The sequence below is a fragment of the Mesorhizobium sp. M0243 genome, from assembly GCF_040321775.1.
Taxonomy (GTDB): Bacteria; Pseudomonadota; Alphaproteobacteria; order Rhizobiales; family Rhizobiaceae; genus Mesorhizobium.
The window spans coordinates 55,585-110,814 of sequence record NZ_JAMYSF010000015.1 but is presented as its reverse complement, the minus strand read 5'-3'; the positions used below and the strand labels follow the sequence as shown (position 1 = coordinate 110,814).

The 55,230-nt window shown below is 62.3% G+C and carries 58 protein-coding genes, 1 tRNA gene and 1 pseudogene (2 of these 60 cut by a window edge); 30 read left to right on the top strand and 30 right to left on the bottom strand.

The features are described 5' to 3' along the window. Positions 1-973, bottom strand: the 5' portion of a protein-coding gene (locus tag NKJ11_RS20155) for a SurA N-terminal domain-containing protein (RefSeq protein ID WP_352794130.1). 920 nt of this gene lie to the left of the window's left edge; only the first 973 of its 1,893 coding nucleotides appear in the window; the start codon lies at positions 971-973; the stop codon falls past the left edge of the window. 144 nt (positions 974-1,117) lie between these two features. Between NKJ11_RS20155 and tpiA the strand changes: the two genes are divergently transcribed. From tpiA to NKJ11_RS20130, 5 genes are all read left to right on the top strand, one after another. Next, complete coding sequence (tpiA, locus tag NKJ11_RS20150; protein WP_352794128.1) at positions 1,118-1,885, top strand: triose-phosphate isomerase; 768 nt, start codon at positions 1,118-1,120, stop codon at positions 1,883-1,885. Between the two features lie 170 nt (positions 1,886-2,055). Further along, positions 2,056-2,514 (top strand): preprotein translocase subunit SecG, encoded by a 459-nt coding sequence (secG, locus tag NKJ11_RS20145; RefSeq protein ID WP_352676368.1) that lies wholly within the window; start codon positions 2,056-2,058, stop codon positions 2,512-2,514. 211 nt (positions 2,515-2,725) lie between these two features. Then, on the top strand, positions 2,726-3,853 hold the full coding sequence (locus NKJ11_RS20140) for a L,D-transpeptidase (protein ID WP_128303637.1): 1,128 nt from the start codon (positions 2,726-2,728) through the stop codon (positions 3,851-3,853). 137 nt (positions 3,854-3,990) lie between these two features. Continuing rightward, positions 3,991-5,628 carry a CTP synthase gene (pyrG, locus tag NKJ11_RS20135; RefSeq protein ID WP_352554855.1) on the top strand — a complete coding sequence of 546 codons (1,638 nt, stop codon included), beginning with the start codon at positions 3,991-3,993 and terminating at the stop codon, positions 5,626-5,628. An 18-nt stretch (positions 5,629-5,646) separates the two neighbouring features. After that, positions 5,647-6,192, top strand: a complete 546-nt coding sequence (locus NKJ11_RS20130; protein WP_352554856.1) for a DUF1697 domain-containing protein — start codon at positions 5,647-5,649, stop codon at positions 6,190-6,192. A 47-nt stretch (positions 6,193-6,239) separates the two neighbouring features. Here the strand turns inward: NKJ11_RS20130 and NKJ11_RS20125 are convergent, their stop codons facing one another. Next, complete coding sequence (locus tag NKJ11_RS20125; protein ID WP_352554857.1) at positions 6,240-7,697, bottom strand: NCS1 family nucleobase:cation symporter-1; 1,458 nt, start codon at positions 7,695-7,697, stop codon at positions 6,240-6,242. Positions 7,698-7,940: 243 nt separating this feature from the next. Beyond that, positions 7,941-8,843, bottom strand: coding sequence for a LysR substrate-binding domain-containing protein (locus tag NKJ11_RS20120; protein WP_352794127.1), 903 nt, complete (start codon positions 8,841-8,843; stop codon positions 7,941-7,943). Between the two features lie 246 nt (positions 8,844-9,089). On the opposite strand from NKJ11_RS20120, the gene NKJ11_RS20115 reads away from it, so the two are divergent. The 8 genes from NKJ11_RS20115 to NKJ11_RS20080 all read left to right on the top strand — a co-directional run bounded on the left by NKJ11_RS20115 (position 9,090) and on the right by NKJ11_RS20080 (position 17,663). Next, entirely contained in the window at positions 9,090-10,604 is a 1,515-nt protein-coding gene (locus NKJ11_RS20115) for a leucyl aminopeptidase (RefSeq protein WP_352794125.1), read from the top strand. Between the two features lie 54 nt (positions 10,605-10,658). Next, positions 10,659-11,564: a proline iminopeptidase-family hydrolase gene (locus NKJ11_RS20110; protein WP_352794123.1), complete on the top strand. Its 906-nt coding sequence runs from the start codon at positions 10,659-10,661 to the stop codon at positions 11,562-11,564. 18 nt (positions 11,565-11,582) lie between these two features. Next, positions 11,583-13,244, top strand: a complete 1,662-nt coding sequence (locus NKJ11_RS20105) for an ABC transporter substrate-binding protein (protein ID WP_023813927.1) — start codon at positions 11,583-11,585, stop codon at positions 13,242-13,244. A 39-nt stretch (positions 13,245-13,283) separates the two neighbouring features. Continuing rightward, on the top strand, positions 13,284-14,300 hold the full coding sequence (locus tag NKJ11_RS20100; protein WP_023813928.1) for an ABC transporter permease: 1,017 nt from the start codon (positions 13,284-13,286) through the stop codon (positions 14,298-14,300). Continuing rightward, positions 14,300-15,271, top strand: coding sequence for an ABC transporter permease (locus NKJ11_RS20095; RefSeq protein WP_023813929.1), 972 nt, complete (start codon positions 14,300-14,302; stop codon positions 15,269-15,271). The genes NKJ11_RS20100 and NKJ11_RS20095 overlap by 1 nt, the downstream gene beginning before the upstream one ends. Continuing rightward, on the top strand, positions 15,268-16,227 hold the full coding sequence (locus NKJ11_RS20090) for an ABC transporter ATP-binding protein (protein ID WP_352794121.1): 960 nt from the start codon (positions 15,268-15,270) through the stop codon (positions 16,225-16,227). The genes NKJ11_RS20095 and NKJ11_RS20090 overlap by 4 nt, the downstream gene beginning before the upstream one ends. 8 nt (positions 16,228-16,235) lie before the next feature. Further along, positions 16,236-17,222 (top strand): ABC transporter ATP-binding protein, encoded by a 987-nt coding sequence (locus NKJ11_RS20085; protein WP_502897935.1) that lies wholly within the window; start codon positions 16,236-16,238, stop codon positions 17,220-17,222. Positions 17,223-17,360: 138 nt separating this feature from the next. Continuing rightward, positions 17,361-17,663, top strand: coding sequence for a DUF982 domain-containing protein (locus NKJ11_RS20080; protein WP_352442414.1), 303 nt, complete (start codon positions 17,361-17,363; stop codon positions 17,661-17,663). Positions 17,664-17,766: 103 nt separating this feature from the next. Here the strand turns inward: NKJ11_RS20080 and NKJ11_RS20075 are convergent, their stop codons facing one another. From NKJ11_RS20075 to NKJ11_RS20065, 3 genes are read right to left on the bottom strand one after another with little or no spacing between them, the layout of a single operon-like run. Beyond that, complete coding sequence (locus NKJ11_RS20075; RefSeq protein ID WP_502905807.1) at positions 17,767-18,579, bottom strand: DUF1194 domain-containing protein; 813 nt, start codon at positions 18,577-18,579, stop codon at positions 17,767-17,769. A gap of 30 nt (positions 18,580-18,609) precedes the next feature. Next, positions 18,610-19,440 (bottom strand): hypothetical protein, encoded by an 831-nt coding sequence (locus NKJ11_RS20070; RefSeq protein WP_245273307.1) that lies wholly within the window; start codon positions 19,438-19,440, stop codon positions 18,610-18,612. Then, on the bottom strand, positions 19,424-20,422 hold the full coding sequence (locus tag NKJ11_RS20065) for a DMT family transporter (protein ID WP_023813935.1): 999 nt from the start codon (positions 20,420-20,422) through the stop codon (positions 19,424-19,426). Before NKJ11_RS20065 ends, NKJ11_RS20070 begins: the two co-directional genes overlap by 17 nt. A 151-nt stretch (positions 20,423-20,573) precedes the next feature. Between NKJ11_RS20065 and NKJ11_RS20060 the strand changes: the two genes are divergently transcribed. Next, entirely contained in the window at positions 20,574-22,556 is a 1,983-nt protein-coding gene (locus NKJ11_RS20060; protein WP_352612257.1) for a BTAD domain-containing putative transcriptional regulator, read from the top strand. A gap of 242 nt (positions 22,557-22,798) precedes the next feature. Further along, the gene (gene dusA / locus NKJ11_RS20055; RefSeq protein ID WP_352612255.1) at positions 22,799-23,797 is read left to right on the top strand and encodes a tRNA dihydrouridine(20/20a) synthase DusA; all 999 of its coding nucleotides are present in this window, start codon (positions 22,799-22,801) and stop codon (positions 23,795-23,797) included. Between the two features lie 10 nt (positions 23,798-23,807). On the opposite strand, the gene NKJ11_RS20050 is transcribed toward dusA, so the two are convergent. Both NKJ11_RS20050 and NKJ11_RS20045 read right to left on the bottom strand, forming a co-directional pair. Beyond that, positions 23,808-24,512 (bottom strand): TIGR02281 family clan AA aspartic protease, encoded by a 705-nt coding sequence (locus tag NKJ11_RS20050; protein WP_023813938.1) that lies wholly within the window; start codon positions 24,510-24,512, stop codon positions 23,808-23,810. Positions 24,513-24,519: 7 nt separating this feature from the next. Next, positions 24,520-24,753, bottom strand: a complete 234-nt coding sequence (locus tag NKJ11_RS20045) for a DUF1289 domain-containing protein (protein WP_031213804.1) — start codon at positions 24,751-24,753, stop codon at positions 24,520-24,522. Positions 24,754-24,950: 197 nt separating this feature from the next. Here NKJ11_RS20045 and NKJ11_RS20040 point away from each other — a divergent pair, with 197 nt between their 5' ends. After that, positions 24,951-25,949 (top strand): nicotinate-nucleotide--dimethylbenzimidazole phosphoribosyltransferase, encoded by a 999-nt coding sequence (locus tag NKJ11_RS20040; protein ID WP_352442446.1) that lies wholly within the window; start codon positions 24,951-24,953, stop codon positions 25,947-25,949. A 12-nt stretch (positions 25,950-25,961) separates the two neighbouring features. Here NKJ11_RS20040 and NKJ11_RS20035 read toward each other — a convergent pair whose 3' ends face one another. Continuing rightward, the gene (locus NKJ11_RS20035; protein ID WP_352612253.1) at positions 25,962-26,492 is read right to left on the bottom strand and encodes a GNAT family N-acetyltransferase; all 531 of its coding nucleotides are present in this window, start codon (positions 26,490-26,492) and stop codon (positions 25,962-25,964) included. A gap of 50 nt (positions 26,493-26,542) precedes the next feature. Beyond that, the gene (locus NKJ11_RS20030; protein WP_352442420.1) at positions 26,543-28,063 is read right to left on the bottom strand and encodes a sensor histidine kinase; all 1,521 of its coding nucleotides are present in this window, start codon (positions 28,061-28,063) and stop codon (positions 26,543-26,545) included. Positions 28,064-28,138: 75 nt separating this feature from the next. Between NKJ11_RS20030 and NKJ11_RS20025 the strand changes: the two genes are divergently transcribed. The 4 genes from NKJ11_RS20025 to NKJ11_RS20010 all read left to right on the top strand — a co-directional run bounded on the left by NKJ11_RS20025 (position 28,139) and on the right by NKJ11_RS20010 (position 30,635). Next, complete coding sequence (locus NKJ11_RS20025) at positions 28,139-28,759, top strand: thermonuclease family protein (protein WP_127297290.1); 621 nt, start codon at positions 28,139-28,141, stop codon at positions 28,757-28,759. A gap of 43 nt (positions 28,760-28,802) precedes the next feature. Continuing rightward, positions 28,803-29,414, top strand: coding sequence for a glutathione S-transferase (locus NKJ11_RS20020; RefSeq protein WP_352442421.1), 612 nt, complete (start codon positions 28,803-28,805; stop codon positions 29,412-29,414). Beyond that, positions 29,354-30,034 (top strand): uracil-DNA glycosylase family protein, encoded by a 681-nt coding sequence (locus tag NKJ11_RS20015; protein WP_352612298.1) that lies wholly within the window; start codon positions 29,354-29,356, stop codon positions 30,032-30,034. The genes NKJ11_RS20020 and NKJ11_RS20015 overlap by 61 nt, the downstream gene beginning before the upstream one ends. A gap of 109 nt (positions 30,035-30,143) precedes the next feature. After that, on the top strand, positions 30,144-30,635 hold the full coding sequence (locus tag NKJ11_RS20010; protein ID WP_006205209.1) for an Lrp/AsnC family transcriptional regulator: 492 nt from the start codon (positions 30,144-30,146) through the stop codon (positions 30,633-30,635). 20 nt (positions 30,636-30,655) lie between these two features. Here NKJ11_RS20010 and NKJ11_RS20005 read toward each other — a convergent pair whose 3' ends face one another. The 12 genes and pseudogenes from NKJ11_RS20005 to moaA form a co-directional block, all read right to left on the bottom strand. Next, complete coding sequence (locus NKJ11_RS20005) at positions 30,656-31,225, bottom strand: DUF3299 domain-containing protein (protein WP_127297293.1); 570 nt, start codon at positions 31,223-31,225, stop codon at positions 30,656-30,658. Positions 31,226-31,358: 133 nt separating this feature from the next. Continuing rightward, a complete protein-coding gene (locus tag NKJ11_RS20000; protein ID WP_352442422.1) occupies positions 31,359-32,063 on the bottom strand; it encodes a DNA alkylation repair protein in 705 nt (234 codons plus the stop codon). A gap of 9 nt (positions 32,064-32,072) precedes the next feature. Further along, positions 32,073-32,942 carry an NAD(P)-dependent oxidoreductase gene (locus tag NKJ11_RS19995; RefSeq protein WP_352552222.1) on the bottom strand — a complete coding sequence of 290 codons (870 nt, stop codon included), beginning with the start codon at positions 32,940-32,942 and terminating at the stop codon, positions 32,073-32,075. Positions 32,943-33,048: 106 nt separating this feature from the next. Next, entirely contained in the window at positions 33,049-33,870 is an 822-nt protein-coding gene (locus NKJ11_RS19990) for an ABC transporter permease (protein ID WP_352721507.1), read from the bottom strand. Then, a complete protein-coding gene (locus NKJ11_RS19985; RefSeq protein ID WP_352552218.1) occupies positions 33,867-34,586 on the bottom strand; it encodes an ABC transporter permease in 720 nt (239 codons plus the stop codon). Before NKJ11_RS19985 ends, NKJ11_RS19990 begins: the two co-directional genes overlap by 4 nt. A gap of 80 nt (positions 34,587-34,666) precedes the next feature. Beyond that, on the bottom strand, positions 34,667-35,452 hold the full coding sequence (locus NKJ11_RS19980) for an ABC transporter substrate-binding protein (protein ID WP_352794119.1): 786 nt from the start codon (positions 35,450-35,452) through the stop codon (positions 34,667-34,669). Positions 35,453-35,609: 157 nt separating this feature from the next. After that, entirely contained in the window at positions 35,610-36,119 is a 510-nt protein-coding gene (mobB, locus tag NKJ11_RS19975) for a molybdopterin-guanine dinucleotide biosynthesis protein B (protein WP_023813952.1), read from the bottom strand. Continuing rightward, complete coding sequence (gene mobA / locus NKJ11_RS19970; RefSeq protein WP_023813953.1) at positions 36,116-36,742, bottom strand: molybdenum cofactor guanylyltransferase MobA; 627 nt, start codon at positions 36,740-36,742, stop codon at positions 36,116-36,118. Before mobA ends, mobB begins: the two co-directional genes overlap by 4 nt. A 55-nt stretch (positions 36,743-36,797) precedes the next feature. Further along, entirely contained in the window at positions 36,798-37,718 is a 921-nt protein-coding gene (locus tag NKJ11_RS19965; RefSeq protein WP_023813954.1) for a DMT family transporter, read from the bottom strand. 225 nt (positions 37,719-37,943) lie between these two features. Continuing rightward, positions 37,944-38,301: pseudogene (locus NKJ11_RS19960) on the bottom strand (hypothetical protein). A gap of 120 nt (positions 38,302-38,421) precedes the next feature. Next, positions 38,422-38,895, bottom strand: a complete 474-nt coding sequence (locus NKJ11_RS19955; RefSeq protein ID WP_023813956.1) for a hypothetical protein — start codon at positions 38,893-38,895, stop codon at positions 38,422-38,424. Between the two features lie 56 nt (positions 38,896-38,951). Further along, positions 38,952-39,947 carry a GTP 3',8-cyclase MoaA gene (moaA, locus tag NKJ11_RS19950; RefSeq protein ID WP_031213805.1) on the bottom strand — a complete coding sequence of 332 codons (996 nt, stop codon included), beginning with the start codon at positions 39,945-39,947 and terminating at the stop codon, positions 38,952-38,954. Positions 39,948-40,143: 196 nt separating this feature from the next. Here moaA and NKJ11_RS19945 point away from each other — a divergent pair, with 196 nt between their 5' ends. Continuing rightward, the gene (locus tag NKJ11_RS19945; RefSeq protein WP_292679513.1) at positions 40,144-40,497 is read left to right on the top strand and encodes a gamma-butyrobetaine hydroxylase family protein; all 354 of its coding nucleotides are present in this window, start codon (positions 40,144-40,146) and stop codon (positions 40,495-40,497) included. A 72-nt stretch (positions 40,498-40,569) separates the two neighbouring features. Continuing rightward, a complete protein-coding gene (locus tag NKJ11_RS19940) occupies positions 40,570-41,181 on the top strand; it encodes a pyridoxamine 5'-phosphate oxidase family protein (RefSeq protein WP_352721504.1) in 612 nt (203 codons plus the stop codon). Positions 41,182-41,198: 17 nt separating this feature from the next. Here NKJ11_RS19940 and NKJ11_RS19935 read toward each other — a convergent pair whose 3' ends face one another. Next, positions 41,199-41,651, bottom strand: a complete 453-nt coding sequence (locus tag NKJ11_RS19935) for a MarR family winged helix-turn-helix transcriptional regulator (RefSeq protein ID WP_023813960.1) — start codon at positions 41,649-41,651, stop codon at positions 41,199-41,201. Positions 41,652-41,698: 47 nt separating this feature from the next. Between NKJ11_RS19935 and NKJ11_RS19930 the strand changes: the two genes are divergently transcribed. After that, positions 41,699-42,607: an alpha/beta hydrolase gene (locus NKJ11_RS19930; RefSeq protein WP_023813961.1), complete on the top strand. Its 909-nt coding sequence runs from the start codon at positions 41,699-41,701 to the stop codon at positions 42,605-42,607. Between the two features lie 13 nt (positions 42,608-42,620). On the opposite strand, the gene NKJ11_RS19925 is transcribed toward NKJ11_RS19930, so the two are convergent. Together NKJ11_RS19925 and NKJ11_RS19920 are read right to left on the bottom strand one after the other, a co-directional pair. Continuing rightward, positions 42,621-43,016: a rhodanese-like domain-containing protein gene (locus NKJ11_RS19925; protein ID WP_352794117.1), complete on the bottom strand. Its 396-nt coding sequence runs from the start codon at positions 43,014-43,016 to the stop codon at positions 42,621-42,623. A 108-nt stretch (positions 43,017-43,124) separates the two neighbouring features. Next, positions 43,125-43,739, bottom strand: a complete 615-nt coding sequence (locus NKJ11_RS19920; RefSeq protein ID WP_352794115.1) for a TetR/AcrR family transcriptional regulator — start codon at positions 43,737-43,739, stop codon at positions 43,125-43,127. A gap of 98 nt (positions 43,740-43,837) precedes the next feature. On the opposite strand from NKJ11_RS19920, the gene NKJ11_RS19915 reads away from it, so the two are divergent. The 3 genes from NKJ11_RS19915 to NKJ11_RS19905 all read left to right on the top strand — a co-directional run bounded on the left by NKJ11_RS19915 (position 43,838) and on the right by NKJ11_RS19905 (position 47,921). Next, a complete protein-coding gene (locus NKJ11_RS19915; protein ID WP_352794114.1) occupies positions 43,838-44,584 on the top strand; it encodes a 3-oxoacyl-ACP reductase family protein in 747 nt (248 codons plus the stop codon). 209 nt (positions 44,585-44,793) lie between these two features. Further along, a complete protein-coding gene (locus NKJ11_RS19910; protein WP_352794112.1) occupies positions 44,794-46,686 on the top strand; it encodes a L,D-transpeptidase family protein in 1,893 nt (630 codons plus the stop codon). 344 nt (positions 46,687-47,030) lie between these two features. After that, positions 47,031-47,921: an arginase family protein gene (locus NKJ11_RS19905; RefSeq protein ID WP_352552208.1), complete on the top strand. Its 891-nt coding sequence runs from the start codon at positions 47,031-47,033 to the stop codon at positions 47,919-47,921. 153 nt (positions 47,922-48,074) lie between these two features. Here NKJ11_RS19905 and NKJ11_RS19900 read toward each other — a convergent pair whose 3' ends face one another. Next, on the bottom strand, positions 48,075-48,560 hold the full coding sequence (locus NKJ11_RS19900) for a hypothetical protein (RefSeq protein ID WP_352677244.1): 486 nt from the start codon (positions 48,558-48,560) through the stop codon (positions 48,075-48,077). Between the two features lie 219 nt (positions 48,561-48,779). Next, the gene (locus tag NKJ11_RS19895) at positions 48,780-49,037 is read right to left on the bottom strand and encodes a PepSY domain-containing protein (RefSeq protein ID WP_024503292.1); all 258 of its coding nucleotides are present in this window, start codon (positions 49,035-49,037) and stop codon (positions 48,780-48,782) included. 671 nt (positions 49,038-49,708) lie between these two features. Here NKJ11_RS19895 and NKJ11_RS19885 point away from each other — a divergent pair. Then, a complete protein-coding gene (locus NKJ11_RS19885; protein ID WP_031213807.1) occupies positions 49,709-50,062 on the top strand; it encodes a hypothetical protein in 354 nt (117 codons plus the stop codon). A gap of 49 nt (positions 50,063-50,111) precedes the next feature. Here the strand turns inward: NKJ11_RS19885 and NKJ11_RS19880 are convergent. Both NKJ11_RS19880 and NKJ11_RS19875 read right to left on the bottom strand, forming a co-directional pair. After that, positions 50,112-50,186 (bottom strand) — tRNA-Val (locus tag NKJ11_RS19880). A gap of 362 nt (positions 50,187-50,548) precedes the next feature. Continuing rightward, positions 50,549-51,229 carry a phosphoglycolate phosphatase gene (locus NKJ11_RS19875; RefSeq protein WP_352794109.1) on the bottom strand — a complete coding sequence of 227 codons (681 nt, stop codon included), beginning with the start codon at positions 51,227-51,229 and terminating at the stop codon, positions 50,549-50,551. Between the two features lie 321 nt (positions 51,230-51,550). Between NKJ11_RS19875 and rpiA the strand changes: the two genes are divergently transcribed. The 3 genes from rpiA to gor all read left to right on the top strand — a co-directional run bounded on the left by rpiA (position 51,551) and on the right by gor (position 54,379). Beyond that, the gene (gene rpiA, locus NKJ11_RS19870) at positions 51,551-52,282 is read left to right on the top strand and encodes a ribose-5-phosphate isomerase RpiA (protein ID WP_352794107.1); all 732 of its coding nucleotides are present in this window, start codon (positions 51,551-51,553) and stop codon (positions 52,280-52,282) included. Beyond that, complete coding sequence (locus NKJ11_RS19865) at positions 52,269-52,871, top strand: DUF2059 domain-containing protein (protein WP_352442439.1); 603 nt, start codon at positions 52,269-52,271, stop codon at positions 52,869-52,871. The genes rpiA and NKJ11_RS19865 overlap by 14 nt, the downstream gene beginning before the upstream one ends. Positions 52,872-52,987: 116 nt before the next feature. Continuing rightward, a complete protein-coding gene (gor, locus tag NKJ11_RS19860) occupies positions 52,988-54,379 on the top strand; it encodes a glutathione-disulfide reductase (protein WP_352794105.1) in 1,392 nt (463 codons plus the stop codon). 66 nt (positions 54,380-54,445) lie between these two features. On the opposite strand, the gene mgtE is transcribed toward gor, so the two are convergent. After that, positions 54,446-55,230, bottom strand: partial view of a magnesium transporter gene (mgtE, locus tag NKJ11_RS19855; RefSeq protein ID WP_352794104.1) — the 3' portion only. The gene runs 580 nt beyond the window's last position; only the last 785 of its 1,365 coding nucleotides appear in the window; its start codon lies beyond the right edge, outside the window — the gene reads right to left on this strand; it ends in the stop codon at positions 54,446-54,448.

Sequence of the window (55,230 nt, the reverse complement as noted above, 5' to 3'; positions counted from 1 at the left end):
CCTTGTCCGCGATCTTGTCCTTGGCAAGCGTGCCGAGCAGCGTGTCGGCCGGCGTCTTGCCTTCCGCCGTGACCAGCTTGTCGAAAGTAGCGCCGGCCTTGAGCGAATCGAGTGCGGCCTTGGCCGCATCCGGCGTCTTGAACACGAGCTGCTCGACGGTGCGCAGTTCCGGCGTGGTGTAACGCGCCTTGTTCTTGTTGTAGTCGTCGCTGACCTGGCTGTCGGTGACGGCGGTCGTATCCATGATGTCGACAGGTTCGAGGCGGACATAGGAGAATTTGCGGTATTCGGGTGCCGCATATGTCTTCTTGTTGGCTTCGAAATAGGCCGAGAGCACGCTATCGGACGGTACCGCGATCGGCTCGACCAGTGCCTTGGGCAGCGTCAAATAGTCGATGGTGCGGTCTTCGCCGCGATAGAGCGCAACAGCCTTGAAGAAAGTGTCCGGAGCCTTGAGGCCATCCGAGACAGCCTCGACGATCTGCTGGCGCACCGCCACCTGGGCACGGTTCTTCAGATAGTCCTCGGGCCGCATGCCAATCTGCTGCAGCATATATTCGAACGTTCTGCGGTCGAACTGGCCACCTGGGCCTTTGAAGGCCGGGTCTTCGCGTGTCAGCTCGGCCAGTCGGTCCTTGGAAAGTCCGAGGCCCAGCTTGCGGGCCTGTTCGTCGAGAACGGCACCAGAGACGAGCTGAGCCAACACCTGGTTGTCGACGCCGAGCGCCTTTGCCTGTTCGTGGCTGAGACGCTGGCCGAACTGTTGCGACATGACGGCGAGCTGGCGATCGTAGGCGAGACGGTATTCGTTGATCGACACTTTGGTGCCGCCAGCCGTTATGACCGAATCATGGCCGGCCAAACCGCCCATCAGCCGTCCGGAAACGCCCCAGACCAAAAAGCTGAGCACCAGCAGCACCAACAGTCCCTTCGCGACCCAGGTGCCTGCCGCGCTTCTCAATATACCAAGCATTTTTACTTCCGATTTATGCGCATTTTCGCATGCGCCGAGTCTGAAACAAGCGCAATAGCGCCCTTCCGGTCCACTGTCGATTGCTTTGTGGCCTGATTTTGGTAGTGAGGGCCAGAGCCCGATATCGCCCGGAGAAGCAAACCCATGACGCCAGGAATTCGCCCGCTCGTCGCCGGCAACTGGAAAATGAACGGCACCAGTGCCTCGCTCAACGAACTCAGGATGATCGGCAACGGTTTCATGAGCGGACTTGACGCGGAGACCGAAGCGTTGGTTTGCGTTCCCGCGACCCTGCTTGCCCACGCCGCGGAGATCCTGTCACGCACGCCGGTGCATGCCGGCGGTGAGGATTGCCATACCAAGGAGAGCGGCGCCTACACCGGCTGCATCTCGGCGGAAATGCTCAGGGATGCCGGCGCCAGCCATGTCGTCGTCGGCCATTCGGAATGCCGCGAGCAACGCGGCGAGGATGACGCGACGGTCCAGGCCAAGGCGTCCGCCGCCTGGCGTGCCGGGCTCGTGGCCATCATTTGCATTGGCGAGACACAGCGGCAGCGCGAAGCGGGCGCGACGCTGGACGTGCTGTCGCGGCAGGTCGACGGCTCGGTGCCGCCAAGCGCCACACCGTCCAACACCATCATTGCTTATGAGCCGGTATGGGCGATTGGCACCGGCCTGACGCCGACCGCCGCCGATGTGGCCGAAGCACACGCGCATATTCGCGAAAAGCTGTCGGAAAAGCTCGGCGGCGTTGCGGCCAAGGTGCGCATTCTCTATGGCGGCTCGGTCAAGCCTTCCAACGCGGTCGAATTGCTCGGCGTCAGGAATGTCGACGGGGCGCTGGTCGGCGGCGCCAGCCTGAAAGCGGCGGATTTCCTAGCTATTGCCGAGGCCTATCGCAATATTGCTTGAAGACATTCGCCACGCCGGACAGGGCTTCCGGTGCCTGAAATCGTTGCAAAGGACGGGTTGCTTCCCATATTCCGGCCACGGGCTTGGAAATGCCGTCAAAGCATTGTATTGAGCCGCCTCCAATTCACCGGTCGTGTCCGCGGCCGGGCAAGGCCTTGCCAGGATAAACTATGGAAACCGTACTGATCGTCATCCATCTCATGGTTGTGCTCGCCCTTGTCGGCGTGGTGCTGCTGCAGCGCTCCGAAGGCGGCGGCCTCGGCATCGGTGGCGGCTCCGGCTTCATGACCGCGCGTGGCGCTGCCAATGCGCTGACGCGTGCGACGGCGATCCTGGCGGCCGCCTTCTTCGCCACCTCCTTGACCCTGTCGATCGTCGCCCGCTACGGCGAGAAGCCGATCGACATCCTCGACCGCGTGCCGGCGACATCGGACGGTGCAGGCAAAGGCGTGCTCAACCAGTTACCCGGCACGACCACCCCGGCGCCCGCAGGCACCACCACGCCGACGCCGCCGTCAGGCAACGATGCCGCGGCTCCGGCCACTGCGCCTGCCGCCGGCTCGACGCCGCCGGCGACCAACGGCACGGCTCCCGCCGCGCCGGCGGCCCCGCAGGTTCCAAACCAGTAGTCTTCGGCGGCTGAAGCCGCGATCTGTGCTCGTTTGAACACAGTCGCGGCAAATGCAGCGAGATCACAAAGATTCGACTGGGTGAGGTACGACCTCACGCTTGAGGCCCCCGCGCTTATTCGACTATAGATTGCGCGCGGCACTTCCGGCGCCCTTGGGGGGCGCTGGGCGACGCCGTGGGCAACACGCATAGAACGATCGGATCTTCGCCATGCAGCTTCGCAGCTTCATTTTCCTGGGACTTTGTGCCGCAATCGGCATCAGTTCCCCCGCTTTCGCTGGCGTTCCAGCCAATATGGCCGCACAGCCTTCGGTTGAAACAACCTCCGCCATCAACGTCGCCGTCAAAAGTGACGCGTCGCAATTGAAGCTTCTCAAGAAGAAGAAAAACCCGACGCCCGACGACCTCGCCCAGATCAAGAAGATCGAGGCCAAGATCGTTGCCGACAAGGAGGCCGCCAAAGCCAAGGCGCTCGAAGCCAGGAAACTGGCGATGCGCGAGGCGGCCAAGGCCAAGGCCGACGCTGAACGGCAGGCGTTCCTTGCCAAGAAGGGCAAGAGCGCGCCGGCAACCGAGGTGGCCGATGCCAAGCCGGCCAAGAAGCAGGTTGCCAAGATCATCGAGCCTATCGAACCGATCGCGCCGATCCAGTCGGCAGAGCCGCTTCCGGCAGAGGCGATGAACGTCGCCTTGACCGGCAACAATGGCGAGCTGCGCAGCGAGGTCATCGGCCAGAAGCAGCCGAGCAGCGGTGGTCTGTTCGCCGGTCTCTTCGGCGGCACCTCGTCCGGGTCTTCGATAAGCTATCTCCCTGAGACACGGGCTCTCGACCAGGTGCTCGCCAAGAGGGAAGCCAAGAAGCAGTTCAAGGTGAAGCCGGAATTCGTGCCGCAGGACGTGGAATTCAGCGGTTACGATGCGGGCACCATCGTCATCGACACCAGCGCGCGGCGCCTCTACCTCGTCGAATCGTCCTCCACCGCCCGCCGCTACGCCATTGCGGTCGGCCGCGAGGGTCTGCAGTACAAGGGTACGGTTGCGGTCGGCGACAAGCAGGAATGGCCGCGCTGGATCCCGACGCTGGACATGCAGAAGCGTGAGCCGAAGCATTACGGCCAGTACAAGGACGGCATGCCCGGCGGTGGTCAGAATCCGCTCGGCGCGCGCGCCATCTATCTCTATGACGGCAAGAAGGACACGCATCTGCGCATCCACGGCACCATCGCGCCGCAGTCGATCGGAACCAGCGCCTCGAATGGCTGCTTCCGCATGATCAACGAGCACGTCATGGACCTCTACAGCCGCGTCAGGGTTGGCACCAAGGTCGTTATCATCTGACGTTTTCGTCATCCTGCCGAAAGGGCCGGCTCAGCCGGCCCTTTTGTTTTGCCCTGTTCACGATCCGAGCGCCTTCTTGGGAAAAAACCTTCGCGGTGGTTTTTTCTCTGGCGGAATCAATCCGGCCGCGTTAAGCGATGACTCCCATGGCGCGATATGTATTCATCACAGGCGGCGTGGTTTCCTCACTTGGAAAAGGCATAGCCGCAGCGGCCCTTGGGGCTCTCCTGCAGGCGCGAGGCTATCGCGCACGCATCAAAAAACTCGACCCCTACCTCAATGTCGATCCGGGCACGATGTCGCCGTACCAGCATGGCGAGGTTTTCGTCACTGATGATGGCGCGGAAACCGATCTCGATCTTGGCCATTACGAGCGCTTCACCGGCCGCTCCGCCAATCAGCAGGACAACATCACCACCGGCCGCATCTACAAGAACATCATCGAGCGCGAGCGGCGCGGCGATTATCTCGGCGCAACCGTGCAGGTCATTCCGCACGTCACCGACGAGATCAAGAATTTCGTCCTCAACGGCAATGACGACTATGATTTCGTGCTTTGCGAGATCGGCGGCACGGTCGGCGACATCGAGGCGATGCCGTTCCTGGAAGCGATACGCCAGCTCGGCAACGACCTGCCGCGCAACAACGCCGTCTACGTGCATCTGACGCTGATGCCCTACATCCCGACGGCCGGCGAGCTGAAGACCAAGCCGACCCAGCATTCGGTCAAGGAACTGCGCGGCATCGGCATCGCGCCCGACATCCTGCTGGTCCGCGCCGATCGCGCCATTCCCAAGGAAGAGCGCAGAAAACTGTCGCTGTTTTGCAATGTGCGCGAAAGTGCCGTGATCCAGGCGCTCGACGTGCCGCATATCTACGATGTGCCGATGGCATACCATAGGGAAGGGCTCGATTCGGAAGTGCTGGCCGCCTTCGGCATCGATCCGGCGCCGAAGCCGCGCATGGAGCCCTGGCAGGCGGTGTCCAACCGCATCCACAATCCGGAAGGCGAGGTCACCATCGCCGTGGTCGGCAAATATACCGGCCTCAAGGATGCCTACAAATCGCTGATCGAGGCGCTGTCGCATGGCGGCCTGGCCAACCACGTCAAGGTCAAGCTCGACTGGATCGAATCGGAGATCTTCGAAAAGGAGGATCCGACGCCATGGCTGGAAAAGGTGCATGGCATCCTGGTTCCCGGCGGCTTTGGCGAGCGCGGTGCCGAAGGCAAGATACTGGCGGCGAAGTTCGCGCGCGAGCGCAAGGTGCCGTATTTCGGCATCTGCTTCGGCATGCAGATGGCCTGCATCGAGGCGGCGCGGTCGCTGGCCGGCGTCGAACATGCGTCTTCGACCGAGTTTGGTCCGACCGAGGAACCGGTCGTCGGCCTGATGACCGAATGGCTGAAAGGCAACATGCTGGAGAAGCGCCGGGAAACCGGCGATCTCGGCGGCACGATGCGGCTCGGCGCCTATCAGGCCGAACTCGCCAAGGGCTCCAAGATCGCCGAGATTTACGGCGACACACAGATTTTCGAGCGCCATCGCCACCGCTACGAGGTCAATATCGACTACAAGGAGCGACTCGAGGATTGCGGCCTGGTATTCGCCGGCATGTCGCCCGACGGCGTGCTGCCGGAGACGGTCGAGTATCCAGACCACCCCTGGTTCATCGGCGTGCAATATCATCCGGAACTGAAAAGCCGGCCGCTCGACCCGCATCCGCTGTTCGCCAGTTTCATCGAGGCGGCGGTGGAGCAGAGCCGGTTGGTGTAGCGATCAGGTCGGGCGGCAATGCAGACCTATGTCGCGCTGCTTTACAGCATCATCCTGGGCGAGGGCCGCCGGGTCGTCATGGCCGACCTCAAGGCCATGGCCGAAGAGCTCGGGCTGAACAACCCGCGCACGCTGGTGGCGACGGGCAATCTGGTCTTCGAGGCACCGGCAACTGATATCGCCGACCTGGAACAGCGGCTGGAAGCAGCCTTCGAAAAAACCTTCGGCCGCCATGTCGATATCATCGTGCGCGGTGCCGAGGACTGGCTGAAGCTTGCCGCCGGCAATCCGTTTCCAGATGAATCGAATGCGACCGCGGATCAGGTGGCGGTGCGCGTGATGCGCCGGCCGGTGCCGGACGAAGCCGTCACGGCGCTCGGCTCCTATGTCGGCAAAGACGAAAAGATGCACGCCGTCGCTGGCAATATCTGGATTGTCTTCTCGCGCGCCGCACCCAGTTCACGGCTTCTGACCGCAGCGAGCCACAAGCGTCTGGGCGTCGGTACCTCACGCAACTGGAACACGGTGCGAAAACTGGCCGAGATGGTGGGCAGTAGGCAGTAGGGAAGCGGTTCTCTACTCCCTCACACCTACTGCCTACTGCCTCATTTTCAAGCCTTTGCCGTCTTCGCTCCGGCGCCAAGGGCGGCGGTGCGCAGCACGTAGTAGATGATGCCGGCGATCGCCACGCCGAAGAACCAGCCATAGACGCCCCACCAGGACGGCAGCCAGTTGGTGAAGTTGGGCAGGATCGACGAGAAGATGGCGCCGATGCCGGCGGCGATAAAGGCATTGACGTGCCAGCCGCCCTGGAAACGGAACTCGCCGTCTTCGCGGTAAAGCGCCTCGACGTCGACCTCACCCTTCCGGATCAGGTAGTAGTCGACCATCATCACCCCGAAGATCGGCCCCATCGTCGCGCCGATGATGTTGACGAAGGAAGCGGCACTGCCTTCCCATGGCGCGAAGGGATAGAGCAGCAGGGCAATGACGGCCGCGATATAGCCGCCCTTCTTGAAGTCGATCTGCCTGGGGAAGACGTTGGAGAAGTCGAAGGCCGGCGAGACGAAATTGGCGACCACGTTGATGCCCAGGGTCGCAACTGCAAAGGTCAGGGCCGCGAGCGCCGCCAGGAACCAGCTGTCGAATTTCGCCGAGATCTGGTCGGGATGCAGCAGCACTTCGCCATAGACGTCAAAGGCGGCAATGGTGGTGACGCCGGCGACCAGCGAGAACAGGATGAGGTTGATCGGCAGACCCCAGATGTTGCCCTTGCGCAGCGATGCCTTGTCCGGCGCGTAACGGGCGAAATCGCAGAAGTTGAGATAGAGCGCCGAGAAATAGGTGACCCAGATTGCTGCCACCGCAAACAGCGAAGTCCACGAGCCGGGCGTGCCGGGCACGCCCGCGTCCTTCGTCTTGTCCAGCAACACGTCCATCGGGATGTCGCTGGTGAAGGCAAATCTCCCGGATTTGACGCAGAGATAGATCGCCAGGATCAGCATCATCACCCACACCGCGGGGCCGGCCCAGTCCTGGAAGCGGCGCACGGTTTCCATACCGTTCTGGATGATCAGCAGTTGCAGCGCCCAGATAACCACGAAGCAGATCACCTCCAGGCCGGTATGGCCGAGGAAATGCGTGCTGGCGTTGAAATCGGCGAACCATTGCGTGCGGATCAACAGCGCCACGATAGCGCCGGAGGCGGCAGCCGTCTGCGCGCCGTACCAGAAGCAGGCGACGATGGCGCGCACCAGTGCCGGTATGTTGGCGCCCCAGATGCCGAAAGAGGCGCGGGCAAGCACGGGGTAGGGCACGCCCGTCTTCACGCCGGCATAGCCGACCATGTTCATCAGCGCGTAGATGATCAGCGATCCGATGCCTATGGCGATGATGAAATTGACAAAGCCGCCGCAGAACAGGAACAGACTGGCGGCGAGATAGTAGCCCCAGAGGCTGTGAACGTCCGACGTCCAGACGTTGAAGATCGAGAATGGTCCCCAGTTTCGAACTTTGGCTGGAGCCAGATCCTCGTTATAGAGATCAGGTGAAGCACCCTGTATTGTCATTGCAATGGTCCCCTTTTGCAGCACGCGCCCTCACGCGTTGGCCGCGTGCAGGTTAAGCCTGCCGCAGGGGAACCGACAAGCAACCTATTTGCCGGCTTTGGCCTTAAAGATATTCAATGAGAACTGCGATTATCGATGCACGGCGATGGTGGGTCATCGCTGAGCCCGGCACGGATGATTCGAAGTTCGACGCCGGGATTCCAATCTGAAGCGGTGGCTCCCGACTCTTCGGTAGGGGGCCATCTAGGTGATGGCCATAAGCTGCTTGTGATCCGCGACTTCGGCGAGCAGCCAATCCTGAAACAGGCCGGTGCCTGGTTTGTTGCCGATGCTGCGACGCTGATGCAGGTAAATGCCGGCCGGATAGGTGTGGCGGGCACGGAACGGGGCGACCAGTTTGCCTTGCTGCAGAAAATCTTGCGCCATCATCGTGTCCGCGAGCGCTATTCCCGCGCCATTGATCGCTTCGCGCATGATCAAGGTGCAATCATCCAGTGTTGTGCTGGATTTTGGCGTCGTTTCCAGAACGCCTTCCTGCTCCAGCCAACGCTTCCATCTCATGGTTTCGCATTCATGGATCAGATGATGATTGACCAGATCGTCCGGCGATCGCAGCGGCACAGGCCCCTCCAAAAGCGAAGGCGCACAGACCGGCGTCAAAAGCAGCGGGATCAGCAGCGTCAAAGCCGGGCCGGCCTTGTAGACGAACTCGTCGACAATGGCCAAATCGAAGTTGGCGCGCTTGCCTGAAGTGGAAATCTCCAGATCCACCGACGGATGCAACCGGCGAAAGTTCGGCAACCGATCCGCCAGCCAAAGGTTCAGAACGGTGGGCACGCACAAGACCCGCACACGTTGGATCTTGCCGTGGCGCGACCCCTCGGAGAGGCTGACGTCATCGGTGGCGCGCCAGATGGCTTCGAACGCCTCCGAGAGGCTGCGCGCATAGTAGGAGCCCCTGATGGTTGGGGTTATCTGGCGAAAACCGCGTTCGAACAGGTCCTGGCCAAGATTTCGTTCAAGCGCGCGGATGTGGCGGCTGACAGCCGAGGGTGTCAGATGCAGTTCTTCCGCCGCGTCCTTGACGCTGCCGAGGCGAGCGGCGGCCTCGAAAGCGCGCATGCCATTGAGTGAGGGAAGGGCCATTGGCCGATCATGAATTGTCAGTTGAGTTTTTGTCAATCGACATGGGCAGAATTCGCGTTTGATCGCCTGCCCCGTTAGGGGATACCCAGAAGACAAGAGCAATTAAGTCGTCTCAAGAAAGCGACTGTTTGGGGACCGGCATTATACCACGAACGGCGGAGACCGGCTTGACCAGTCTCCACCGGGGCGAGCGAAGCGTTGCTCGCTACCGGCTGGTGTTGCCGCAATTGGAGAGAGCGCCAGCCTATGCCTCAATCGCCAGCGCCGGTTTTCGAGACCGCGGACGAGATTTCCGCCGAAGCCTCTGTCGTCGTGATTTTGCAAACTGCCCACACGGGCTTTGGCCCGCGGGCAGTCGCCCTGGATGCCGAGATGAGCGGGATTCTCTCTCGCGCCTGCTCCGACCCGGCCGCCTTGGCCGAATCCGGCACCTGCATCGATCTTATTGCTCCTCAGGCCGTATCGATTAAGCGCGTGGTCGTCCTGGCCTTGGGCAAAGCTGAAACCGTAACCGCCCTGTCGTTGGCACGCGCCGGCGGTCTGCTTGCCGCGCATCTGGAGGGCAAGGGAGAATGCGCGGCCACGCTGGTCCTGGACCCCATCGCCGGCGTTGACCTGCCCGGAGCCGAAATCCTGGCGCGTGTCGCGCTCGGCATGCGGCTGCGCCGCTATCGTTTCGACATGCGCAACCGGCGGCAAGGGGCGGGAGCGGATCGAACCTTGCGGGTGAAACTGGTCGGGGCCCGCGGCCCGGATCTGACCGCGGCGCTGGCGCGGATCAATGCCATCGCCGACGGTGTCGAATATGCGCGGACCCTGGTCAACCTGCCGCCGAACCATCTCCATCCCGACAATTTCCATGATCATCTGGAGCCGCTGCGTGAAGCCGGAATCGACATCGAAATGCTCGATGCCGTGCAACTGAAGGAGCTCGGCATGAACGCGCTTCTTGCTGTTGGATCGGGCTCGGCGCGCCCGCCCCGGGTCGCTGTCCTGCGTTACCGGGGCAAGGGTGCGCCCGCTCAACCACTCGCTTTCGTCGGCAAGGGCGTCTGCTTCGATTCGGGAGGCCTCTGCATCAAGGGCGGAGCGCAGATGTTCGACATGAAAGCCGACATGGGCGGAGCGGCCGCTGTGGTCGGCCTGCTGATCGCGCTCGCCCGGCAAGGCAGCCCGGTACACGTTGTCGGTGTTCTCGGCATCGCCGAGAACATGCCATCGGGCACCGCGCTCAAACCGCGCGACATCATCACCACGGCCTCGGGACAGACCGTGGAAGTGTTCGACACGGACGCGGAAGGACGCCTGCTTCTGGCCGACTGCCTCCACTATGCAGCCACGCGCTTCAACCCTTCGGTGATCGTCGATCTGGCAACGCTGACCTATTCGGTGACGCGTGGCCTGGGCTCGATATTCGCCGGCCTGTTCAGCACCGACGATGCCATCGCGTCACAGATGATCGCGGCCGGAGAAACGGTCGGCGAACGGTTCTGGCGGCTGCCGCTCGACCGGGCCTATGATGAGGGCCTGCAATCGCCGTTCGCGGACCTCAGGCATCATGCCAAGGACATGGAGGACGGCGACGCTCCCTATGCCGCGGCCTTCCTGCGCCATTTCACGGAAGATCGCCCCTGGGTGCATCTCGACATCGCCAGCAAGGAACTGACCGACACCGATCGGCCTCTCGGCAGGCAAGGTGCCACGGCATTTGGCGTGCAGATGCTGGAAGAGTGGGTGCAGGTCAGCCGAAACATAAGTTAGGCCCCCGTCGTCACGGACAAATACAAGATGCCTTCAACCGCACTGGGAACTGGGATGTCATCTGAGATCATCGGCATGGAAGGACGGGGCGCTTTCGGTGCCTACGAGACCTGGTATCGGGTCAGTGGCGAACTCGGTGGCGAAAAGGCACCGGTGGTGATCCTGCATGGCGGCCCGGGCGTCGCCCACAATTATGTCGATGCCTACAAGCTTCTTGCGCGAAGGGATCGCGCCGTCATTCATTACGACCAGTTGGGCTGCGGCAATTCCACCTTACTGCCTGAGAAGGGCGCCGATTTCTGGACACCTGGGCTGTTCATCGACGAGCTTGAAAACCTGGTCGACCACCTCGGCATTCGGGCGGGCTTCCACGTGCTCGGCCAGAGCTGGGGCGGCATGCTGGGCGCCGAATATGCCGTGACGCGGCCGAAGGGTCTGAAATCGCTGACCATTGCCAACTCACCGGCGTCCATGAAGCTGTGGGTCGAAGAGGCCCACCGGTTGCGTGCGGATCTGCCCGCCGATGTGCAGGAGACTCTGACCCGGCACGAGCAGGCCGGCACGACGGACGATGCGGCGTACCAGGCGGCGACGATGGTGTTCTACGAGCGGCATGTCTGCCGGGTCGTGCCTTTCCCGCCCGAAGTCACGGAAAGTTTCGCCCAGGTCGTGCGCAATCCGACCGTCTATAATCTGATGAATGGGCCAAACGAGTTCCACGTCATCGGAACGTTGAAGAACTGGAGCATCGTCGACCGTCTGCCGGCCATCGATGTTCCCACGCTGATCATCTCCGGACGTCACGACGAGGCCACGCCCGCGACCGTGCAGCCCTACAAGGACGGCATCAAGGGGTCGCGCTGGGAGATATTCGAGCATTCCAGCCACATGCCGCATGTCGAAGAGCAAGATGCGTGCATGCGGGTGGTGGGAGACTTCCTGGACCACAACGATAACTGAAAAAAGGGGAATCAAGACATGAAGAAACTGCTTCTGGCGGCAACAGCCGCGGCATTGCTGGCCGGTACATGGCTGGCCCCGGCACAGGCCGAATATCTCAAGGAGCACCGGGGCGGCACCATCCGCCTGCTGGCCCGCTCCGCGGCCGGAACGCTCGATCCGCACATCAATTACACGGACCAGGGCTGGCAGATGTACCAGCCGATCTATGACGGCCTGGTGGCCTTCCGCAAGGCCGAGGGCATGGACGGCTTCACCATCGTTCCCGATCTGGCCGAGGCGTTGCCGCAGGTCAGCAATGACGGTAAGACCTTCACCTTCAAGCTGCGCAAGGGCATCAAGTTCTCCAGCGGCCAGGATCTTGGCGTGAAGGACGTCGTCGCTTCCTTCCAGCGCATCTTCAAGGTTTCCGGACCCACCTCCGGCACGTTCTATGCTGGCATCGTCGGCGCGGACAAATGCCTGGCCGACACCAAGAGCTGCACGCTGGAAGGCGGCGTTGTCGGCGACGAAGCGGCCGGCACCATCACCATCAACATCACCAAGCCGGATGCCGAACTGCTCTACAAGCTGGCCTTGCCGCATGCCGTGGTCCTGCCGGCGGACACGCCCGCAGAAGACATGGGTTCCAAGCCCATTCCCAGCACCGGCGCGTACACGATCTCGGCCTTCGACCCCAACAAGGGCATGACGGTTTCCCGCAACCCCAATTTCAAGCAGTGGAGCGAAGAAGCCCAGCCGGACGGCTATCCGGATGTCGTCCAGTATGATTTCGGCTTGTCCGAAGAGGCAGCCGTCACCGCGATCCAGAACGGCGAAGCGGACTGGATGTTCGACGCTCTGCCCAGCGATCGCCTGGGCGAACTGGGCAGCAAATCCATGGACCAGCTGCACATCTCACCGCTTTCGGCTTGGTGGTACGCGCCGCTGAACAACCGTCTCGCACCCTTCGACAATGAAAAAGCCCGCCAGGCCGTTGCCTATGCGATCGATCGCAACACGCTGGTCAAGCTGTTCGGCGGCAAGGTGCTGGCTTCGCCGGTCTGCCAGGTCCTGCCTCCGGACTTCCCCGGCCATGAAGACTATTGCCCCTTCACCAAGAATCCGGGCGCCAAATGGTCGGCTCCTGATCTCGACAAGGCAAAGCAGCTCGTCGAGGACTCCGGCACCAAGGGCCAGAAGGTGACGATCATCGTCGAGGACACCGCCATTTCGCGGTCCATCGGCGTCTATCTGCAGAGCGTGCTGACCAGCATCGGCTATGTCGCCGACGTCAAGCCGATCTCGTCGAACATCCAGTTCACCTACATCCAGAACACCAACAACAAGGTGCAGATGTCCGTCACCCAGTGGTACAAGGACTATCCTGCGGCCTCGGACTTCCTGAACATCCTGTTCAGCTGCGCCTCCTTCCGTGAAGGTTCGGACGCCTCGATCAACATCGCCGGCTTCTGCGACAAGGAAATCGACGCCAAGATGCAAAAGGCATTGGACCTCGGCGTCACCGATCAGAAAGCCGCCGACAAAATGTGGGCTGAAATCGACAGGCAGGTCACCGACAAGGCACCTGCCGTCGGCCTCTTCACGCCGAAGCGGCTCGACTTTGTCAGCAAACGTCTCGGCAATTTCAAGTTCAACCGGCAGTTCAACTGGATGATCACCCAATCCTGGGTACAGTAATGGCCTGGGTGCAGTAACGAACCGCGGAGAGGCACGCGCGTGTCGAACCAAGCTGTCACCATGCCGCGCAAGACGCGAGGGCCCTGGGCCGTCGCGTTTGCGAAGCTGGCAACGGACGGGGCTGCCATGGCGTCCCTGGCCGTGTTCCTCCTCATCGTCCTTGCCTGCCTCAGTGCGCCTCTTTATGCGAAATGGGCAGGCGTGGATCCCTTCGCCTCGACGCTCGACGCCGTCATCCAGATCGACGGTGCCGACGTTCCGGTGATGGAACAATCGACGGAAGGGCTGGGGCTTGGCTACACACCGCTCGGCCCGACCTGGCGGCTGGGCAATTATTTCCTCGGCGCCGACAGCCAGGGCCGCGATGTCATGGCCAGGATGCTCTATGGCGGGCTGAGCTCGTTGTTGATCTCCGGAGCAGCCACTATCTTCACCCTGATCCTGGGCACGGCGGCGGGATTGATCGCCGGCTATTTCGGCGGCGTCACCGACACGGTGCTGTCGCGCTTCCTCGACATACTGTGGGCGTTCCCGATCTATCTGCTGGCGATTTCGCTCTCCATCGTCACCATCGCGCATGGCATCACGATCGGTCCGATCCAGATCGAGTCCGGCAGTCTGTGGCTGCCTGTCATCATCATCGGCATCGTCTACGTGCCCTATGTGGCCCGCCCAATCCGCGGGCAGGTTCTGGCACTGCGTAAAAGCGAGTTCGTGCTGGCCGCGATCAATCTGGGCGTGCCGGGGTGGCGCATCCTGTGGCGCGACATCCTGCCCAACGTCACCACCACGCTCATCGTCTTCGTGCCGCTGATGATGGCGCTAAACATGCTTACGGAATCGGCCCTTTCCTTCCTTTCGATCGGCGTGCAGCCACCCGCAGCGAGCTGGGGCACCATCATCCAGGACGGACAGGCGCTGCTTTACACCAGGCCATTGGTGGCGCTGGTGCCGGGGCTGGCGATCGCGGTTTCCGTCATGGCGCTCAATGTCTTTGGCGACGGCCTGCGCGACGCGCTTGATCCGCGCTCCAAGGTTCGGCTGGGGCGCGACTGATGATCTACGCCATCCTGCGCCGTTTCGGCCAGATGCTGTTCGTGATGTTCGGCATCTCGGTCATCGTCTTCCTGATTTTCTTCGCAACGCCGGGCGCCGACCCGGCGGCGCGGATCGCCGGCCGCAATGCATCGCCCGAAGTGCTGGAGGCGGTACGCCACAGCTTCGGCTTCGACCGGCCGCTCTACGTGCAATATGTGACGATGATGGAGAAGATCTTCGTCACAGGCGACTTGACCTCCTTCGTCAATCGTGGCTGGAAAGTGGTGCCGGCGGTGATGGATTCGATTCCGGTCACGCTCTCGCTGGTGTTCGGAGCAGCGATCCTGTGGGTGGTCGTCTCCATCATCATCGGCATCGCCGCCGCCGCCACGCGCGGCAGCTGGCTGGACAAGCTGCTGATGGCGCTAGGGCTGCTCGGTATTTCGATGCCGGTGTACTGGCTGGGCGAAGTGATGAACCTGATCACCCAGAGCCGCTACCACGACAGCTGGGCGTTCTCCTGGGTGCCACCGCTCGGCTACAAGAATTTCTCCGACGATCCGAAGGGCTGGTTTCTGACCCTGGTCATTCCCTGGATCACACTGTCCATTCTCTATATCGGCATTTACGGGCGCGTGCTGCGCGCGGCAATCATCGAATCGCTGCAGGAAGACTATATCCGCACGGCCCGGGCCAAGGGGCTGTCGGAAACCCGCATCCTGCTGCGCCATGCCTTGCGCACGTCGCTCATCGCCTTCGTCACTCTGTTCGGCCTGGATTTCGGCGCGCTGGTGGGAGGCTCGGCCTTGCTCACAGAGGTGGTGTTCGGGCTGCACGGCATCGGCAAGCTCACTTATGACGCTCTGCAGAATCTCGATCTGCCGATGATCATGGCGACGGTGATGTATGCGTCCATGTTCGTGGTTATCGCCAATGCGGTCGTCGATTTCGTCTACATCCTTCTCGATCCGCGCCTGAGGACATCATGATACTGTCGGTGCGCGACCTCAGAGTTTCCTTCCGCACAAATGATGGCCTGGTGCGGGCCATTGATGGCGTTTCCTTCGACCTCGAGGAGAGCGAGATCCTCGGTGTCGTCGGTGAGTCCGGTTCCGGCAAGACCGTGTCGCTGCTGGCCGTCATGGGTCTCATCACCGATCCCAACGCCACCATCGAAGGGTCGATCCGCTACAAGGGCCGCGAACTCGTGGGACTGCCCGCGCGCGAACTCAGGCGGCTGCGCGGCAACGAGATCGCGATGATCTTCCAGGATCCGATGACCGCATTGACGCCTGTCTACACGATCGGCTGGCAGATCGCCGAACAGATCCGCGCGCATCGCAACATCAGCAAGTCCAAGGCGATGGAGCGCGTCGAGGAACTGCTGGCCGAGGTGAATTTTCCTAACCCGCACGAGGCGATGTCGCGCTATCCGCACCAACTGTCCGGAGGCATGCGTCAACGGGCGGTGATCGCAATGGCTTTGTCCTGCAATCCGGCGCTGCTGGTGGCCGACGAACCGACCACGGCGCTCGACGTCACCGTACAGGCCAGTATTCTCGATCTGGTGCGCAAGCTGCGCGCGACGCACAAGTCGGCGGTCGTCTTCATCACGCATGACATGGGCGTGGTCTCCGAACTCGCCGACCGGGTCATGGTCATGTATGCCGGCCGCGTGGTGGAGCGCGGCAGTCGCGCGGAGCTGTTTTCCGATCCGCGACACCCCTATACGCGCGCGCTGCTGGGTTCGATCCCGCCGCTGACCGGCGAAAAACCACGGCGCCTGCCGGCCATTCCCGGTTCGCCGCCGTCATTGCTGCGATTACCGCAGGGCTGTGCGTTCGGTCCGCGGTGCCCGGTTCACTACGAGCCCTGCGAGGCCGGCAAGCCCGACCTCGGGAGCGGCACCCATGCCGCGGCATGCTTCAGGGTGGCACAGGCATGAGCGGACCGATGATCGACAAGAACCGCCCAATCCTCGAGACGCGTTCGCTGGGCAAGCGCTTTTCGATCGGGAGCCGCTTTTCTGCCGAGGGCAAGCGAACCGTCCATGCGGTCGACAATGTTTCCCTGACCGTGTGGCGCGGCGAGACGGTTGGGCTGGTCGGCGAATCCGGATGCGGCAAGTCCACGCTGGCGCGCTGTCTGGTGAGGCTCTACGACATATCGGACGGCGAGCTTCTGTTCGAAGGCAAAGACATCACCTCGAAGTCGCTGTCTGAACTCAGGCCGCTGCGGCGGCGCCTGCAAATGGTTTTCCAGGATCCGTCGGCATCGCTCAATCCGCGCCGGCGCGTCGGCGACCTGGTGGCCGAGCCGCTGCGCATCCATGGCAGGCTCTCGTCGAGCGAGATCACTAAACGCGTGGCGGAACTGTTTGACCTTGTCGGCTTGCTGCCGGATCACGTCATGCGGTTTCCGCACGAATTTTCCGGCGGACAACGCCAGCGCGTCGGCATCGCGCGGGCTATTGCCCTGAACCCGGACCTCGTGGTCCTGGACGAACCCGTCTCCGCGCTCGACGTGTCGGTGCAGGCGCAAATCGTCAACCTGCTTGCCGATCTACAGGAGAAGCTCAACCTCACTTACATATTCATCGCCCACGACCTGTCGGTGGTACGTCAGGTTTCAACCCGCATCGCGGTCATGTATCTCGGCTCGATCGTCGAAGAAGGGCCGGCGGAAGAAGTGTTTGCAGCACCAGCCCATCCCTATAGCCAGGCGCTGATCTCGGCGGTTCCCGTCGTGGAGACGACGCCCGGTGGGACGCGCAAGCGCATCATCCTCACCGGCGACGTACCGAGCCCGCTGAACCCTCCAACCGGCTGCCGTTTCCATCCCCGATGCCCGATCGCGGCGGAGCGCTGCCGTTCGGAGCGGCCGCAGTTACGGGAATACCGGCCCGGTCGCAAAGTCGCCTGCCACTTCCCCACGATGTAGGCGACACTCACCACCGCACGGGTGATCGCCTTCGCCTGACAGATTTCTAAAAAATTCCATTTTTGCCGGGAACCAACTGGCTATTGGCGCGTTTGGTGGGGTTCGATCGAGCGCATTGCGGTCGACCGGGAGGAAGCGATGGATCAATTGCATTTCTTTTCGCCCGTGCGGATTTCGCGCGGGCAGGGACACCCTTTGGAAGAAATCGATAGTGTTGCCGAAGCCATGATGTTCTTGCGGAAATGGCCGACGGGACGGCGCGGTCCGGTTTATCAGTGCGCGCTGAATTGTTGCTCGGCCGCCTTGTCGGGCCAGATGTCGGCCGAGGAAGCAAGGAAAGCGTTCACCGGCTTTGCCCGCATCACGCGTCTTCTCGATGACGACATGGCGTTGCCGGTGCCCGGCGAAAGCAAGGCAAGCGTACACGCGTTGCGGCGATAGGCTGTTGTCCTGACGGTCCCCACAAGGTCCCGCGGTGCAAGGCGCGGGACCTTGTGCCGCGCTCGGTTTGACGCATCGAAAGTTCGTCCTGCATGGCACACTTTCACAGCGGACGGTCGTTCATGCTTACTTCGGTCACGAGCTTGCGGCGAAGCGCCATGGTGTAGTCGTCTGGCCCCTTTGGCGTCATGACGAAGGCTTGGGAACCGCCAATCACCGATTTGGCAAAATAGGATGCCAGAGGTTCGCCGGGATTCTCATCCTCCGTCGGGATGGCGATGGCGTTGATCGTATATCCCTTGGCTATGGCGTTCGACCTGCTCGGCTGGACGGGAAGCCCGTCGTTGTTCTCGCCGTTGGAGGAGATATCGATGACTTTCTTGGCTGCCTTTCCCGGAAACTGGTCGAGCAGGAGACTGCCGATGTCGATAGCCGAGGAAACGGATGTTCCGCCTCGCCCTCTGCGGATGAAGCCGGTATCGCCTTTCCTGCTGATCACCGCAGCCGCCGCTTTGGCATCTTCCAGTCCGCAGATGCTTGTCCACGGCAGCACGATGCGCGCGTGTCCGGGGCTCGACCATTCAAAGTAGGCAATGCCGATGCAGCCAACGTAATTCCGGCTGATGGCGGCGATGATCTCTGGCGAGGTGAGTGCCGCGGCATGTCCCTCGCGTTGCATATCGGCGATCTTTGGATCGATTGACGACGAGAAATCAACCGCGAACACGATAGCGACGTCAACGTTCGCGGCATGGGCAGAGATCGCACAAAACATCGAAGCTGCGACTATTCCTGTCACTCTCGAGATTGAACTGACCGGCGTCAGAATGCCCCAACCTTTCGTCCGTACCCGTTCACGAAAGGATAGGGGGCCGGCGTCCTGATGATATACACTGCCAAACATGTCATTCTCCATCTCGACATCCGGTCGTTTCAAAAAGCGAGCTCAACATGTGGAAATTTGGCGGGGCGCCTTGGCACCCACCCCGAACAGCAGCAGATCGGCCTTGGTCCACAAAAGATAACAGCCGAGCAAGGTCAGTGGCATGGCGAGTGCCGCGAAGGACCCGCCCGACCAGACCTCCGGCAGAGCTCGGCCGAGGGCGACGGTCGTCGCCAGCATTGCCGGCAACCGGCTGGCGAGCACCGCACTGCGGAACGGATCGGGCCAAGCGGCCGGCCACATCGGAATTGGCGTGCCGGGCCTGTGGAAGGTGCTGCCGAATTTGCCCAGGGCATGGAGCAGGCCAGAGGTCGCCGCAAGCAATGGATCGCCGAGCAGCAACAGGGCAATACCGAGTCCGATCGCACCCAGACCCGACAGGAAGTCGCCCAGACGGTTGAGGGTGGGATCGGGAGCATCCGGCCTTGCCCAGGCCCGGTGATAGGCCTCGCCGCCCCAGAAGAAGACCAGGGTGGTCAAGGTCAGCGCAACAGTGCCATGGCTGCCGGCGAAATATTCGATCACCGCCATGGTGACGCTGCTTCCCTCATGCAAGCCGACCGGCGCGGTAGCAATCTGGATCGCGAGACCGACAATGAGGCCGAGCGCGTTACCGCTGTTGTAATAGCCGCCCGGTCCCTTCATGCGGGCGCGAAGCGCCGAAACCAAATGTGCGATAGGAAGAAGGATCGTCCGCGCGTCCATCACTGCGCCCCCACGACAAGTCCTGCCGCCATCGGCAAGGCCACCGCCGCCTGGCTGATCGACGCCACTGGCCCCGTGTCGGGCGGCAGCCGGGGCCGGAATAGGTTTCGCATCACCGGCAAGGGTCATCACATTCCTCCACTGGACCTGAATTGTTGGGGTGACGATCGCCTGCCCAATTTGCGGCGGCAGCTGCAAAGGCAGGGGCCCCGTCGGAGGGTTGAACCGAAGCGGTTCGCAAGGACGTGCGTGCCTGCGGCGCTCGGTTCGACAGTGCCACGGACAGGATCGCACCCAGAATGATGGCGGCACCCAATGCGCTCGCGGACGAGCTCCGCTCGCCGAGAAAGATCGCCGCGCCCAGCGCCCCGAAAACGCTTTCTGCGCTGACGATCACGGCGGCGTGGCTGGCCGGCGTAAAGCGGAGGGCAACCGTCTGTATGCCGAAGGCAATCGCAGTGGAGAACACGCCGAGGATCGCCAGTTCCGGGCCGGCTGCGAATGCGGCGGCCAACGACAGATTGCCTTGCATTGCGCCGAGCGGCAGGGCGAAGGCTGCGGCGCCGAAGAACTGTGTCGCGGCTGCGGTGAACGGCCGCGCATGCACCTGCATGTGCCGGCCCAGCTCGACTGCCCAGAGCGCATAGCAGGCAGCCGAGAGGACAGCGGTGAGATCGCCACTGCTGAACCCGGCAATCCCATCCGACAACAGCAGTGCGCCAACAACGGTCAGCCCGGCGGCGACCGTGAGACTCGCTGTCGGACGCTCGCCTGCGAGAAACCAGGCGGCTAGCGGTGTCATTACCGTTGCCGTGCTGACCAGGAAGCTGGCATTGGTGACGGAGGCACTGATATAGCAAAGCTGCTGGAGCGTGATGGAGATGGCAAACAGCGCGCCCACCTTGGCCAAGCTGGAAAAATAGTCCGGCCCGAGCGAAAGCCGCCTCTCCATCAAGACAAAGGGCAGCACAAGCAGCCCGCCGATCAGGCAGCGCAGACCCACCGCACTCAGCGCGTCGAGATGCACAAGCACCATCTTTTGCGAGACATTGCCGAAGCCCCACAAAGCGGCTGCGAATAGCAGCAGCAAATTGGCTCTTGTCCTGGACACGCGTCCCCCTCGAACCAAGCCTTTCGTTGACTTGGTCACTTTAATTTAGCAAAGCCTAAACAGCCTGCCGTTACGGCAGCGCTTGAGCGCGAAGGCCGACTGTTGCGAAGCGTTAGTTTTGAGTTAGGATTTCGTCAGGCTGGGATAGCAAATGCAAAGTGAGGACAGGGGCGCTGCAAATAGAATCTCACTCTTCGGCGGTTTCCGGATTGAAAATGAAACGGCCGGTCCGCTTCGGCTGACCGGGAAACGAGGGCCGGCAATCATCGCCTATCTGGCCCGGTGTCCGGGCATGGCGGCGACGCGGGAGAGGCTGGCTGACCTCCTATGGGGCGACAGTGACGGCGAACATTCGCGCAACAGCCTTCGGCAAGCCCTCAGTGTCCTGCGCCAGGATCTGGCGCGAGAAGGGGTGGATCTCATCCATTCCAGCGGTGAGCTGATCGCCCTGAGGCCAGAGGCCTTTCAAATCGACGTGGAGAAGTTCGAAACGGGTCTCTCGGCCCGTTCCGCTCAGGACCTCGCGAAGGCCTTGGCGAACTACACCGGGCCCTTCCTCGACGGGCTTTATCTGGGAAGCAATGCGTTCGATGACTGGATCACATCGGAACGCGACAGGCTGCTTAGCCGTGCGCTTGAGTCCTTCGAAAAGCTGGCCCGTCTCGTCGACCCCGATGCAGGGCTGATCCTAGCCGATCGTATTTTGGCCATGGAACCGACACGGGAAGAATCCTATCGGCTCAAGATGGAATTGCTCCTTGCATGTGGCCAACGCGACAGGGCAATCAGGACATACGAAGCTTGCAGAAGCATGCTGAAGAAGGAGTTCGGCGTCGAAGCAGGCCCTGAAACGCGGGCGCTTTGGCAATCTCTGTTGCTTGCCGCCGACGACGCCTCAAATGTGCAGTCGACAAGTGGTGTTCCGGCCAGCCAGCGCCTTGGGCGCCCGTCCATCAGCGTTGCCGACTTCGTCAATCTGACCGGAAAGCAAGGCGACGACTTTTTCGCCAAGGGACTTGTCCAGGACATCACGACGGCCCTCTCCGAAGTGGCCGACTATGTCGTGCTCGCCGCGCTTCCGCCCGAGAAGAGCGGCCCGGGCGAAGAAGCCAAGACGCCAGGGATACTCCGGGCGCGATATATGCTCAGCGGCAGCGTCCAGAGATCCGGCAATGGGTTGAGGGTGAATATCCAGCTCGTCGACGCCGCCGGCGGCCACCACGTCTGGGCCCAGAAATTCGACGGCCACTCCGAAAACGCGCTCGAATTCCAGGACAGGATCGCACAGTCTGTTGTTCTTGCCGTGATCCTCGAACTTCAACTGACCAACTGGAAGGTTCGAGACAAAAGCCCGCCGGGTACCCCTGAAGTGCGCAGGCTGGTCAACGAAGCCCTCATGAAATATTTTGAGATGACTCGGGACTCGCTTTTGGTGGGGGTAGAGCTTGCCGAGAAGGCTTTCTCGATAGGTCCCGACAACGCCCGTGCAAAGCGGACGCTCTCGATCGTAATATCCATGGGCGTGGCGTTTGGCGCGCTGCCTCGGGAGCGTGGGGTGATCGAGCGTGCGGTCGAACTCGCGGAAGCCGCGGTGCGGGCGGTACCGGACGATGAAATTGCCCGATGTATCTTGTCGTTCGCTCTCGAAAGTTGCGGTCGTATCGACGAGGCGATCGCCGAATGCCGCCACGCGATCAGCCTCAACCCAAGCTACCCGACTGGCCACGGCGATATTTCGATGCTCTTTGCGTTGCGCGGGCAGGTCGACGAAGCGGTGCGCGAGGCCAACGAAGCAATCCGGCTCGGAACGCACGATGTGATCGACTTCTGGCGCCACCACGGCCTGGTTGTGGCGCTCTTCGCTGGCGGAGACAACCAGCGGGCGCTCGAAGCCGCCCGCAAAGTGGTCAGGACAAAGCCGGGCTTCGTTCGCGGTGCCCTTTATTGGGCCGCGACCGCGTCGGCCACCGGGAACAACGAAGAAGCGTCCCGAGCCATCCACCATTGCCTGTCACAACTTCCGCATCTCAATCTGAGCAATGTCTGCCCTGGCTTTGTGCCGCGCTATGTGAAGGATCATCACCATTCCCGGTTCCTTGAGATGCTGTCGAGGGCTGGCCTTCCCAGTTCCTAGCCACATCTTTGGCGCAGACACCATCATACGAAACTGGAGGGTTCCATCCTCCGCCCAGGCATCGAAAGCAGATGACGCGTTGGCAATTCCGGCCAGGTCGACCTATAAGCTACCCCTGCGATTGAGCTAGTCGCGCCGCACGCCGTCGCGCCAGCCAGTCATCCGCCGAATTTGCGGCTTGGCCTATCATGGCACGTGATAGAGTTCATACGATACGATTTAACCTATTGAAGTTACTAAATATGCAAGAGTATCAAAGGTTTAGGATAGCCATAGCCCCGATGATGGACTGGACGGACCGGCATTGCCGGTTCTTCCACCGCCAGTTGACGAGCCATGCACTGCTTTACACCGAGATGGTGGTGGCCGACGCGGTCATTCACGGCGCGCGCGAGCGGCTGCTCGGCTTCGATGCGACGGAACATCCGGTCGCGCTGCAGCTCGGCGGCTCTGATCGTGAAAAGCTCGCCGAGGCTGCCCGCATCGGCGAGGCTTTTGGCTATGACGAGATCAACCTCAATGTCGGCTGTCCGTCGGACCGCGTTCAGTCGGGCACGTTCGGCGCCTGCCTGATGAAGGTGCCGGACCTCGTCGCCGGCTGCGTCGCAGCGATGAAGGCGGCGGTGACAATTCCCGTCACCGTCAAATGCCGCATCGGCGTCGACGAGCAGGACCCGGAACCAGCCCTCGATGCGCTGGCGGATGGGGTTTTCGATGCCGGCGCCGACGCGTTGTGGGTGCATGCACGCAAGGCGTGGCTGGAAGGGCTGAGTCCCAAGGAAAACCGAGACATCCCGCCGCTCGATTACAGCAGAGTCTATCGACTGAAGGCAAAAAAGAACAACAAATTCATAGGCATAAATGGTGGAATTCAGTCGATTGAAGAGGCCCAGGCGCATCTCGACCATGTCGATGGCGCCATGCTTGGCCGCGCCGCCTACCACACGCCCGGCATTCTGGCCGGCGTCGATGCCGCTTTCTACGGCGTCCAGTCCGAGCCGTTCGATTTTGCCGCGCTGATCGATACCATGGCGGACTATGCGGCACGCCATATCGAGCAGGGTGGCCGGCTTGGCCATGTCACCCGCCATATGGTCGGACTGTTCCATGGCCTGCCCGGTGCGCGCCGCTACCGGCAGATCCTGTCCACCGACGCGACAAAACCCGGCGCCGGCCCGGACGTGCTGAAGACGGCTTTCGCGGCCGTCGAGTTCGGTGGAGCAGCAGCCGAAGCGGCTTGAGTTTTGGAGATCAATCCCTGAGGATCATGCGGTCGCCGCGCACGTCAAAACCCGACAATGAACCGATGAAGTTCATGCCGAGCAGGCTCTGGCTGAGCATGCCGGGTGCGGCGATCATCACCGACATATCCCTGCGCATGATGCCGCCGATCGCAATCTGATCGGTTTTCACGGCCGCGGCGCGTGCCATGCCGTTGGCGGTCGAAACCGGTATGGTGTAGTTGAGCGCGGCCGGATTGAATCCGGCGGCCTGCGCATCCTGTGACGTCAGCACGGTGCTGGTTGCACCCGTATCCACCACGGCCCGGACCGGGTTGCCGTTGACCAGGATGCGCGCTTCGAAATGGCCGTTGTCGGCCTTGTCGAGCGTCACCGTGGCGTGACCGTCTTCGACGCCGAGCGCAAGCGGGCTGCCGGGAACAAGGCCCGCGGTCACCCGGCTGGCGACATCCTGCAACTCATAGCGATATTGGTAGCCAGCGATCAGCGCGAGTGCGATCGCCGCCCAGGCGCCGAGGTTGCGGGCCATGGCGCCCAGGGGCCGGCCCGAGCGAAGCAGGCCGGCGCCGACAAGGGCGCCAAAGGCGCCGAGCCAGATCAGTCGGCTGAAATCGTTGTTCTCGACGCCGAGCGTGCTGCCGGCGGAATCGTTGAGCATGAGCAGGACTGCTCCCACCCCGATCGCGGCCATCAAGATCCAGAACAACCGGCTCATCCGCACCTCACGATAGCGCGTCGCGTTCGCGCGTCATGCGGGTGCGGCGCGTTTCCCGGCGCGGCCGGCGCTCGACCGTTTCCAGCCGGGCCGGCAATTGCGCCATGACGCTGCGGCGCGTTTCCGTCGTCATCCCGATCCAGGCGCCGATCTCCTCGCGCGTGCGGCCGCAGCCGAAACAGAAGCCGGTTTTCATGTCGATCGAACAGACCAGGATGCACGGGGATTCGATGGCCGTCATGACTTTCTCTTGGGCTTCCATCCGGAATCCCTTGTTCCACCTCCACATGGTGCAACGGCAAAGCCAATGCAAGCCCTCGCGATTGCGCCCTTCGGGGCCGGCTTTGCGTCAAATGCAGGCCCATCATCCCGGAGGTTGTGCCAACCTCGCAAGGCGGCTATGCCGCTCACCAACTCCAGGGAATGATCGACAACAAGATGACCAGCGCACTGCCTTTCGACGATTTTCGCAACCTGTTGGCCAATCTGCCGACGGCCGACACGGCAGCCGAGACCCGCGTGCGCATGCTGTTTGCCAAGGCCGACAAACCAGGCAATTCGCTTGGCCGTATCGAGGACATCGCCGCGTGGCTGGCAGCCTGGAGCGGGCGGGCCCCGCCCGCGGTGACAAGACCGCTGATGGCGGTCTTTGCCGGCAATCACGGCGTCACGCGCCACGGCATTTCGCCACGGCCGGTGGCGGCGACCGCCAATGCGGTCGAGCTTTGCGCCGCCGGAGGTGCCGCGATCAACCAGATCTGCATCGCCAACGATCTCGGACTGAAGGTCTTCGATCTCGCCCTGCACATCCCGACCGCCGACATCACCGAGGATGCTGCGCTCGACGAGCGTGGCTGTGCCGCCACCATGGCCTTCGGCATGGAAGCGATCGCCGGCGGCACCGACCTTTTGTGTCTCGGCGATCTCGGCGTCGGCAACTCCACCGTCGCCGCCACCCTGTTTGCGGCGCTGTTCGGGGGCAGGGGCGCCGACTGGGTCGGCGCGGGGTCGGGGGCCGATGCGGCCATGCAGGCACGCAAGGCCGACGTGGTCGATGCTGCGCTGGCTTTTCATGACGGCCATCTCGGCGACCCGCTCGAGGCGCTGCGCCGGGTCGGCGGCCGTGAATTCGCAGCAATCGCCGGCGCCATCCTTGCCGCGCGGATGCAGAAAATCCCGCTGCTGCTCGACGGATTGGCCGCCACGGCAGCCGCAGCGGTACTGCATGGCGTCAATCCCACCGCGCTCGATCATTGCCTGCTGGCCAGCCTGTCGCCAGAGCCTGCGCATGCACGCGCCGCCCAACGGCTCGGCCTGCGCCCGTTGCTCGATTTGGGCATCAGCCATGGCGAAGGGGCAGGGGCCGCCCTTGCCGCGGGGCTGGTCAAGGCCGCCGCGCTGACCAGTTCGGGCATGGCTGCGGCAGTACGCGGCTAGAGTCTTGAGGTATTAGCGCCGGAGATTGGGAATGCGATAGACGACAGCGTTGTATTTTGGGTTGGAGCGGCCGCCGACTATTACGCCTCCAAGGCGTTCCGCTATTCTTCTGCTGGCCACGTTCCTTTCGGCAACCGGATATTCGAAGCAGTCCGGTTCAAGTGCCTCGGAGGCCCACTCCGCGACAGCAGCAATTGCCTCTTGGCCAATGCCGTTTCCTTGAGCGTCTTCCCTGATCCAGATCCCGAGTTCGGGACACACGGTCTTCGCTGCATGAAGGCCGACAAGTCCCAGACAGCGATCGTCCGCCAATGCACGCACAACAAAGTGCAAATCCGATCCGTCCTGGATTGGCGTCAGCCAGGATCGCCATACTTTGGCAAAGGCCGCCAGTGATCGAGGTGGTTCCCACTGCATGAAACGGGTGATGGCGGGAGTGATGGCGAAAAAGAGGTCTTCAGCGTCGTCGGCTGTAAACAGCCTCAAGCGAAGGCGGTCCGAGTGGATCTCTATGCCAACGACGTGCCAATCACCTTCTGCCATCGTGGGGCGCCGTCCTTCTTGCTGGCCATCGACACAGTTCGCCGCGACGCTTACCGTCGTCGAGCCGCCACCGCCGCTGTCGGCAGTGCTGGCAGTTCCTCCATCACCCGGCTCAGCGGAAAGATGGCGATCGCCTCGGTCCCTTCGCGCAGCTTGGAATGAAGCTCGAACTCGCCGCCATGCATGGCGAGCAGCCCTTGCACGATCGGCAAGCCAAGCCCGGTGCCTTGCTCGGCGCTCTTGATCGCGATCGAGCCCTGGCCGAAGGCGGAAAGCACGATCGGGATCTCGTCTTCCGGTATGCCCGGACCGTTGTCCTTGATCGAAATGTATTGTCCGCCGCCCGCCGTCCAACCAACGCGGACACGGATTTCACCGCCGGTAGCGGTGAATTTTATCGCATTCGACAGAAGGTTGAGCGTGATCTGTCGCACCGCACGCTCATCAGCGAAAAGGCGCGGCAGTTCGTGCTCGAAATCCTGGACGACCCGGATATCCTTGTTGCGCGCCCTCAACTCCATCATGTGACAGCAGTCCTCGACGATACCAAGCAGCATCACCGGCTCTTCGTTGAGCTGGTAGCGGCCGGCCTCGATGCGCGAGAGGTCGAGGATCTCGTTGATCAGGTCGAGCAGATGCTGGCCGGATTCGTGCACGTCATGGGCGTAGTCGCGATAGGTGGGATTGCTCATCGGCCCCAGCACCTCGTTCGACATCACCTCGGAAAAACCGAGAATGGCGTTGAGCGGTGTGCGCAATTCGTGGCTCATCGAAGCGAGGAACCGCGATTTCGCCAGATTGGCGTCTTCGGCCCGCCGCCGCGCCTCGTCCGACATCGATTTCGCCGTCTCCAGTTCGGCGATCAGCGCATCCTTTTCGGAGCGGAACGACAACATCATCAGGGACGAGTGGTTGAGATGCCGGGCCACATAGGCGAAGAACGGCAGCGACATGACCAGCAGCGCGGCCATGATCGCCTCGACCGGCATCCATAGCTTGGCGCCGGCATAAGCGTAGAGCGCCACGGGAACGGCAAAGGTGGCCAACAGCGCCCCGCGCAGAGACGAGGTCATCACCGCGGTCGCCGCCATGGCGAACAACAGCACCACGGCCTTGACGATGTGGAACGGATCGACCTCGCAGACGCTGCAGCCAAGCCACACAAACCATGCCCAGCCGAGACCGCAAAGGAAATGGCCGATCAGGAATTCCCGTCGTGCTTGCGAAGGGTTGAGGTCGGAAGCTTCCGTGCGCTCGATGCGCCGCGCCATGAAGGCAACGATGGTGTAGCAGGTCAGGGCGAACAGCGCCCAGAGCCCGATCTCGTTGCCGATTCCGGCCAGCCGGCCGGCCGCCGCGATCGACAGGACAAGAAGCGGGATGGCGATGGCGCCGCTGGTCATCGCGCGGGCATGCAGCTTCAACAGTTCGCGATCGAAATCGGGATTGCCGGCCTGCTGCGAAAGACGGTCACGCGTCTTGCGCACCGCGCGCGCCACATCGCTGTTGCGATGAGGTTTCCTGCGGTCCACAATGAACTTGTCCGCTGTGTTCGAGCGTTGCAAGGGCATCAAAACTTCAATTTATGCGAGCAGCGGTTTCCAAGTGTTAAGCTACGTTCGAATGATTAACCAACCGTTTGCCATATGAGCCGCTCATGGTCGCCAAGACCGCGCCGGCGATACGTTGCGCGCCCCAGAAGCCTGTGGCGCCGGCTGGTGGATTACGGGCTTGCCGTCATCATCCTCGGACTGCTGATCCTGCTGGCGGCCCGCCTCGACCGGGTGGAGACACGCAAGACGCAAGGCGTGGCAATCATCAACGACGGCGATTCGATCACGCTTGGCACCGAGCGTATCCGCATGCGCGGCATCGATGCTCCAGAATATACGCAGACCTGCCGCAAGAACGGCGCGGACTATTCCTGCGGCACGCTTGCGCGTCAGTCGCTCGTTCGCCTGATCGCCGGCAAGCCCGTCTCTTGTACCGGCTGGCAGCGTGATCGTTATGGCCGGCTGCTCGGCGACTGCACCGCCGGCGGCAAGAATCTCAACCGCGCGCAGGTCGAGGCCGGCTGGGCGGTTGCCTATGGCGACTTCGAGAGCGAGGAGGCCGTCGCCCGGGCGGGAAAGGCCGGCATCTGGGCGGGAACGTTCGATCAGCCGCAGAACTGGCGAGACAGCCATCACGGGGAAGTCGTCGAGAAGAAGCACGGCACGCTGGCCTCGATCGGCGATGCCGTGCGCGAGATTTTTCGCTTCTGGTGATACGCGTCCTGGAACTGGAACCGAGAACGAACAGGAGGATGGAATGAAACTCTTCGACGGGGGCCGGGCGCCCAATCCACGGCGGGTCCGCGTTTTCCTGGCCGAGAAAGGCATCGAGGTTCCGCAGGTGCCCATCGACATGGGGGCGCTCGAACACAGGCAACAGGCGGTCAGCTCGCGCAATCCCTTGCAACGCCTGCCGGTGCTGGAACTCGACGACGGCACCGTCATCACGGAATCCGTCGCCATCTGCCGTTATTTCGAGGAACTGCATCCCGAACCGGCCCTGTTCGGGCGCGGCGCACTCGGCAAGGCGCAGGTCGAGATGTGGCAGCGACGGATGGAATTCAATTTGCTCAGTTGCGTCACGCAGGCTTTCCGGCACATCCATCCGGCCATGAAGGAATGGGAAATCCCGCAGGTCCCCGAATGGGGTGAGGCCAATAAGCCGAAGGCCGTGGCGTTCCTCAGGCTTCTGGACGGCGAACTGGGCAGCCGGGAGTTCATCGCCGGTGACAGCTATTCGATCGCCGACATCACCGGCCTGATCGCCGTCGACTTCATGAAGCCGGCACGCATCAAGGTGCCGGATGACTGCGCGAATGTGTTGCGCTGGCATCAGGCCGTCTCCAGCCGGCCGAGCGCATCAGCCTGAGAATGACTGTTGAACTCGAAAACCTCGTCGCCAGGGTCCGCGCCTGCCGTATCTGCGTGGAAAATTCGGCCGGCAAGCCGTTGCCGCATGAGCCACGACCAGTGCTGCGCCCTTCGTCCAGCGCCCGTATCCTGATCGCCAGCCAGGCGCCCGGCACCAAGGTACATCTGTCTGGCATGCCGTTCACCGACGCCTCCGGCGACCGCCTGCGCAGTTGGCTTGGCGTGACGAGCGACGAATTCTACGACATCGAAAAATTCGCCATCGTCCCGATGGGCTTCTGCTTTCCCGGCCAGGATGCCAAGGGGGGAGATCTGCCGCCGAGGCGCGAATGCGCGGCGGCCTGGCGCGCGCCTTTGATGGCCTCGATGCCACGGATCGATCTGGTGCTGACGATCGGCATCTATGCGCAGTCCTGGCACATGGGTGCGGCGCGCCGGCCCTCCCTGACCGAAACGGTCATGGATTGGCGCTCCATCTGGGAGAATTCCGTCGGTCCGAAAGTGCTGCCGCTGCCGCATCCCTCGTGGCGCAACACCGGCTGGCTGAAGAAGAATCCATGGTTTGAAATGGATTTGCTGCCTTTTCTGCGTTCGGAAATCCGATATCGCCTCGGCTGACCTTACAGCAAGAAATCACTCGCTTTTCCGTCAATTGGCAGAATTTCTTTCTTGTGAAAGGTCGGAATAAGGGGGAGTATAGCCAATCTATTCCCCTGGGGAGCAAAATATGGACCGCCTCGATAGAAAAATTCTCCGCCTTTTGCAGGAGGACGCGACACTAGCGGTCGCCGACGTCGCCAAGAAAGTCGGGCTGTCGACAACACCTTGCTGGCGGCGCATCCAGAAGCTCGAGGAGGAAGGCGTCATCAAGCGGCGCGTTGCCATTCTCGACCATGAAAAGGTCAATGTGCGCGTCACCGTCTTCGTGTCGATCCGCACCAATTCGCACAGCCATGAATGGCTGCGGCGTTTCTCGGAAGTCATCCAGGAGTTTCCCGAGGTGGTCGAGTTCTACCGCATGAGCGGTGACGTCGATTATCTGCTGCGGGTCGTGGTTCCCGACATCGCCGCCTATGACGCCTTCTACAAGCGGCTGATCGCCAAGATCGAAATCCGTGACGTGTCGTCGTCCTTCGCCATGGAGCAGATCAAGTACACGACCGAAATCCCGCTCGACTACATGGTGCTGGACAAGGAATCGGGTGCCAACGCTGCCTGAGCTGCAGCAGGTTGTCCTGCTTAGTTCTTCTTTTTGTTGAGGAAACTCCAGGGCGAGTTGACCGGCAGGGTGACGGTGTCCGGCACGCTGCCGACGGCGACCACGTCTGCCTTGCGGACGCTGTAGCCAGACTGGATGACGCTGACGCCGTCGAGGATGAACAGCTGGCTCTTCTCCATGTCCGGCTTCAGCGCGCCGGTGACCGCGACTGGCTGATAGGCCTCGGACATTTTGTAGGGACGTGCCGGCGTGACCAGCACGATCTGGTTGGGGGGCGGCGTTGGCATGTGGCTGCACGCACCCGTCCACGGCACCAGCAGGAACTGATAGACAAGATCGCCGTCGCGATCGACCGGCAATGCGTAGCCGGCTAGCTGAATGCTTTTGTCCTGCAGGTTGAGGGACAGCGTCTCGCCATGGTCGGGCAATTTTGCCGCGATCATCGGCAGCCCGACGTTTTCGGCGGCGGATTGCGTAGCCGGACGCAGATCCTTCCAGAATATGTGCGCGGTCTCGGCCGAGGCATCGGTGGCCGCGGACACAAACAATGCCGCTGCGAAGGCCAGGATTGATTTGGGAGGATTGCTCATTGGCCGCGTCCATTTGAAGCTCAAGTAAAGACGCCGCTGTCAACGACGTCAACGCTCCCGCCGCATCACATGTCGGCAGCCGCATCACATATCGGCGAGATCCAGACATGCCGGAAAGCGAAATCCCGCGCCGTCAGCCTTTCCTGGCGACGATCCGCGCGAGCGTCTTGGCATTGGACAGCTCCCTTACGGCGTCCTTGCCGATCCAGCGCGCCGTCTTGTCTGCCGACTGCGCCAATCGTTCGGCGACAGCCAGGGCAGCGCCGTGCATGTCCATTGATCGTTTGCCGATCGACCGAAGCGCCCAGTTCACGGCTTTCTTCACGAAATTGCGGCTGTCGTTGGCATGCGTTTCGATGATCGGCAGGAAGGCGAGGAAGGTCGTCTCCGGCTCCTTCTTCCGGTGGACGACAGACCAGGCCATCATGGCAAAGGCCGTGCGCCGAACGAATTCCCGCTCGTCCGCCGCGAACTCGGCGATCAGTTCTTTCCAGGCGTCCGTGTCGACAAAGAGGTCGGAGACGCCGTCGACGATGTCCCAGGAGTCGAAGCTGGCCGCCCATCGTCTTGCATCTTCAGCAGAAAACCGTTTCGGGTCAGCCGTGACGGAGGCGATGAACTGCGCCTCCATGATGCCGGTGTCCCATAGCTCGAAGGCGCGCTCGTGGTTGCGTCTGATCTTCCTGGCGATCTGCCGCTGCATGCCGTGCGAGATACCAAGCGCACGGTCGATCTTGATGCCGTAGCGCAACATGCCGAGGCGGTTCTCCTCCGACCCGATAGCGCGAAGATGGGCGACGATTTCCGCGGCTGTGGATTGAGGTGAGAGCTCTGCCACGGCGGAAACCTACTTCTCCAGGCGCGCCAGCAGCGAGGACGTGTCCCAGCGCTTGCCGCCCATCGCCTGCACATCCTTGTAGAACTGGTCGACAAGTGCTGTCACCGGCAGTCTGGCGCCATTGCGATCGGCCTCGGCCAGACAGATGCCGAGATCCTTGCGCATCCAGTCGACGGCGAAGCCGAAATCATATTTGCCGGCGTTCATCGTCTTGTGGCGGTTCTCCATCTGCCAGGAGCCCGCGGCGCCCTTGGAAATCACCTCGATCACCTTCTCGATGTCGAGTCCGGCCTTCTTGCCGAAATGGATGCCTTCGGCCAGGCCTTGGACGAGGCCGGCTATGGTGATCTGGTTGATCATCTTGGTGAGCTGGCCGGCACCGGCCGACCCCATCAAGCCGACCATGCGGGCAAAAGCGTCGATAACAGGCTTCGCTCTGTCGAAAGCGTCCTGCTCGCCGCCGACCATGACGGTCAGCACGCCGTTCTCGGCGCCGGCCTGGCCGCCCGAGACAGGCGCATCGAGAAACGAAAACCCGCCGGCTTCCGCCGCCGCCGCTAGCTCGCGAGCGACCTCGGCCGAGGCCGTGGTGTTGTCGATGAAGACCGAACCCTTCTTCATCGATTTGAAGGCGCCTTCCGGACCGGTCGTCACCGAACGCAGATCGTCGTCATTGCCGACACAGGAGAAGACAAAATCCTTGCCCTCGGCGGCCTGTGCTGGCGTCGCCGCAAGGCTACCGCCATGCTGGCCAACCCATTGCTCGGCCTTGGCCTTGGTGCGGTTGTAGACGGTGACATCATGGCCACCCTTGTTCTTCAAGTGCCCGGCCATCGGATAGCCCATCACGCCAAGACCGAGAAATGCAACAGATGCCATGAGCTTGCCCTTCAGAAACGGAATTTGCTGCGAAAGCTCTAGGCTCTGCGCTCAATTCGTCAAGACGCGTAGGGCAGGATCGGCTGGTGCAGCTGAATTGAAATAGTCAGCGTTTCAGGTGAACGGTGATCCGGCGCTCGATCCATTCGACGCCATGGCGCAATATCTCGACCATCACCAGATAGACGAGCGCGACCCAGATATAGGCCTGGATGTCGAACGAGTTGGCGAAGGCGAGCTTTGCATTGCCCATCAGATCATAGACCGTGATGATGGCGACGATGGCGGACGCCTTGACCATCAGGATCAGTTCGTTGCCATAGGGCCGCAAGGCGACGATCAAGGCTTGCGGCAGGATGATCTTGCGCAAGGTCTGCAACTTGTGCAGACCAAGCGATGCCGCCCCTTCCCATTGCCCTCTTGGCACGCTCTCGATGGCGCCGCGCAGAATCTCGGCCTGATAGGCGGCGGTGTTGAGCGCAAAGGCAAAGACGCCGCAATTGAACGCGTCCTTGAAAAAGTCCCAGAGGCCGATCGACTGGAGCTCGACCCTGAACGAGCCCAATCCGTAATAGACGAGATAAGTCTGGACCAGCAGCGGCGTGCCGCGGAAGAAATAGACGTAGCAATAGGCGAGGCCGGACAGGATCCGGTTCTTGGACATGCGCCCGTAAGCGACGGGCACCGACAGGATCGCGCCGAGCACCATCGATATGGAAACCAGCGAGAGCGTTACCCCAAGCCCTCGCAAATAGGCTGGCGCATATTTGGCGAAGAACTCAGGGTTCCAGGCAAGGAAGAGATAGCTGACGATGCCAATGCCGAACAAAATCCACAGGCAGACCAGCGCATAACCGGCAATACGCCTGCGCGGCCAGCCGCGCGCCCGGGGCGGGGGCCGTTCGACGATGGTGGCCGTGGCGCTCATCGTTGCGCCTCCCGCCGGCCAAGCGAGCGCAGAATCGCGCTGGTGGCGAAGGACGACAGGACGGCCAGGGCTAGAAAGACCAGGGAGGCGACGCCGAAGAACAGGAAAGCGTGCTTGGTGACGCGGGCGGCAATGCTGGCATTGCGCAGCGTCTCGGCCAGGCCGACGACCGATACCAGGGACGTGTCCTTGAGCAGGCTGAGCCAGCAGTTTTCCAGTCCGGGGAACGCGATGCGCAGCAGTTGCGGCACGATCACCTTGCGCATGGTCAGCCAGTTCGAAAGACCGATGGCATAGCCACCCTCATACTGGCCTTTCGGAATGGCCCGGAAGGCCGACAGGAAAACCTCGCTGGCATAGGACGAGAAGATCAGCGCAAGCACGATCATACCGGCGACAAAGCTGTTGACGTCGATGGTGGTGTCCGGCCGGAAGTACCTGACGAGATGCTGCAGCAGGATCGGCATGCCGAAGAAGAACAGGAAAAGCGTCACCAGCTCCGGCAGGCCGCGAAAGACGGTGGTGTAAATGTTGGCGGCAAGGCGCAACGAGGGTTCTTCGGACTGCTTGGCGAGTGCAATGAAAAAGCCGATCGCCAGGCCGATGGGCAGCGTGGCAAGCGCAAGCGCAATGGTGATCAGTGCGCCATAGGCAATATCGTCAAGCCAGCCTTCGGGTCCCCAACTGAGAAGTGTCCATATGCTCTGGGCTGGCATCGACCGGTCTTATCTCCACGGCATTCCCAAGACGAATAGAAAGACGGCGGGGAAATTCCCCGCCGTCTTGACCGTATTTATCAGGACTCGGCGCCGTAGACGTCGAACTTGAAGTACTTGTCGTTGATTTCCTTGTATTTTCCATTGGCGCGGATGGCGTCGATGGCCGAATTGAGCTTGTTGACCAGGTCGGTCTCGCCCTTGCGCACGGCAATGCCGGCGCCCGGCCCGAAGATCTCGACCGGCTGCGGCGAAGGCTGGCCGAGAATCTTGCAGCAGGCGCCATCAGGCGAATCCAGAAACTGCTGCAGCACGACGATATCGTCCTGGATGGCGTCGAGACGACCATTGGCAAGATCGGCCTGCTCCTCGGGGCTGCTCGGATAACCCTTGACGGTGCTGTCGGTGTAGGTCTTCGAGGCATAGTTGAAATGCGTGGTGGTGGTGGCGACGCCGATGGTCTTGCCGGCGAGATCTTCCTTGGTCACGCCTTTCAACGTCGAGTCTTTCGGCACGGCGAGCGCCGACGGCGTGTTGTAGTATTTGTTCGAGAAGTCGACCTTTTCCTTGCGCTCGGGCGTGATCGACATCGAGGCGACGATGGCGTCAAACTTGCCGGCCTGGAGGGCTGGAATGATGCCGTCCCAATCCTGGGCGACGAAGGTGCACTTGACCTTCATCTCATCGCAAAGCGCCTTGGCGATGTCGATGTCGAAGCCGACGAGCTGGCCATCGGCGGTGAGGTTGTTGAATGGCGGGTAGGCGCCTTCGGTGCCGATCTTCAGGGTCTGTTCCTGGGCCTGAGCTACGCCGAGCGTCAGCAGCGCGGCCGAAGCGGCGAGCGCGATACGCAGTGCAATACGCATGATAGTCCTCTCTTTATGGTCCCGGCCGTCGTTCCGAACGGCTCTGTGGGGCGGTGCTTTTGACCGCCCGCTGGCGCGATACTCCCATTCTTTCCAAGAAAAAAGCAACTGCAAAACCACAAAAATGGGCAAGGCTATTCTGCCGTTGCGTCAGCGCTCAAGCAACGAGCCCAGTGGTGCGTTCGATGAAGTCGGCTATCGATTTTGCATCGTCGAGATCGAATACCGGCAGCAGCTCGCCTTCAATCGCAAAATCGGCGGCGACAGCGACGATGTTGGGATCCTCCGCCGAAAGCGGCGTACGGTCCTTCGCATCCAGCCGGCGGGTTTCGATCTTGTCATGGGCTTCGCGCTTGTAGCCCTCGACCAGCACAAGGTCGCAAGGGGCAAGCCGCGACAGGACAGTCTCCAATGTCGGCTCGTCCTCGCCGCGCAGCTCGTGCATCAGTGCCCAGCGAACGCCGGAGACGATCGCGACTTCGGTGGCGCCAGCCTGCCGGTGGCGAAAACTGTCGGCGCCCGGTTTGTCGATGTCGAAATCATGATGGGCGTGTTTCACCGTCGAGACTTTCCAGCCGCGCCGGACAAGTTCGGTGACCAGCCTTTCGGTCAAAGTCGTCTTGCCGGAATTCTTCCAGCCGGTGATGCCGAAGACGCGTCTGTTCATGGCTTGATGCTCTGCAACAGACGCTCGGCAGACACAAGATCGTCCGGATCGTTGATGTTGAAGAAAGGGTCGACCCCCGCCGATTGCAGAACAGGGAATTCCACCTCGACAAAACCGTGCCGGTCGATGAAAGCCGAAACCCGCCTGATATCCTCGTCGACCAGAAAGTGCCGCAAGGCATCGCGGCAGCCGAGCGGCCAGAGCGCGAAGGTCGGGTGCCGCTTGCCGGCCGAGCAGGCAACGGCAATCGAACCGGGACTTTGATCGGCGGCCGCTGCCAGACGCTCGACAAGGTTCAACGGCAGGAAAGGCGTGTCGCCGGCAGCACTGACGATCGCTTTGCAAGACGTATTGGCCGCGGCCCATTCGAGGCCGGTCAGGATTCCGGCGAGCGGCCCGGCAAAGCCGGGCACGCTGTCGGCAAGCACCGGCAGTCCAAAGCGCAGGAATCGTGCAGGATCGCCATTGGCGCTGAGCGCCAGCGATTCTATTTGCGGGGTGAAGCGCGACACGACCTGGTCAAGCAGGCAGCCATCGCCAAGCGGCAACAGGCTCTTGTCGCCGCCGCCCATCCGTCTCGACTGGCCACCGGCCAGGATGATCCCCGCAATGTCTCGCTTCATGCCACGAAGCCTGTACGCCAGCCGTCGGAAATCACAAGAACCTTCAATGATCTGGCTAGATTCCGTCCGGAACCATGCTCGGCCCCGTGCTTTCGGCGACGATCTTGCGCCGGCCGGCGACCCGCTCGCGGTAGAGCGCATAGAGGCCCGAGCCGATGATGATGGTGGCGCCGACGATCATCGGCGGATCGGGGATATCGGCGAAGATGAACAGGCCAAGCAGGATCGACCAGATCAGGGCCGTATAGCGGAACGGCGCGATGAAGGAGATGTCGCCCGCCCGCATCGCCATGATGATGAACTGGTAGCCGATCAGCACCAGCACCGCCGCCAGGGCCAGCAGGGCTGTGCTGTCCCCCGTCATCGGCGTCCAGCCGCCCATTGCCGGCAACAGCGCCGCACCGACGATGGTCATGGCAAGCGCGGTTGCCGTCGACACCAGCAATGTCGGAATGGCCTTGGGAATTTGCTTGGTGGCGAGATCGCGCACCGCACAACAGGCAACGCTGGCCAGCGCCGCCAGCGAGTAGATGCTGAACCCTTCGAAGCCAGGCCGCACGATGATCAGCACGCCGGCAAATCCGATGGCGATGGCCAGCCAGCGCCGCCAGCCGACAGCCTCGCCAAAGACGAGCGCGGCCCCCATCGTCACCGCCAGTGGCAGCGCCTGCAGCACCGCCGAAACATTGGCGATCGGCAAATGGGCGAGGGCGACGAGAAAACTCACCGTGGCACCGGCCTCGCTGATCACGCGCAGGGCCACCAGAGGCTGCAGCATCGAGCCCGGGCGGGCGAGCGCGCCGCGCTGCCAGGCGAGCAAGCCAACGAAAAGCGAAGCGAAAGCCCCACGGATCAACATGACCTGCGCCATGTTCATCGATTGTGACGAGTATTTGGTGATGGCGTCGTTGAGGCAGAAGCCGGCCATCGCCACCATCATGAACAACGCGCCGCGAATATTTGGTGACAGGGGCAAGACGGCTACCGGTTCTGCTAATGCATGTCGCCCAAAAGTGACCTCGATTTTTGGGAAACGGCATGCATAAGAAACAAAGACCTAAAGCGCGTCACCTGAATCCGTTCAAACGCGACGCGCTTTAGGCAGCAAGCCTGTAACAGCCGGGCATGAAACAGCAATAGCAAAGGGCTGGGCCACAGCCTTGTTTGTGGCCCAGAAGATCACCTGCAATGGCGGCAGAACTTACTTCTTCGGCGTCAGCACCTCGGTGCCATTGCCTTCCTTGCCGGCGATGGTCCACAGACCATGCAGCGAGCCGTCGTCCGTCATCTTGTAGACGACGAGGCCGATATCCTTGCCCATGACATAGCCGGCGGAGAAGGCGTCATCGTTGCGCATGCAGATGCCGTCGGAAGATGAGCCACCGGTTTCCCAATGGATCGCGCAGGTCGTCCCGCTGGTCAGCGTGATGGTGGCTTCGCCGCCAGGCCGAACCGTCGAAGTTGGTGCCGGCGACCGTATAGGTGCCGCCGATCGACTGCGCCGCGGCGGGCGCGGCCGCGAGACCGAGCAAGGCGAGAGAAAGAATGAGTTTGCGCATGATGTATTCCCCCTGTGAGCGAAGAGCCGCTTCCAGAGAAAGGCTAGGCTGGAACAGACTGGCCGTAAATCCGGCTGCGGTTCGCGAACAAGACTTTTTCTGGGGTGTGGTCCGAAACGTTCATGGTCCCTTGAGACTGCCGGCAATGGCGCCGACCAGCGGGTCGTATTTCGACTTCAGGGCCGGAGGGTAGTCGACCCAGACCGTGCGGATGACGCCATCTCCACCAAACAGGCGCCGCTCGTAAAAGATCTTTCCTTCCTTCAAGCCCGACAGCACTGCCCAGTCCTTTCCGGCCCTGCTGTAGGTCACCTTGTAGCCCGGCTCGTTGCTCGCCTTCTGCGCCGCGACAAAGCCTTTCGGCGTATCGTCGTCGATGTTGAGGATGCCCGAGCAGATCAGGCTGGCACCATCGGCACTCAGCCATTGCTGCCCGTCGCCATTGTCGGGCTCGGGCTGGTGCTCGGTGAAGATTTCCTCGGGAAAGGTGCAGACGGTGCCGAAGCGCTCGTTCACATAGGTGAACGGCGCGGCAATTGCCGTGCTCGCCGCGATCGCAGCGAAAAACGTCCCGAATGAAAAGAACCGCCGCATGTCTTGCCCCGAAGTCGATGACCGCACGGCAATTCTTGCACAGATCGGCGGGAAGATCAGCCGCCGGTGACGCTCATATGGCGCGATACCGATGGGCGGCTGGTGCGGCGGTCGATGATGAAGTCATGGCCTTTCGGCTTGCGGCCGATCGCTTCGTCTATCGCTTCGGCGACCAGCTCGTTGCCTTCGGAGGCGCGCAAGGGCGCGCGCAGGTCAGCGGCATCTTCCTGACCCAGGCACATATAGAGGGTGCCGGTGCAGGTCAGCCGGACGCGGTTGCAGCTTTCGCAGAAATTATGCGTCATCGGCGTGATGAAGCCGAGCCGTCCGCCGGTCTCGGCGACCTGGACGTAGCGGGCCGGGCCGCCGGTCTTGAAGGGAATGTCGGTCAGCGTGAACTGGCGTTCCAGCGACGCGCGCAGCAGCGACAGCGGCAAATACTGGTCGGTGCGGTCGGCATCGATCTCGCCCATCGGCATGGTTTCGATGACCGTCAGGTCCATGCCGCGGCCATGCGCCCAGCGCATCATCTCGGGCAGCTCGGCGTCGTTGAAATCCTTCAGCGCCACCGCGTTGAGCTTGACCTTCAGCCCCGCCGCCTGCGCGGCATCGATGCCTTGCATGACCTTGTCGAGATGGCCCCAGCGGGTGATCTTGTGGAACTTGTCGGCATCGAGCGTATCGAGCGACACGTTGATGCGCTTCACGCCGCAATCGGCGAGTTCGGCGGCAAAGCGCGACAGCTGCGAGCCGTTGGTGGTCAGCGTCAGTTCTTCCAGCGCGCCGCTGGCGAGATGCCGCGACAGCTGGCGCACCAGATGCATGATGTTCTTGCGCACCAGCGGCTCGCCGCCAGTCAGGCGCAACCGCCTGACGCCCTTTTCGATGAAAACCGTGCACAGCCGATCGAGCTCTTCCAGCGACAGCAGGTCCTTCTTCGGCAGGAAGGCCATGTCCTCGGCCATGCAATAGGTGCAGCGGAAATCGCAGCGGTCGGTGACCGACACGCGGAGATAGCTGATCGTGCGGCCGAAAGGATCAATCATGTCCATGCAAGCGCTTCCCGTGGCCGTGAACGGCTTCGTTATATACCGCTATGTGATACGATCCGGCCATTCATTCAAGATACCGCCTCTCGATCTTTGGTAACATCCCTCAGCCGACATCGCATGTCGGTCGGTCTCATCAGGCCTTTTCCCGTTTGGCGAAGCGGCGTAGGGAAGGGCGGATGAGACGGGATCGAACAGCATGACCGCACCGAAAGAGCTCAGGGTCTCCAAGGACCGCAAACTTCTGTCCGTCACTTTTCCCGACCATCGGCCGTTCGAGCTGCCGGCGGAACTGCTGCGCGTGGCCTCGCCATCGGCCGAGGTGCAGGGCCATTCGCCCGAACAGCGGGTGACGGTCCCCGGCAAGCGCAATGTGGCAATCCTCAAGATAGAGCCGGTCGGCAACTACGCCGTGCGCATCACCTTCGACGATTTCCACGACACCGGCATCTTCACCTGGAATTACCTGCATACGCTCGGCCACGAGAAGGATGCGCGCTGGGAGGCCTATCTCGCGGAGCTTGCGGAAAAGGGCCTGAGCCGGGACCGCTAAATTGATTCCCCTCGCTGTCGTCAAAACGTCATCGAGATGGCGTAGCGCCGGCAAAGGTTTGGAGGCGAAAACATGTCCGTCATCACCACGGTCGAGCAGCTCGAGGCGCTCTATGGCGTTCCAGGCGAGGCCTCGCTGGTCAAGGAACTCGACCAAATCATTCCCGAATATGCCGCCTTCATCGAAGCCTCGCCGTTCGTCGCGCTGGCGACCAGTGGCCCGGAGGGGCTGGACTGTTCGCCGCGCGGCGATCTCGCCGGCTTTGTGCGCATCCATGATCCGAAAACCCTGATGATGCCGGATCGTCGCGGCAACAACCGCGCCGATTCGCTGAAAAACATCATCCGCGACCCACGCGTCGGCCTGCTGTTCCTGGTACCGGGCTCCGGCACGACGCTGCGTGTCAACGGCCGCGCTCATATCACCACGGATACGGCGCTGTGCGCATCATTCACGGTGGACGGCAAGGCGGCGCGATCGGTAACCGTCGTCGACATCGATTCGGTCTATTTCCAATGCGCCCGGGCCATCGTCCGTTCCGAGCTCTGGAACGCGGCAAGGCACGTCGACCCGAAGTCGCTGCCGACGCCCGGACAAATCCTGGAAATCACCAGCCGCAGCAACATCGACGGCGAAACCTACGACAAGGAATGGCCGGAGCGGGCGAAGAAGACGATGTGGTAGGTCTGGCTGAAAGGTCGTCACGCCTCTTTTAGCACATCATAGATCTTGCGCATCTGCTCGCCGATCATGTCGCATTGTTCCGGCGTCGACTGGCTCATCGCCTTCTCGATCAGCGCCATATGCACTTTCAGCGCCTGCATCAGCAGCGCCTCGCCGGCCTCGGTGAGCGCGAGCCGCAGGATGCGCTTGTCCTTCTCATCACCTTCGCGGCGCAGCAGGCCGCGCGCCTCCAGCTGCGGCAAAAGCATGGTGATGTTGGAGCGGCCGACGAGCAGCTTGCGGGCAAGATCGTGCTGCGACATGCCGGGGTGGCGATAGAGGTTCATCAGCACGTCGAGCTGCGCCGGTTTCAAATCGAGCGGTGCAAGCTTCACCGCGAGCGTGCGCTCCAGCACATGGCATGCGCGCGCCACCGCGACCCAGTTGCGGAAACGGGGGTTGTCCCAAGGCAGCTCTTGTTTATTGTTCATCTTTGAACTATTATGTTCATGCTTGAACGTATGGATGGATTTTCACTATGGCATCATTCGGGCTGAAGGTCATCCGGGGCGTGTTCGGTGCGGCAGAGCGTGTCGCGCCGCGGCTTAGCGGACGCGCGGCGTTCGAATTGTTCTGCCGCACCCCGAATGTCAAGGTGCTCAGCGATGGCGAGCGCCGCGCTGTCGAGCGTGCGGCCGGGTTCATGACCGAGGCGCGACATCACCGACTGAAGACCGCGACCGGCTGCGTCATGGTGCACGAGTTCCGGCCCGAGCCGGGCAGGGCGGCCGCCGGCACGGTGCTCGTCGTCCATGGCTGGCGCTCGCGCACCGAATATATGCGCGCCTTGATCGAAGGCTATCGCGCCGCCGGCTACAGGGTCGTTTCGCTTGACCTGCCCGGCCACGGCCAGTCGCAGGGCCGGCGCCTGAACATGGTCAATGCCGTGGATGCGGTGCGAATTGCCGGCGAATGGTTCGGCCCCTTCGTGGCGGCGGTCGGCCATTCCTTCGGCGGCGCCGTCGCCGCCAATGCCATCGCCGGTTCGGTCAAGAACATTCCGCCGCTGGCGGCCGGACGCCTGGTGCTGATCGCGGCGCCAAGTTCCCTGCCGGCGATCTTTGCCGACTTCAGTCATATGTTGAATGTCGGCCCGCGCTCGCAAGCCGCCATGGCGGACCGGGTCGAGCATCTTTCCGGCCGGCCGCTGCACGAATTCACCGGCGACCGTCAGCTCGCCCAGGCGCCGGTGCCGACCCTGGTCATCCATGCGCAGGACGATCGCGAAGTGTCGGCCGATCATGCAAGGCGCTATGCCGGCGCCGGCGGCCATGTGCGGCTCTACTGGGCCGACGGGCTCGGCCACCGCCGTATTCTCGCCGACAAGGGCGTGGTCGAACGCGCGGTCGGCTTCGTGACGCATCGCGAGCCATTGCTGCTGCACTGAGCGGCGGTCGAGATTATTTCTTCTTCTCGCCGGGTTCGACCGGCAGTCCGGCGGCCTTCCAGGCGGTGTAGCCGCCAAGGATGTGCTTGACCGGCGAAAGCCCCATGTCCTGCGCCGTCTTTGTGGCCAGCGCCGAGCGCCAGCCGCCGGCGCAGAAGAAGACGAAGCCCTTTCCCGAGGCGAAGAACGGCTTGTGGTAGGGGCTTTCGGGATCGATCCAGAACTCCAGCATGCCGCGGGTGACATGCTTGGCGCCGGGAATCCTGCCGTCTCGTTCCACTTCGCGCGGATCGCGCAGATCGACGAAGATGGTGTCTTCATCGTCGAGCAGTCCGGCTGCCTCCTCCGGCGAAACCACTTCGATCTCGGCGTTCGCCTCGTCCAGCAGCTCGCGATAACCCTTTTTCACGCTCTCATCCCTCCCGGCCTTGCCGGCCCTAGCATTGCTGGCCTCCCGGCCTTGCCGGCCCTAGCATTGCTGGCAAGTCAGAATTTCGATCACACCAGCCGGCGTTTGTCACGCCGCGTCGGTGCCGGCCATTGTCGTCCAGGCAGCCATGGCACCGGCCACCGTCGCCAGCAGGGCATCGTGCGAGGCACCGTCGCGTGCCTGAATCGACATGCCGTGCTGAACCGTGGCGAAGAAAGTCGCGGCGGCGCTCGCATCGAAATTCGCCGGCAATTCGCCTTCGGCAACGCCGCGCTCGAGACGCTTCTGCAGGGCGGTGTGGTTTTCGGCACGACGACGGCGCAGGTCGTCGCAGATGGCGCCGCGGCTCGAATCCTGATGCAGCGCGCCCAGCGTGATCAGGCAGCCCTGCGGGCGATCGCTCTGCGCATAGGCCTTCGCCGTCAGGGACAGGAATTGTTCGATCGCCTGCCGCGCGGTCGGAGCCTCGTCCAGCGCCAGCCAGATGTCGGCACCCTCGGTGTGCGAGTAAAAATCCGTCGCCTCCAGGAACAGCGCCTCCTTGCTGCCGAAGGCGGCGTAGAGGCTGGGCGAGTTGATGCCCATGGCGGCGGTCAGCTCGCTCATCGATGCGCCTTCGTAACCACGGGCCCAGAACACCTGCATCGCGCGGCGCAGGGCTGCGGTTCGATCGAAGGTGCGGGGACGGCCTCGTTCCGACATGATGCTCTTTTCTGTGTTGATCGATACATAATTAAGTTGACGCCGACGGGCAAGGCTGGCAGACATTTATGTATCGATCGTTACAAAAGGAGAAATCGATGTCATCCAACCAACTGGGCGGCAAGGCCGCGCTCGTCACCGGCGGCAGTCGCGGCATCGGTGCGGCGATTGCGCGACGGCTCGCGGCCAACGGCGCCAGTGTCGCTCTGACTTATGTGCATGGCGAGGAGCAGGCTCGCTCGGTTGTGGCCGAAATCGAGGCCAAGGGCGGCCGCGCCATCGCGATCAGGGCCGACAACCGCGATGCGGTGGCTATAGAAAAGGCCGTCGACGACGCAGTGACCGCTTTTGGCCGGCTCGACATCCTGGTCAACAGCGCCGGCATCTGGCGGGCCGCCCCCATCGACACGCTGTCGCTCGCAGATTTCGACGAGACCATGGAGGTCAATCTCCGGGCTCCATTCATCGCCTCGAAGGCGGCGGCCGTGCATATGGGTGAGGGCGGCAGGATCATCTCGATTGGCAGCAACCTTGCCGAGAGGGCGACCGACGGCAGCCTCACGGCCTATTCAGCCAGCAAGGCGGCGCTGGTCGGCCTGACCAAGGCGCTGGCGCGCGACCTCGGCCCGCGCGGCATCACCGCCAACGTCGTCCACCCCGGTTCGACCGACACCGACATGAACCCGGCCGACGGCCCGCACGCCGAGCATCAGCGCCGGAAGATGGCAACACCGCGTTTCGGCAAGGCCGATGACATTGCCGGTATGGTCGCCTGGCTTGCAGGCCCTGAAGGCCGCTTCGTCACCGGCGCTGCCCTGACCATCGATGGCGGCGCCAACGCCTGATCCCGAGAGATTTCCGGCTGGGGCGGAACAACCCTCCGCTCCAGCCGTCACGATCTTGTGAAACCGTTCTGCAACAGGCTTTCCAAAATTTATGAAAGCTTAACGAAATCGGTATGAATCAGTATAGTCGCGCCTTACATCCGCCATGCGGTGAGCGGGACGATCTAGCGTGCGGAACGGGAACCGGTTGCGGCCGGAGCGGGTGATTCATGAAATTCCTCGGAAACAAAGCAACCGTGATGCCGCTGATGGCGATCACGGCAACGCTGGCTTTCGGTGTACCCCAGGCAGGCGCGCAGGGGCTGTTCGACATGCTGTTCGGCGGCGGCGTCAAGCATGCGCCGAAAGGCGAGTTTCCGCCTCCGCCACCGAAGCACAAGCCAAAGCCGAAGGCTCCGGCCAGCGGTGGCGGTGGCGGTGCGAGAATCAGCAGCCCATCCTACTACACCTACAAGGCCGACCGGCTGGTTCGCGTCGACTTCTCGGCGCTGGCCCCGACGCCAGAGCCGGCGACGCCACAGGATGCGGCTTTCGTGCCGTCGGCAACGGGCGCCGCGTTTCGTGATGCGGTTGCCAGCTTGGGTGACTACGAACTCTTAGCCGAGCCCGACATCGCCAAGGCGCTGATCGCGTATTACTCGGCCAATCCGGATTTCATCTGGATAAGCGGAACCAGCCTCAACAGCCGCGCGCAGGATGCGGTGCGGGTGCTTGGCGAGGCTTCAAGCTATGGTCTCACGCCCGCCGACTATACGGTCGAAGTGCCCGCTGCCGGCGCATCGTCGGCCGATGCCAATGCGCAACTGAAAGAGCTCGTCCGTTTCGAGATGGCGCTTTCCGCGCGTGTGCTGCGCTATGCCCACGACGCCCAGAACGGCCGCGTCGATCCCAACCGCATGACCGGCTACTATGATTTCCCGGCCAAGCCGCTCGACTTGCAAGGCGTGCTGAGGACGCTGGCGCATACCCAGCAAGTGCGCACCTATCTCGAATCGCGGCATCCGCAGAATGCGGAATACCAGGCACTGCGCGTCGAGCTGGAATCGCTGCAGGCCAGTGCGGAAAACGAAATCGTCGTCGACCCCAAACTGTTGCTGAAGCCGGGCGAAACCAGCCCCGAACTGCCGAAGCTGCTGACCCTGATCGCGCGCAATCTCGATGACGAGATGGGCGGCGCCTATGGCGAGATCCTGTCCAGGCTGGCCACCAGCGAGGTCTATGATCCGGAACTGATTCCGATCATCAAAGCCGTGCAGCAGAAGGCAGGCATGAAGGGCGACGGCGTCATCGGCCCGCGCACCGTCGCGACGCTGGCCGGAACATCCAAGGCCGACAAGCTGCTGAAGGTGGAAGTGGCGCTGGAGGAACTGCGCTGGCTGCCCTCCGATCTTGGCAGTCCGCGCGTCTTCATCAACCAGCCGGCCTTTACCGCAAGCTACATCGACAATGGCGAGGAAAAGCTGAAGACGCGTGTCGTCGTTGGCCGGACCACCAACCAGACCTCCTTCTTCTACGACCAGATCAAGCAGGTCGATTTCCATCCCTATTGGGGCGTGCCGCAGTCGATCATCGTCAACGAGATGCTGCCGAGATTGCGCAACGATCCGGGCTATCTCGACCGGGCCGGCTACGAGGTGACGGATTCGCGCGGCAAGCGCATTCCTTCGTCGGCGGTCAACTGGGGCGCCTATGGCTCCAACATCCCCTACAGCGTTCGCCAGCAGCCGAGCGAGGCCAACGCGCTGGGCGAGTTGAAGATCCTGTTCCCCAACAAGCACGCGATCTACATGCACGACACCCCGCAGAAATCATTCTTCCAGCGAGATATGCGCGCGCTCAGCCATGGCTGCGTGCGGCTGCAGGACCCGCGCGGCATGGCCGCGGCGGTGCTTGGCACCTCCGTGGACTATATCGCCGAGAAGCTGAAGCACGGCCATGCGACCGAGAATGTGACGCGCACGATCCCGGTCTATGTCGCCTATTTCACCGCATGGCCCGATCTGTCCGGCAAGGTCGAGTATTTCGGCGACGTCTACGACCGCGATTCGCGCCTGAAGCAGGCTCTGGACGCTACGGAGGCGGTTCGCTCGCCTTTGAGTTGATCCAGGACTTCGGTAGACCGTTAACTCATAAATACGGAATGACCGAAAGCGGAAAGGCGGCTGAGAGGGAACGAGGAGCGGCGGCTACCGTTATCGAACAAGCTCAAAACGCAACTGTGATCCTGTTTCGGTAGGGACGAACGATGTTGAGCGATCGAAGCGATTCTGCGACGGTGTTTTGCCATCGTCGGCATTCTGCCGATGGCTGACGAAGGTCGACCAAGCTACGGAAGTGGGCACGTTTCGCTTCAGCGTTCAGATGGAAGGGCCTTCATTCGCGATCACACGGCCACAAAACAGAGGCCCTGACCTACTCCGCAAAATAGTCACTAATGGAGGCGCCTATGCCGAGCCATTATGCGATTCTCGAAGCCCCTTCCACGCTGGGCCTGGCGACCGACGGTGTGGAGCGCTTGCCTGACCGGCTCCTTGACCTTGGCCTTGCGGAGCGCATCCATGCGCGCCACGCCGGGCGGCTGGTTGTGCCTCCGAAGGACCCGACGCCCGATCCCGAGACCGGCACCCTGAACGCCAGGGCAATTGCGCAGTGGTCGCCCAAGCTCGCCGACGCCGTGGAAGCGGTGCTTGACGCAGGCGGGTTTCCAGTGGTGCTGGGCGGCGATTGCACGATCGTGCTGGGCTCGGCGCTCGCGTTTCGACGACGCGGCCGCTACGGCTTGCTCTTCATTGACGGCAACGCCGATTTCTTCCAGCCAGAGGCGGAACCCAATGGTGAGGGCGCCTCGATGGACCTCGCCTTCGTCACCGGCTACGGTCCGTCGCTCCTGACCGACATCGAAGGTCGCGGTCCTCTGGTCCGCCCTGAAGACGTTGTCGCCTTCGCGTATCGCGATCACAAGGATCAGGAGGAGTACGGAAGCCAGCCGCTCCCCGAAGAGCTCAAGGTGCTTGACCTTCCCGCTGTGCGCGCCACGGGCATCGAGACCGCCGCATGCGAAGCGATCGATCACCTGACGAGAGCTGAATTGGACGGCTTCTTCATCCATCTCGACGCCGACTGTCTCGACGACGTCATCATGCCAGCTGTCGATTTTCGCGTGCCAGGCGGGTTGTCGTGGGACGAGCTGACGGCTGCGCTCCGGCTTGCCTTGGCGAGCGGCAAGGCAGTCGGCCTCGAGATCACCATCTACAATCCGCGCCTTGATGAGGACGGCAGCGCCGGACGCGGCCTCGCCGACGTACTGGCCGCTGCGCTCGGAACAGCAGCGCCATGACGACGAGCTATGGCTGCTCTCAGGCAGCAAGGCGCACTGAGCGACCGATTTGAGATCGTTTTCCGACTGGCGGCTTTCATAATGCGGCGGAATCTGTTTCTTTCAGGCTCGGCATGAGCCGATATGCCGGGCTCGCGATTGTGAGCCTGCAAGCTAGTAGCGCTGGAACAATGGCCGCCGGAAGCCGGCGTCGCGCCCGGCGATCAGCCAATAGAGCAACCCGGCGACAAGGCCGGCAGCGGCAATGATGCCGATGTCGACCCAACGCTCCGGGTCCATATCCTCCGGTGCGCTCGGCCAGATCAGGGCGAAGCCGCCGACCGCGGCGCCGGCGCCGAAAACCATGTGCAGCAGGACATTGCGCAACGAGAAGAACTCGGCGATCAACGCGAAGATCAGCGTCTGCAGCGCGGTCACCACGATCGTCAGGAAATAGACGAACATGCCGAGCGGCGGCACCAGCAGCACCGCAATCGGCGAAACGCCCATGACGTCGAAATAGTTGGGCGCGTTGGGCAAGGAACTGAGCACGCCATAGATCACCGCGATGGCGATCAGGCCGACCAGCACCGACACGAAGTAGCCGGCCAACATCATCAATATGCGCTTCATCACGTGCTTCGCCGTCGCCATGCCCATCCCCCAATGCGGCGCCCAGAGCTATTCCAGGAAAAGTGTGAAACGGTTTTCCGCCCGGAATCGCGTCAAAACAGAGAGTTAGAGCGGTTCGCCGTTTCTGTGAAACGGTGAAGTGCTCTGGCGCACAGTCAGCCATCAAAGTGAGACTGACGCAAGGGGAGGCGCCCGCGCCGGGAATGGTCGCTGACACGGCCGGGAACGAATGTCTGCGAGCGAACCCTATTTCGGCTCCGCCGTCACAGGATCATAGGTGATTTCAACCTTCGCCTTGTCTGCCGTGTAATAGGTGACGGTGTAGGCACCGCTGTCCCAGTCGACCTCGTCCACATAGCGAAAGCCGTCGCGCTGCTCGACCTTGGCGATGATCTCGGACAGCTTCTTGGCATTGGGTGGCGGCAGCGGCTTGTCGTCCGCGGCCAAGGCCGGCGCGCCGGCGAGAAGAACGGCGACGCTGGTCGCCAGCAGAAATCTGGACATGGCTTTCCCTCAAGTTTTCGTCGGAGAGAAACTCGCTGGCGTGCCGGTTTGTTCCGCGGCTGGAATGCGTGCCGATTCAGTCCGCCGGTTTGCAGCTGCCCGAATGGGGCCGCCGCCCGCTTAGCTTACGCAGCGCGTCGTTGAGCGGAGTGGAGACCTGAACGGGTTCGACGAGGGTCGACGGCGGTCACGATGCCGTGGTGGTGATCGCAATAGACGCGATCCGCCGAAGTTGGCCCGGCACAAAAACGATAGCCGCCGGGTACCGACCGGTCTTCGCTCACCGGGAAGCGGCACTGATAGAGGCCTAGCTGAATGAGGGGGACGTTTTTCGAAATCGGTCTGATGTTTTCAGGCATGGTTTTTCAGGTTCCTGGTTCATAGCCATTGCCGGCCGATGGCCGCAAAGCGACCGTGTCAAGGCGAGCTTCTCTCGTTTTGGAGGGCTGTGGATCACCATATGGTGTTGGTCGCAGCGTCAATGAAGCCCGAAACCCTGCATTTCGGAAGTCAATCATTGCGACTTAAGGCCACACCAGCTGCTGGGCGGGCGGGCTACGGAAGCGAATACATCTGTCAGCAGAAGTGTGGTCGCGTCCCCGAGCATCTCTGCGAACCGCTTCGCCGGTGCTATGGTGTGCCTGCATGATCAGGCAGCAGGGATATGAGCCATGCCCGAAGTCACCCGCCGTACACTTCTTGCGTTCACCGCCGTGGCCTCAGTCATTGAACCGACATTTGCTGAAGGGGAAGGGGCCTCACCCGGATTGCGGGCGCTGATCGGAGCCCATGAAGCCACCTATGTCGGGCTTCACAGGGTTGTTCATCAAGCGGGCAGTAGCAGCCACGAACGCAAGAGGGCAGACCGGATTGAACAGGAAGCACTGCTGGCCATCTGCTCCTATCCTGCGATCAGCCGAGGCGATCGCCGGGCCAAGGCCGATTACCTGTTGACCGCCGAGGCTCGGGGTGAACTCGACCTGGAAGAGCACATGCAGGCCATCCTGCACTCGATGAAGCGCTGATCGCGGCTGGTGCATCTCCACCAGACATCGCCAACTGCCGTAAGGATTTTGGTGGGCGATGCAGGGATTGAACCTGCGACCCCACCCGTGTGAAGGGTGTGCTCTCCCGCTGAGCTAATCGCCCGCTCGTTGCCCAAAGGCCAAGCGAGCCGCGATATAAGGGAGGCGGGTGCGGGAAGTCAAGGCGGTGTTCGGCGTTCCGACAAGGATCGGATTGTCGGCCTATCCGGCCTTGTCCCGACGAGACGTGGCCGCTTCCAAAGGCAATCGAATATAGGTTCTTGCGAAGAGGACCCCCACCCTAGCCCTCCCCACAAGGGGAGGGAAGCTGCCGCGCTCTCGCCTTTTGCGTCGAGAACGTTGGAAATCTGCTGATATCAGCGCCGACGGAATCTCCTCCCCCTTTGTGGGGAGGGGTTAGGAGAGGGGGTATTCGTAGGGCGCAAGCCTTTGCCCATATGCGATTGCCTGCGCCACTCCCCGTCACTACCCGGCGGCGGCAATCAGCTTCTGCGCCAGACCGAGCGTCAGGGCGTCGAAATGCGAGATCACCGCCGAGGGCTCGAATTCGCTGACATGCCGGTCGGTGTAGCCGAAATCGACCGCCACCACCGGGATGCCGGCGGCTTTCGCCGTGTCGATGTCGGTTTGCGAATCGCCGACCATCAGCGCGCAGTGCGGGTCGCCACCGGCCAGCTTGATGGTCTCGATCAGATGGCGCGGGTCGGGCTTGCGGAAGGCGAACGTGTCCTGTCCGGCGATGGCCGCGAAATGCCTGGACAGGCCGAGCGCCTCGATCAGCGCCAGCGAGTTGGCTTCGTATTTGTTGGTGCAGATGGCCAGGAGATAGCCGGCCTTTTCGAAGCGCGCGATCGCCTCGACGACACCGGGGTAGGGGCGCGATTTGCCGGGGATGTTGATTGTGTAGTGGCCGAGGAACAGTTTCAGCAGCCGGTCGTGCTCCGCGACATCGAGCGATCGCTGATGGGCGGCGTGCGCCCGCTCGATCATCACCCGGCCGCCGTGACCGACAAAACGCCTGAAGCCGGCTTCGTCGACCGCCGCGATCTCGCTGGCGGCCAGGCTGTGGTTCAGGCTGTCGAGCAGGTCCGGCGCTGTGTCGATCAGCGTACCGTCGAGGTCGAACACGATGATCGGTCGGGTCATGGTCTGTCCTGGGCAGGTGTGCAATGGGCAGGCGATAGCGGCTGCGGCGCGTCAAGGCAAGCGCGGGGCCAGTTCGTTCAGGCAGGGCCTGCCCATCAGGCCGGGCATTCGCGGCGGGCCGTCCGATATGGAAAAACCCGCCTCGACGGCGGGTTGTTGGCGCAAATCAGCACCATGGACAAAAATGTAGCATAGCTGCCCTCACCGATCAAGGAAATAATTCCTATACAGGCATGACCTGGAGAAGCGCCGTCCAGGGCTTTGACCGGACCGGCAAAAATGCTACGAGCCCGGCAGCGAATTTCCGGGGCAATTACCGACATGGATGCAAGGCAATTGAAGGTCGAAGCCGCGCGCGCCGCACTTGCCCATGTGGGCGACGGCATGCGGCTCGGCATCGGCACCGGCACCACGGCCGAAGAGTTCGTGCGGCTGCTTGCCGAAAAGGTCGCCACCGGCATGACCATCATCGGCGTGCCGACTTCGGAGCGCACCGCGTTGCTCTGCCGCGAGCTTGGCGTGCCGCTGTCGACGCTGGAGGAAACGCCAGAGCTCGATCTCACCGTCGACGGCGCCGACGAAGTCGACCCGGAACTGACCTTGATCAAGGGCGGCGGCGGCGCGCTGCTGCGCGAGAAGATCGTCGCCGCGGCGTCCCAGAGCATGATCGTCATCGCCGACCGCTCCAAGATGGTCGAGACGCTCGGTCGTTTTCCGCTGCCGATCGAGGTCAATCCGTTCGGCCTGCGCGCCACTGAAATCGCGGTTGCCGCAGCGGCTGAAAAGCTCGGTCTTTCCGGGCCGGTCACATTGAGGATGACGGGAGGGCAGGCTTTTGTTACAGACGGCGGCCATTTTATCCTCGATGCATCTTTTGGCCGCATTCCGGATACAAGAGCGCTTTCGAATGCTCTCCACGCCATTCCGGGCGTGGTCGAGCATGGTCTTTTCATCGGGCTGGCTTCAGCGGCCATCATCGCCGGCGGCGACGGTATCCAAACCGTCCATGCCGCCCGAAAACCAGGGAGTTCTACCGATCATGACGTTGCATAACCGGGTTCGCAGCCTTTCCGTCCTTCTGGCGGCCTCGGCCGTTTTCGCCTTCTCTTCGCCGGCGTTTTCGCAGGATGTCACGGATTCGCACCTGAAGGCCGCCCGCGCGGCGGTCGCTGCGATCCACGCGACCGACCCGTTCGACAACATCCTGCCGCAGGCAGCCGCGGCGCTCGAATCGCAGCTGATCCAGAAGAACCCGGACATGCAGGAACTGATCGGCAAGACGATCAGCGAGAAGGCGCTGGCGCTGGCCTCGCGCCGCGCCGACCTCGAGAAGGAAGCAGCACTCGCCTACGCGAAAGTGTTCTCCGAAAAGGAACTGGCCGACATCGCCGCCTTCTACAATTCCGATTCGGGCAAGAAGCTGCTCGATAGCGGCCCGACGGTGACCCGCGAACTGGTCAAGGCAGCCGACATCTGGCAGAACGGCCTCGGCCGCGATCTCGCCCAGCAGGTTGGCGAAACGCTGGCCGCCGCCGCCAAGGCAAAGGCGCAGGCAGCACCTGCCGCGCCCGCCGACGGAGCCGCCGCTCCGGCCGATGGCGCAGCGCCCGCCGATGGCGCGGCCCCCGCGGACAATAACTGATCCCGCATTTCAAATGGCCTTGCGGCCTCCCGCGAAAGCCCGGCCTGTCCGGGCTTTTCTTTTGACGGTTTGCGGCCTACCTGTCTGACACATTTCTGAAGCTTGGGAGCCGCGTCATGGCCGGTTACGACTACGATCTTTTCGTCATCGGCGGCGGTTCGGGCGGGGTCAGGGCGGCGCGTGTCGCCGCGGCTCTCGGCAAGCGTGTCGGCATCGCCGAGGAATACCGCTATGGGGGCACCTGCGTCATCCGCGGCTGCGTGCCGAAAAAGCTCTATGTCTATGCCTCGCAATTTCCCGAGCACTTTGCCGACGCCGCCGGCTATGGCTGGACGGTGCCGGAAGCCAGTTTCGACTGGCAGACGCTGGTCGCCAACAAGGATCGCGAGATCAGCCGGCTGGAGGCGATCTACGTCAGGAACGTCGAGGGCGCCGGCGGCGAGACCTTTCACTCGCGCGCCATGATCGTCGACCCGCATGTCGTGCATCTCCTGGGTGAGGATCGCACCGTCACAGCAGACCAGATCCTGATTGCCACCGGCGGCCGACCCGCGGCGCATCCGGCGCTGCCCGGCCATGAACATTGCATCTTTTCCAACGAGGCTTTCGACCTCAAGGAATTGCCCAGGGCGATCATGATCGAGGGCGGCGGCTACATCGCTGTCGAGTTCGCCAACATTTTTCACGGTCTCGGCGTCGACACCACGCTGGTCTATCGCGGCAAGGAGATCCTCAGCCGGTTCGACATGGACCTGCGGCGGATGCTGCACGAGACGATGGAAAAGAAGGGGATAAGAATCCTCTGCCATTCCGTGTCCGAATGGATCCGCAAGCGGCCGGACGGCCGGCTCGACGCGCTCGTCAGCGGCGGCGAGGTGCTGACCGTCGACCAGGTGATGCTGGCCATCGGCCGCATTCCCAACACCGAGAATATGGGCCTGGAAGGCATCGGACTGGAGATGACCAAGACCGGCGCCATCGCCGTCGACCAATATTCCCGCACCAACATCGACAGCATCTGGGCAATCGGCGACGTCACCAACCGCGTGCAGTTGACGCCGGTGGCGATCCACGAGGCGATGTGTTTCATCGAAACCGCCTTCAAGGGAAATCCAACCGCGCCCGATCACGAGACGATCGCGACCGCCGTGTTTTCACAGCCGGAGATCGGCACTGTCGGCCTATCTGAGGACGATGCCGTCAAACGCTTTCCCGACATCGAGATCTACCGCGCGACATTCCGGCCGATGCGGCACACCCTGTCCGGGCGGGATGAGAAGATGCTGATAAAGCTGGTGGTCGACGGCGCGTCGAAGAAAGTGCTTGGCGCCCACATATTGGGGCCGGACGCCGGCGAGATGGCGCAGCTTCTCGGCATCCCGCTGAAGGCAGGCCTGACCAAGGACGATTTCGACCGCACGATGGCCGTGCATCCGACAGCGGCGGAAGAACTGGTCACCATGTACAAGCCGACCTATCGCGTGAAGGACGGCGCGCGGGTGGATTGACGGCAAAGCCGGACTGCGGGACTCCGCCGCGGCAAGGTATTTGCCACGGCGGAGATAAGGAAGCGGCTACAGAAGCGTGCCGCGCAGGATCACCAGCGCTACCGAGAAGTAGATCACCAGCCCGGTGACATCGACCAGCGTGGCGACGAACGGCGCCGATGCGCTGGCAGGATCGAAGCCGATGCGTTTCAAGGCGAACGGCAGCATCGAGCCCGACAGCGAACCGAAGGTGACGATGCCGACCAGGGCCGCGCCGACCGTCGTGGCGATCAGCGGCCAGTGCGGGCCATAATCGTAGAAGCCCATATATTGCCACAGCGCAATGCGGCAGACGCCGACCACGCCGAGCATGGCGCCCAGCACGAGACCGGTGGGCAGCTCGCGCAGCGCCACCCGCCACCAGTCGCCAAGACCGATCTCGCGCAGCGCCAGCGCGCGGATGACCAGCGAGGTCGCCTGCGAGCCGGAATTGCCGCCGGAGCTCATGATCAGCGGGATGAACAGCGTCAGCACGATCGCCTTCTCCAGCTCGCCCTCATAGCTCTGCATGGCGTTGGCCGTCAGCATCTCCGAGATGAACAGCGCGCACAGCCAGCCGCCACGTTTCTTGATCATGGCGAGGAAGCTCATCTTCATGTACGGCTCGTCCAGCGCCTCCATGCCGCCGAAACGGTGCACATCCTCGGTCGTCTCCGCGATCATCGTGTCGATGATGTCGTCGATGGTGACGATGCCGAGGATCTTGCCATGGTCGACGACCGGAACGGCGAGCAGATCGTATTTGGAGATCGTCTGCGCCAGGGTTTCGCGATCGGTCAGCGGTCCGACCGTCACCGGAAGATGATCCGGCG

Coding starts and splice junctions, on each gene's coding strand:
- gor (WP_352794105.1), top strand. CDS start 52,988: ATGGCCGGTTACGACTACGATCTTTTCGTCATCGGCGGCGGTTCGGGC.
- rpiA (WP_352794107.1), top strand. CDS start 51,551: ATGGATGCAAGGCAATTGAAGGTCGAAGCCGCGCGCGCCGCACTTGCC.
- NKJ11_RS20080 (WP_352442414.1), top strand. CDS start 17,361: ATGGATCAATTGCATTTCTTTTCGCCCGTGCGGATTTCGCGCGGGCAG.
- NKJ11_RS19930 (WP_023813961.1), top strand. CDS start 41,699: ATGGCATCATTCGGGCTGAAGGTCATCCGGGGCGTGTTCGGTGCGGCA.
- mobB (WP_023813952.1), bottom strand. CDS start 36,119: ATGAACAGACGCGTCTTCGGCATCACCGGCTGGAAGAATTCCGGCAAG.
- NKJ11_RS19915 (WP_352794114.1), top strand. CDS start 43,838: ATGTCATCCAACCAACTGGGCGGCAAGGCCGCGCTCGTCACCGGCGGC.
- NKJ11_RS19995 (WP_352552222.1), bottom strand. CDS start 32,942: ATGGCATCTGTTGCATTTCTCGGTCTTGGCGTGATGGGCTATCCGATG.
- NKJ11_RS20115 (WP_352794125.1), top strand. CDS start 9,090: ATGCCTCAATCGCCAGCGCCGGTTTTCGAGACCGCGGACGAGATTTCC.
- NKJ11_RS19955 (WP_023813956.1), bottom strand. CDS start 38,895: ATGCGGCGGTTCTTTTCATTCGGGACGTTTTTCGCTGCGATCGCGGCG.
- NKJ11_RS20140 (WP_128303637.1), top strand. CDS start 2,726: ATGCAGCTTCGCAGCTTCATTTTCCTGGGACTTTGTGCCGCAATCGGC.
- NKJ11_RS20060 (WP_352612257.1), top strand. CDS start 20,574: ATGCAAAGTGAGGACAGGGGCGCTGCAAATAGAATCTCACTCTTCGGC.
- dusA (WP_352612255.1), top strand. CDS start 22,799: ATGCAAGAGTATCAAAGGTTTAGGATAGCCATAGCCCCGATGATGGAC.
- NKJ11_RS20105 (WP_023813927.1), top strand. CDS start 11,583: ATGAAGAAACTGCTTCTGGCGGCAACAGCCGCGGCATTGCTGGCCGGT.
- NKJ11_RS19985 (WP_352552218.1), bottom strand. CDS start 34,586: ATGCCAGCCCAGAGCATATGGACACTTCTCAGTTGGGGACCCGAAGGC.
- NKJ11_RS19935 (WP_023813960.1), bottom strand. CDS start 41,651: ATGAACAATAAACAAGAGCTGCCTTGGGACAACCCCCGTTTCCGCAAC.
- NKJ11_RS20130 (WP_352554856.1), top strand. CDS start 5,647: ATGCAGACCTATGTCGCGCTGCTTTACAGCATCATCCTGGGCGAGGGC.
- NKJ11_RS19910 (WP_352794112.1), top strand. CDS start 44,794: ATGAAATTCCTCGGAAACAAAGCAACCGTGATGCCGCTGATGGCGATC.
- NKJ11_RS20090 (WP_352794121.1), top strand. CDS start 15,268: ATGATACTGTCGGTGCGCGACCTCAGAGTTTCCTTCCGCACAAATGAT.
- NKJ11_RS20075 (WP_502905807.1), bottom strand. CDS start 18,579: ATGGAGAATGACATGTTTGGCAGTGTATATCATCAGGACGCCGGCCCC.
- NKJ11_RS19920 (WP_352794115.1), bottom strand. CDS start 43,739: ATGTCGGAACGAGGCCGTCCCCGCACCTTCGATCGAACCGCAGCCCTG.
- NKJ11_RS20005 (WP_127297293.1), bottom strand. CDS start 31,225: ATGAGCAATCCTCCCAAATCAATCCTGGCCTTCGCAGCGGCATTGTTT.
- NKJ11_RS19885 (WP_031213807.1), top strand. CDS start 49,709: ATGCCCGAAGTCACCCGCCGTACACTTCTTGCGTTCACCGCCGTGGCC.
- NKJ11_RS20025 (WP_127297290.1), top strand. CDS start 28,139: ATGAGCCGCTCATGGTCGCCAAGACCGCGCCGGCGATACGTTGCGCGC.
- mobA (WP_023813953.1), bottom strand. CDS start 36,742: ATGAAGCGAGACATTGCGGGGATCATCCTGGCCGGTGGCCAGTCGAGA.
- NKJ11_RS19865 (WP_352442439.1), top strand. CDS start 52,269: ATGACGTTGCATAACCGGGTTCGCAGCCTTTCCGTCCTTCTGGCGGCC.
- NKJ11_RS19875 (WP_352794109.1), bottom strand. CDS start 51,229: ATGACCCGACCGATCATCGTGTTCGACCTCGACGGTACGCTGATCGAC.
- NKJ11_RS19980 (WP_352794119.1), bottom strand. CDS start 35,452: ATGCGTATTGCACTGCGTATCGCGCTCGCCGCTTCGGCCGCGCTGCTG.
- NKJ11_RS19905 (WP_352552208.1), top strand. CDS start 47,031: ATGCCGAGCCATTATGCGATTCTCGAAGCCCCTTCCACGCTGGGCCTG.
- NKJ11_RS20110 (WP_352794123.1), top strand. CDS start 10,659: ATGTCATCTGAGATCATCGGCATGGAAGGACGGGGCGCTTTCGGTGCC.
- NKJ11_RS20045 (WP_031213804.1), bottom strand. CDS start 24,753: ATGACGGCCATCGAATCCCCGTGCATCCTGGTCTGTTCGATCGACATG.
- moaA (WP_031213805.1), bottom strand. CDS start 39,947: ATGGACATGATTGATCCTTTCGGCCGCACGATCAGCTATCTCCGCGTG.
- NKJ11_RS20125 (WP_352554857.1), bottom strand. CDS start 7,697: ATGACAATACAGGGTGCTTCACCTGATCTCTATAACGAGGATCTGGCT.
- NKJ11_RS19895 (WP_024503292.1), bottom strand. CDS start 49,037: ATGTCCAGATTTCTGCTGGCGACCAGCGTCGCCGTTCTTCTCGCCGGC.
- NKJ11_RS20070 (WP_245273307.1), bottom strand. CDS start 19,440: ATGACCCTTGCCGGTGATGCGAAACCTATTCCGGCCCCGGCTGCCGCC.
- NKJ11_RS20020 (WP_352442421.1), top strand. CDS start 28,803: ATGAAACTCTTCGACGGGGGCCGGGCGCCCAATCCACGGCGGGTCCGC.
- NKJ11_RS20120 (WP_352794127.1), bottom strand. CDS start 8,843: ATGGCCCTTCCCTCACTCAATGGCATGCGCGCTTTCGAGGCCGCCGCT.
- secG (WP_352676368.1), top strand. CDS start 2,056: ATGGAAACCGTACTGATCGTCATCCATCTCATGGTTGTGCTCGCCCTT.
- tpiA (WP_352794128.1), top strand. CDS start 1,118: ATGACGCCAGGAATTCGCCCGCTCGTCGCCGGCAACTGGAAAATGAAC.
- NKJ11_RS19990 (WP_352721507.1), bottom strand. CDS start 33,870: ATGAGCGCCACGGCCACCATCGTCGAACGGCCCCCGCCCCGGGCGCGC.
- NKJ11_RS20035 (WP_352612253.1), bottom strand. CDS start 26,492: ATGGCAGAAGGTGATTGGCACGTCGTTGGCATAGAGATCCACTCGGAC.
- NKJ11_RS20040 (WP_352442446.1), top strand. CDS start 24,951: ATGACCAGCGCACTGCCTTTCGACGATTTTCGCAACCTGTTGGCCAAT.
- NKJ11_RS20030 (WP_352442420.1), bottom strand. CDS start 28,063: ATGCCCTTGCAACGCTCGAACACAGCGGACAAGTTCATTGTGGACCGC.
- NKJ11_RS20010 (WP_006205209.1), top strand. CDS start 30,144: ATGGACCGCCTCGATAGAAAAATTCTCCGCCTTTTGCAGGAGGACGCG.
- pyrG (WP_352554855.1), top strand. CDS start 3,991: ATGACTCCCATGGCGCGATATGTATTCATCACAGGCGGCGTGGTTTCC.
- NKJ11_RS20085 (WP_502897935.1), top strand. CDS start 16,236: ATGATCGACAAGAACCGCCCAATCCTCGAGACGCGTTCGCTGGGCAAG.
- NKJ11_RS19900 (WP_352677244.1), bottom strand. CDS start 48,560: ATGGGCATGGCGACGGCGAAGCACGTGATGAAGCGCATATTGATGATG.
- NKJ11_RS19940 (WP_352721504.1), top strand. CDS start 40,570: ATGTCCGTCATCACCACGGTCGAGCAGCTCGAGGCGCTCTATGGCGTT.
- NKJ11_RS20050 (WP_023813938.1), bottom strand. CDS start 24,512: ATGAGCCGGTTGTTCTGGATCTTGATGGCCGCGATCGGGGTGGGAGCA.
- NKJ11_RS19945 (WP_292679513.1), top strand. CDS start 40,144: ATGACCGCACCGAAAGAGCTCAGGGTCTCCAAGGACCGCAAACTTCTG.
- NKJ11_RS20095 (WP_023813929.1), top strand. CDS start 14,300: ATGATCTACGCCATCCTGCGCCGTTTCGGCCAGATGCTGTTCGTGATG.